Origin of the sequence: Pseudoalteromonas sp. SG45-2 (assembly GCF_014164115.1) — a bacterium.
Taxonomy (GTDB): domain Bacteria; phylum Pseudomonadota; class Gammaproteobacteria; order Enterobacterales; family Alteromonadaceae; genus Pseudoalteromonas; species Pseudoalteromonas distincta.
On record NZ_JACJEO010000009.1, the window covers coordinates 115,344 to 173,014 of the forward strand.

Genomic DNA, 57,671 nt, shown 5'->3' on the forward strand with positions numbered 1-57,671 from the left:
ACGATACAATACACTTATTTAGCAAAACACACTCCAAAGCTAAAAAGTAGATAAGTGTAAGCAGCTTAACTACTTTTTGAGGTAACTGCAAAAGAAGGATTTTTGGCAGAGGAACCAATAACATATTGTAAAAGTTAAAGAAAATTTATAATTTTGCTATTAGCGAAAAGTTATATTTAGTTATATTTTTTGTGACTTTGTTAATATTAGATAATAAATTTTCAAGAGGGTATAACTGCGGGCTTTATATACAATTATAGGTTCGGGTACTGAATACCTGTACTTAGGATGGCATACGTTTGCGAAAAAAATTATTAACGGCCTTAAATCTTCGATTTCTTATTTTGCTTTTAGCGATTACGGCTTCTATTAGTACTTTAGTAAGTAGCTTTTATTCTACCTACCAAGTACAAAAAGAGCAGTTAACAGCTTACACGCTAAAAAGTAACTATGCTTATGCCAATAAACTGGCATCAGCAACAGATAATTTTTTAGAATCCGCAATGCAACAACTGGCCTATTCAGCTAAAAAAATAGAGCAAAGAGTTGATGATGAAGATTTATTAAACCAAGAAGCGACCCGCTTACACTTACAAACGAATAGCTTTAACTCGGTTGTAATTAATAAGCATAGTGTTGTTGTCGCAACCTCTCCTAAATTTCCGCAACTTATTGGTGAATCAATCCACTCACCTGGCGCTGTACAAGCGCTACAAGAAAAAAGACCATTAATCAGCGCGCCTTATATGTCGGCTGCTGGGAACTTTATTGTTTTTATTTCTCATCCTTTGTTTGATCAAAGTGGAGATTACCTTGGTTATATTGGTGGCTCTCTTTATCTAAAGGAGCGTAATATTTTAAATAGCTTATTAGAGCAGCATTATTATGAGGGTGGAACATATATTTATGTGGTCGACGCCAGTAGGCGAATTCTCTATCACCCAGATCAGGCACTAATAGGGACAGTCGTCACAAATAATTCCATCACTAATAATATGATTACAGGCCAAAGCGGTACTTCTATTGTTAAAAATAGCCAAGAGATAGAAATGCTAGCAGGCTTTTCCTCCGTGCCTAAAGCAAAATGGGTAATTGTCGCTCAGCGCCCTGTAAGAGCAACGCTTTCGTCACTTGATTTACTCATAACTGAAGTAATAAAACGTACATTACCGATGGCTGTTATTACGTTTCTTTTAATAGGTTTTTTTGCTCACTTAATTTCTAGACCTTTAAAACAACTAGCAGACAAAGCAAATACACTTGACGATCCAACAAGTATTGAAGAGCTAAAAAGTGTTAAATCTTGGTACTTTGAAAGCCAAAGACTAAAAATTGCAATGCTCAATGGAGTTAATACTTTGCAAATGCAGATAGGTCAGCTTCGTCATGATGCGCAAACAGATCCCCTAACTGATACTCATAACCGTAGGAGTTTAAACGGTTTATTAAACCAGTTGATGTTTAAGCAAACTCCATTTGCTATTTTAGAGATAGACATCGATTTCTTTAAGCGAGTTAACGATACCTTTGGCCATGATAAAGGAGATGAAGCTCTTAAATCGCTTACTGATATTATCAAAAAATTATCTCGAAAAGACGATATCGTAGCACGTATAGGAGGTGAAGAATTTGTACTTGTCTTGCCTAATGAAAACAGCCAAAGTGCGCTCAAAATAGCAGAGCGACTACTTAAAACTGTTGAGGCTACAAATATGGAAACTATCGGCTTTATAACAATTTCTATTGGGATTGCAACTTGGCCTGAGCACAGTAACGACATAGACCAAGTTTACAAGTGTGCTGACAAAGCACTTTACCATGCAAAAGAACATGGCCGTAATCAGTGCATTGTTGCTGATTAAAAGTGTGTTTCGATAGGTGAATAGTTAATTGCAATTTCTACATTGGTCACTGATTTATAGCTGTTTAGAGCACTAGACAATCCTGCAATATCAACATCCTTTTCAACAAGTAATGTGTAATTGTGAGCTGTTGACTTGACTAATTCATAATTATTTTTTAACTCATCAGGCACAGAATCGGTATTTAGTGTAATGGTAAGAGTACCTGTTACTACACCTTTTTGTTTTAAGTTCTGATTATAAATAACGTCGCCTTTAAATAACTGCTCAGAGTTAAAGATAAGTTTATCACCAGATGAATTTATGCTTTTAGATGCATTTTTAACAACACCTTGACTACTTTCTTTTTTAGGGAAAATAATGTCACTTTTCTGGTTCTTAGATGGTTCTTTTATAATGATCTCTGCTGTTTTAGGTTGTACCTGAGAGTTGTTAACCTCTGTTTTTTCACTGTTATTACATGCAGATAGTAATAAAGCTGCGATTATTGGCACTGCACTTGTAAAAATTATTTTTTGCATTCGTTTACCTTTGTTTACTTTTCTTTAAATTTAAAGCTATTCAGCCTTATTCAAGTCTGTATATTAACAACTTAACTAGATATTTACATAAAACAATCAATTTAAAAACATTAAGTATTTAAACATAATAAATACAAACAGGTGGATACATGTCTCAATTCAAATTAACAACTATTGCCATGGTTGTAACATCTACATTAGCAGCAGGTGAACTAACGGCCGCTGAACAAACTCGATTTTATGATGTAAGTGCAACAAATTCAGTTACTCAGGGCGCTTCTTTAGCTGCCGTTCAGCAGAAAACCTTAGCCGAACGCGCCACTGTGTCGGGTCAAAAATCTATTTACGATGCACAAATGGGTAAAGCAACATTTTTATGGCAAGCAATAGGTCAGCGTAAGCCTGACATGGCTTTAATCGCAGCTGATAACCGTAATCAATATGCTGCTGACTTTTATATTGAAACTTTAACAGGTATTAGTAATCGTAAAGCAACAGCATCTTCTGCTGTTATGGTTGATTTATCAGAGCAAAAACGCGGTTCTATTAGTGCAAAATACAAACAACAAGTAAACGGTGTTGAAGTTTTTAACCGCGAATACAACTTGTTAATGGATAAAGAGTACAACTTAGTAGCAAGCTCGGGTTATTTTGCTGATACGTCGTCATCTAAAAATAAACTTGCTGCGTTAACTGGTTTTGTAAGCTCTGAGCAAAGCATAAGAAAAGCATTTAGTGAATTAGCAAATATTGATGTCTCACTTCGTAAAATTGGTAACGAAGGTGGATATGCAAAATATGAGGCTAAATCATTAGATGATTCTAAGATTGTTTTAGGTACACCACGTGCAAAAGAAGTGTTTTTTGAAGTTGCAGGCGAGCTTAAATCAGCTTACTACATTGAAGTAGAAGTAGCAGAAGTTGGCTCTTTAGAAAGTGACTACTTTAGCTACGTAGTAGATTCAAATAACAGCAAAGTATATTTTGCGAAAGATTTGAAATCTCATGCAGCTGACTTTAATTACCGTGTTTACGCAAACCAAGATGGCTACCCAATGGAAAGCCCGCACGGTGACGTAATTCCTGCAGATGGCCCAGGACAAGTAGACGAGACTGAGATTTTAGATGCGCCAATGGTATCTCTATCTTACTACAGCAAACTAAGCACAATGGACCCATGGTTAGCTGATGACGCAACAACAACATCAGGTAATAACGTATTTGCTTACGCAGATGTGGTTGCACCTCAAGACTTTAGTGAAGGTGACTTTACTGCTGAAACAACAGCAGACTTCACATTTGACTACCCTTATCAAGTAGATGAAGTCGCAAATAGCTACGCAAACCGTAAAGCGGCTATTGTTAACTTGTTTTACATGAATAACTTTTTACATGATTTTTTCTATGACCATGGCTTTGATGAAACGTCAAATGTAGCGCAGGTATCTAACTTTGGTCGTGGCGGCGTAGAAGGTGACCCGATTGAAGCACAGGCTCAAGATAACTCAGGTCGTAATAACGCAAATATGTCTACGCCAGCTGATGGTGCTAGTCCACGTATGCAAATGTACTTGTACAACAGTAAAGATGCCACTGTTGGTGTAGATTTTGGTATTACAGTAACTTCACATGATTCTTTAGGTCTTTTAGCTTCAACAAAAGAATCGGGCTTTGGTAAATACCAATTCAGTGACGTGGCTGCAGAAGTTGTTCGTTTAGATGATGGAAATACAGTAGATTCAACAAGTGTAAATGATGGTTGTGAGCCTGCTATAAATGCAGCTGAACTAGCAGGAAAAATTGCAATTGTAGACCGTGGTTCATGTGCTTTTACAGTTAAAGTAAAAAATGCACAAGATGCAGGCGCAATAGCAACTATCGTTGTTAATAATGACCCAGATACGGCAGAACCGGCACCAATGGGCGGTGAAGACGATACTGTAACCATTCCAAATATGGGTTTAAATTACGCTGATGGTCATGCAATGTATGACCTAATTGATGTTCGTGAAGTTGTTACTGTAAACATGTTTACAAAAGCAACATTAAAAGATGGTACGTTTGATAATGGTATTATTGCTCATGAATGGGGTCACTATATTAGTAACCGCTTAGTCGGTAATTCATCAGGCCTTATTAACTTCCAAGGCCGCGCAATGGGCGAAGGCTGGGGCGATTTCCACTCATTAATGTTTATCGCTAAAGAAAGCGATATAAATATTACAGGTAACGATAAGTTCCAAAAAGCATATGGTAGCGGCACATTTGTAGAAGACTTCTACTTCGGTATTCGTCGTCTTCCTTATTCAACTGATACAGATGTAAATGCATTGTCGTTCCGCCATATTACTGAAAATGCTGGTGCTGATATTGGTATATCACCAACAAGCGTGGCTTCTCCTCATGCTGCCGGCGAAATTTGGGCAACTGTATTATGGGAAAACTATGTAGCGCTTATTAACGAGCATGGCTTTAATGAAGCACAAACTCGAATGGCAGATTACTTAGTTGCAGGTTACAAATTAACACCTATTGCACCAACCTACACTGAAGCACGTGATGCTATTTTAGCTGCTGCCTATGCAGTAGACCCTGCTGATTACAAATTAATGGTAGGTGCATTTGCTAAACGTGGTATGGGTCTTGGCGCAGTATCGCCAGATCGTTTCAGTAATGACCTTACTGGTGTGGTTGAATCAGATAAAACACAGCTTTCTAGCTATGCATTTGCAAGTGCTGACTTAAACAACATGTACAATGGTACAGAGCTTGGTTTTTGTACTAACGACAATATTTTAGATAAAGGCGAAACGAGTACGGTTAGCGTAACAATTACTAACCGTGGTAGTGAAGTACTTAGTGGTACAACAGCACAGCTGACTGTTATAAGCGATCACGATGTAACATTTGAAAATGATGGTTTACTTACTTTTGGTGAAGTTCAACCGTACGAAGCAATAACAAGTAACGATATCAAAGTTACTTTGAACGAAGCGGGTACAGCTGAAACACTAGAAATTGAAGTCACATTTCCTGAAATTGAAACAGACGATGATATTGTTGAAGCGCTTGATCAAACACTCACGTTTGAAGTAAATATGGGCTTTAAATCAGAAATGCCTGTTGGAGCTGTAGCTTCAGATGATATGGAAGTAGCAAGTTCATCACTATTAGATTTAAAAGAAAACGTAATGTTTGGTGGTGACTTAGCTGTTGGCACTCAGGTAATGGATAATAGTAGTAATATTGCCTTCTTTGAACAAGGTGGGTTTGGGCTAGGCACACAGGCAATGCGCCTTGTAAATAATGGTTTCCAATCAGATGTAGCAGTAGAGAGTAAGTCATTCGAAGTTGGTTACTCAGGCGACTTTGAAATCTCATTTTGGCATTTCTATAGTATTGAGCAAAACTGGGATGGTGGTGTTGTAGAAGTTAGTGTTAATGGCGGTGACTGGGTTGATGCTACTGAAATTGGCGGCACATTTGATGTTGGCTATGACGCTGTTCTAATCGAAAATGATTCGCAAGAACTTCAAGAACGTGAAACTTTTACAGGTAATAACGTACAAGATAGTGGCGCGTATGGTAATTATGAAACTATCAACTTTGGTGATGCTCTAAACGGCAACTTAGTAAAAGTGCGCTTTAGAATCTCATCAGATGGCGCAGTTGATGATTTAGGTTGGTGGATTGATAACCTAACTATGTCTAACGTTTTATCTCCTGTATTTTCAGAGCTTGTAGCGGGTGATTCACTAGCATGTGATAACGCAGCCCCACTTGTTTTAGTCGAAAGTGCATCGGCGGAAATTACTGAATCTGCTACAGGAACAATTACAGCAACAGCTACAGATCGCAATGGTCAAACACTAACTTATGCTTGGACTCAGGTTAGCGGTAGTGCTGCTACGCTCACTGGTACTGACACTGAAACTTTAAGCTTCACACCTGCAGCTATTACTGCAGATGAAGAGCTTGTTTTTGAAGTTGCCGTAAGTGATGGTGTAACAACTGTGACTCAACAAAGTACTGTAATGGTAAAAAATGAAGCGGTAGCAACAGTGCCTGTAACTGAATCAAAATCTAGCGGTGGTGGTAGTTTTGGCTTTATAGCTTTATTACTTACTCCATTAGTATGGTTTAATAGACGCCGTAAAAACGTAAGTAAATAAGTTTAAATAACATCCCGTCATCTCTAAATACATGACGGTTTTAATGAAAGGCCAGTAGCGTTTGCATCTGGCCTTTTTTATGCACTTAGTTTGATTTTTTTAGTCCTGAGCACAGTAACGACATAGACCAAGTTTACAAATGTGCTGACAAAGCACTTTACCATGCAAAAGAACATGGCCGTAATCAGTGCATTGTTGCTGATATTAGCTAACCACTGCTTAGCTAAGTAATACTTTCCATTGAACTTAAATTGATAAATTCTCTACAAAGAGTGCATGAGTTTATTAAGCCAGCCATCAGCTTTTGATGGTTTGTAAATCATTACTATGTCTTCGCTGTAGCGACTGTTAACCCCCTTTACAGTTAATTTTTTAAGCCCTAAATCATCAATCACGAAATTTGGTAAATATGCCAACGCCAAGCCACTTTGTATCACCTCTATTAATGCACTGTAATCGCTACATCTAAATACAATATTGCGCGGGGCTATTTCATCTTGCCAACCGTCGGAGCCAATACCTTGTTCAAGGCCGCACAGTGGTGAAAACAACGGGCATGCAAAAGACAACTGTAGTAATTGGTTTTTATTGAGTGTTAAAAAGCCTTTTTGTACTAGCTGATGTGAAGGAGACGCAGCTACACTAAACTCAGTATTAAATACGTCAACCGCCACTAAATTAGTATGTGAGCTGTTGTTTAATGCCTCGCGAGTAACTAGCGCAATATGCGCCGAACCTGATGCAACTTGGCTTATGGCTTCACCTTCAAATACATTATTAATACGCACCGAGCAAGGCAGGTTACTAAGGGGTGTAAGCAGCTTTTTAACGCCACTTTTGAGTAAAATGGCAGGGCCTGCAATAACCGCATTAAATTTATGATTATCGCTTTTAAAACGGCTAGTAAGCTGCTGGTAATTATGAACTAAATCGCTACTGTGCTTAACAAACTCTTTGCCTTTATCATTGAGTACTAAGGTTTTACCTACACGGTTAAACAGCTCCGTGGCTAAATTTGCCTCAACCTTTTTTAGCGTTTTAGACAGCGCACCTGGGGTAATATTAAAGTGCTTAGCGGTTGTATGCAGATTTTGCGAACCCGCCATATGAATTACTTTTTCAATGTCATCTAAATGCATAGCGCCAAACCGTATTAACTAAAAGGAAACAACTAATCACTTATTATCGATTATTTGTATATAAAAATCAGCTTATAGTGGCGCTATATATATTTTTTGAGCACTAACATGAAACACATACTGCTATTTTTTATTTTATTATCGAGTGCAGCGCACGCAAATACACCTCAACACAATTCACACATAACCCACAGCTATAATGGCTTCCATGGTATGGCGCTTATTTTAGCCGGCGATAAAGTACTTGCCAGCCACATGCCTTTATACGCCCCTCCACACAACTACCAAATAGTGTATGAAGTAACTACGGATGACACCCACTTAAAAACAATCAAAAATATTTTAAATAAAGCAGCAGACGAGCAAGAACAGATCACTATTTTACCAACCAAATTTGACCTAAATTTATTAATAAATAAAAAGACACCCACCTTAAATGTAACTGTATTTAACGGCCATTTTGAACGCGGTGGCAACGCACTTTTTACTACAAAGCTAACCTTTAAAAACCCGCTATATGTTGAAAAAATAACGACTAATCAAGCAAAAAAAAATGTGTTTACATTAATAAAGCTAACAGAGCAGCAAGGTTTAGTAATTCATAAAATACAAAGCAAGCCAAGCTATGACTCGTTAAGCTTAGTACCGCTTACTATGAGTAAATATAACGGGAAATTGAAGTGTGATGCTTCGATAAGCACTGCGCTTAAAAGCAAACTAGAGGCATGTTTTAAAACCGTACCAAGCTATTTAGAAACAAAAGACTTTGCAGTTAATTAATTTATAAAACCAGTGATTTTGGCTTTAAATCGCTGGCTTATAAAGTGTTACTTTGTTTTTAGTAAATTTTAAGATTAAATTTTGAGATGACACCCACCGTTAATTTTGTACTTTAGCCATAATGAATTAGGTGGTGCACTTCCAATTAGAATCTAGGAATCAATAAATAAAAAATTAGGTTGGGTGTCATCATAAAAATAAACTCAACAAACGCTGCAGCTTCATGCAGCGTTTGTTGCTATTTAATTTTCTAGGAGCTAATTAAAACTCATAGCTTATTTTGGCTGAAAAGTTACGCCCAGGTTGGGTGTATTGGCTAAAATCAGCACCTTGTGATTGACCTGCAATCAACTCAAAAGGTACATATTCTTTATCGAGCAAGTTAAGTACACCTACATTTAGCTGCCACGCTTGCCATTCGTAGTTTGCGTATAAATCAACAACGCCGTAGCCATGTCCTTGCGTAGTTTTATTACCGTTTGTATCAAGTACTACATCCGATTGCGATTTAGCCAAACGCAACGCGGCGGTCCAGTTAATATTACCCTGTTCTGTACTTAACAATACTGAGCCATTTAACGGGCTAATGCTGGTAAGAGGCTGATCGGTTTCTTTATTTTCACCATCAACGTAAGCCACGTTTGCCTCTAGTAGTATATTTTCAGCTACATACATGGCAATTCCTGCTTCAACACCGCTTATTTGTGTTTCGCTAATATTTTGGTACTGATACAGCGTTTTGTTTACGCCAGGAATGTACGTTGGCTCAACACCCACTACGGCGGTTTCTATAAAGTCATCGTATGCTGCATAAAAAGCACTTAAATTTACACTAATATCGCTGCTGGCGTATCTTAGCCCAAGCTCAAACGAATCACTGCTTTCAGGGTCTAAATCGGCGTTTGGTAATATTTGATAAAACGGCTCAACGCCGTGGCTTTGATAGGCTTGGTCGTGTGGTGGTATTTTAAAGCCTCGTACGTATTGCCCGTACAACGACAAGTTATCATCCACTTGGTATATAGCACCTAGCTTAGGCGAAAAAGCAGATTCGGTAATATCACCAAGCTGCGCATCGGCGTATAGCTCATCATTTTTAGCCTCTAGGGTGTAGTAATCATATCGCACACCCGCAATAACTGACCACGCGCTATTATTAAACGAAATACTATCTTGTACATAAGCGCCAATTAAAGAGGTATCAGCCCCCGGAAATGCTTTTTGTTTTTGATCTGTAAAATCAACAGTGCCATCGGCTAAAATACGGGTTTTAAAACGTGGGCGGGTGGTGTCGTATAAGTCTATATCAATCCCGTATACCACTTCATGATCGGCACTCTCTGCGTTAAACCCTTTATTAAATACCGCTTTTAAACCTAAAATATTTTGCTCAAAACGATAGTCGTTATAATCGGTGTAGGTGCTTGCGCCACTAATTTGATCGCTTTGTTGCTCGTAACTACTATAAGACACTTGCCCATACCATTTATCAAACGCGGCGGTTGCTACTTCTGAATGGTAATCGAGCGCCAGTGACCAACTCGTGTCATCTTCTTCGGTTTCTTGAACAGCGGGGGTTATTACTTGCTCAGTTGTTTGATTAAAGTAATCAAGGGTGTATTTAAGTGTGCGTTTTTCATCAAGCTGTTGCTCAAATTTAACTAATAAAGCATCCGACTTAGCATCATAACCGGGTAAATTTTCGTCATAGTTTTGTACTTCTTCGCTATCGCGGTGGCTATACACGGCGCTTACTGCAAAGTCGCCTAAGTCTTTTGCCGCAGTAATATCGGCGGCAACTTGATTACTTTGACCTTGATACCCAAGCGCCATTTTTACAAAGCTGCTGTTATTTTTTAAATAATCACTAGGATCTTTAGTGGTTATAACCACAATGCCACCAAGTGCATCAGAGCCATATAATGACGATGCAGCACCTTTGGCTACTTCTACTTGTTTTACACCTGCTACGTCAAAATAATTACGGCCAACTAAATAGCCCCCTCCACCTGCATAACCATCGTTGGTGCGTCGGCCATCTTTTATAAATACAACCCGGTTACCACCAACACCACGTACTGTAAGTGTTTGCGCGCCTGCGCCACTGCCTGTCGTTGCAATGCTTGGGTCGTACTTAAACATGGTTTGTAAATCTACAGCTAGCTGACGCTCTATGTCTTGCTCGGTAATAACAGTAACTGAGCCTGTAACATCTTTAAGCTTTTGCTCAAAGCGCGAGCCACTTACAACAATATGATCGTCAATTATGTTTTCGGCAATGGCAGTGCCCGAGCCGAGTAGTAAGGTTGCAATAGCAGTAAATCTAAACGCAGAGGGATTCATTTTAACTCCAAATGATAATAGTTATTATTTATGGCGGAGATGTTACAACTAAGTCAAATTAAGATCAATTAATTATGATAATCATTTTCATTTAGATTTAACTGGTTATAATAGCCAAAAAATAAAACCGGAGTGTGTAATGAAATACCTATTTATATTGTTTGCTTTAATGGCCCAATCTGCACTTGCACAAGAGCGCGTTATTAGCGCTGGCGGCACCCTTACTGAAATAATTTATGCGCTAGGCAAACAAAATACCCTTGTAGCTGTTGATCAATCTAGTATGTACCCACAGCAAGCTACGCAATTACCACAGGTGGGTTATTACCGTGAATTAGCGGCAGAAGGCGTACTTTCAATGCGTCCAACCACCTTGTTAGCGCTTGAAGGCGCAGGGCGAAGCCAAGCACTTAAGCAAATTGAGGCAACAGGGGTTAAGCTCATTCATTATAAAAAGCCGACCTCAGTTAACGAGCTACTTGAGCTAATAAAACGCTTAGGTGACGATTTAAACGCCAAGCAAAAAGCACAAACACTTATTACACACATTACAAAATCGTTACCTGAAAAAGCAAAAGCGCAAACACACAGCGCGCTATTTTTACTCTCAGCTAATGAGCGCGGGCTTGTTGCCGCCGGGCAAGAAACCGTCCCTAATTTATTATTTAGCTATGCAGGCATTACCAATATAGGCGCTACGCATTCAGGCTTTAAAGCAATAAATAGTGAAGTACTGGCTGTAAATCAGCCCGACTTTTTAGTAGCCCCAGCCCATGTTGTACAAAGCCTTGGCGGTAAGCAGGCTTTTTGTGAGCAACCTACACTACACTTATTAAAAGCGGCGCAAACCTGTAACTTACTTGTAATGGATAGCCTACTTTCGCTTGGCATGTCGCCGCGTATAGCCACAGCAATTAATGAGCTTAACGAGTATAAAATCCGCTTATGAACACCCTAACATTGAGCCGTTTTAACCCTGTAACACTTAGCCAAACCCATAAATGGATGCTATTAGCCTCTGTGTGTATTTTTTCTTTGGCGCTACTTAGCATAGGGTATGGGCCAGCAGGGTGGGATTGGCGTTTAGCCATTGCTTGGCTTGCACCCGAGCGCTTTAATCAGTTTGATGCGCTGCAAATAAATGTCGTAATGCAAATACGTTTGCCACGCTTTGTGCTTGCAGTGCTTGTAGGGTTGGTGCTTGCCCAAACAGGTGCGTCAACGCAAGCGCTGTGCCGCAACCCATTGGCCGATCCATCTATTGTTGGCATTAGTGCGGGTGCGGCTATGGTTGCTGTGGCGTTTATAGCACTTAGCGCGCAGTTTAATTTTAACGCGCAGTTGTATTTACCTTATGCCTCTTTTTTAGGGGCGCTTGGTGTTACCTCGCTGGTATATTTTATTGCCAAGCAGCAAGGGCAAATTAATATCACCACACTTATATTAGTGGGGGTGGCTATTAACGCGTTAGCATTTGCGGTTATTGGGCTACTGAGCTTTTTTGCCGACGATAGCGCGCTACGATTAATAAATTACTGGACCATGGGCTCATTAGGCGGAGCAAGCTGGAGCACGATTATTCAAGCTGCGCCGTTACTGCTTATTAGCCTAGTTGGGCTATGGCGATTAAAAGAACCCATGAACTTACTCCTTATTGGCGAGTCACAAGCTCAGTACCTAGGGGTAGACACCAACAAGCTCAAACTATATGTAATTATACTTGTTGCACTAGGAGTAGGGGCGGTTGTGGCACTTACCGGCTTAATAGGGTTTGTTGGCTTGGTAGTCCCGCATATTGCCCGCTTAATGGTGGGGCCGCATTTACGTAATATGCTGCCGCTTTGTATGCTAATTGGCGTAGTGGTATTGCTACTTTCTGACTGGCTAGCACGCATTGTGATCATGCCATCAGAGCTACCCATTGGCATTATTACCGCGCTATTGGGTGCGCCATTGTTTATTTATTTAATAATGAAAAATAAGCGAGGTTGGTCATGATCACGTTTAACAACCTAAGCGTTGGCTTTGATAATCACAGCGTTTTAAACGCTATTAATGGCAGCGCTAAACAAGGGCAACTTGTAGCACTACTTGGTGAAAATGGCGCAGGTAAATCTACCTTGCTGCATACCTTAGCAGGTATGCATTCCTTTACAGGCAGTGTACTTTTTAATGCTAAGCCACTGGCCGCTCATGCTAAAAAACGCCTAGCCACACAGCGCGCAGTGATGATGCAAGCAAACCACGTAGGGTTTGATTTTACTGTATTTGAGCTTATTGCAATGGGCCGCTATCCGTATGTAGAGTCATTAAAAATGCAAAGCGAAAAAGTAAATAAATACGCCGCTATTATGGATTTAAGCCATTATTTAACTCGCCGCGTAAGTGCGCTTTCGGGCGGAGAGCAACAACGTGTGCATATGGCGCGCACTTTGGCGCAACTAAACGCCTTTACACAATCGGCCGAGCCAAAACTAATGCTGCTCGACGAGCCTACATCAGCACTTGATATGCGCCATCAACATGCTTTGCTCAGCTGCGTTAAAGCGTTTGTAGGGCAGGGTAACAGCGCCATTATTGCAATACACGATCTAAATTTAGCCAGCCTTTATGCAACCGATGCTATTTTACTGCACAACAAAAAAGTGCTGCAAAGTGGGCCTATAAACACCGTATTAACTGAACAAAACTTACAACAAATGTACGCCATGAAACTGCACGTAAACCCTCATCCTTATAACGATGCACCCATGGTTTTTTCTCAACGTCAGGAGTTTTTATGAGAGAGCAAGCGTTAAACGATGCACGCACATTGGTTTACAAAACCAATGCTGGTGTCATGTCGACCATTTCTAATAATTTACGCGGTTACCCGTTTGGCTCAGTAACCCCCTATATGTGCGACGGACAAGGCCGCGTTTACTTTTTTATTAGCGATATAGCCCAGCACACTAAAAATCTAAAGCACGACTCACGTATGAGCCTAACTGTGTTTGATGCCACCGACAGTGGCGATCAAAACGAGCACGGCCGCGTAACGCTTGTAGGCGATGGCTCTATTGTGCCAAGTGAGCAAGCACACACTTTACTTGATAACTATATTTCCCTATACCCCGAAGCCGCTAGCTATCGCAACGCGCACGACTTTCAATTATGGCAATTAGACGTAGTGCGAGTGCGTTACATTGGCGGCTTTGGCAAAATATTTTGGCTTGAGCAAAACGAATGGCAGGATGAGGCAAAAAACTGGGACGAAAGCCAGCAGCAAAGCATGATTAACCATATGAATGAAGATCACCAAGATGCTATGTCGCTCATATTAATGCAGCACTACAGCGTAGCTGATAACACCCCAATAATGAGCGGCTTATTACCCACAGGCTTTTATATACAAAGCCAAAAGCGTAATTACTTTATTAATTTTAAAACCCAGTGCAACAGCCCGTTAGAGGTACGTAAAGCGCTGGTTGAGCTAACCAACCAAGCCCGAAATAACTAAACTAAATACATGACGACATAGTTAACCTGCGCCCTGGTTAAGAGATTCACTAACTATGTCGTTATTTTATAAGCAAGCTGTTTGCTCGCCTCGCTTGCCTAACGCTTTAAAAGCGGCTTGCTGATGTTCTTTTTGTACATAACGGGTTGGCAAAGGGTTAACCTGCAACTGATACCCACTTTGATTAGCTTGCACATTCGTTACCGGCGATATCCACACAACATTTAGCTCTGGCGCTAAACGCTTAATAACGCGCGCTATACCTTCGCCATTTTTTACATGAAAATCGCCCGCTATATGCATTACTTGCGCATCTTTATGATTATTTAAATAGTTAACGATAGACTCCCCCATGGTTTCATCCCAGGTAACTTGCGCAGCATAATAGTTTTCATTTTGACTTGGCGAGCCGTGATGCATTGAGGTCATAAAACGTTGTCTATAATCACTGGGGGAGGTATCAATAGCGGCAGCAATATAGCTCTGCTGTGTTTCATCAAGTTCATTTAGGTAACTTATGCCTTGCCTGCCAATACAGGTGACTATATTTTTTGGCGCATTTGCAGCTATTACATCGCTATTGTTCGCTTTAGCCAGCTCTACCAACGCACGGTAATCACTTTTGTAATTAGGCCACGCTTGGGTGTTATCAATTAAATATTGCTCACCAATTTCACTCTTAACATACTGGTTTAAAGTAAGCTGATCGGCGCGGCTAAATTGTTCAAGCGACAGTGCTGTGCGTTTATTACTTTTGTTTAATTGCTCAAATAACTCCGCCTGAAATAAATGAACACCCGGGTGCGTATGCCATTCACCCACTAAAACCACATCGGCATTTAATAGCTTGGGCTCTAATAATACGGAGCTAACAGGCTTTGCTTGTGCATTATAAAGCGCAGTGTAATAAAGCGATGAGCTTTTATCAGGCGGCACAGTTGTTGTGCTACAACCACTCAAACCCGTAACTAACGCCAGAGTTAACATAGACTTTTTCATACACACCTTTCAAAACCTTTTAATGCAAATAATTATCAATATCATATACTTGTAATACCTATTAAGCCAGCCAAACTGCTGCTTACTTACATAATCAAGGAAATGAGCGAAATGCGCATTTATATGCCTTAACTTTGCTTGTAGATATTAAATAGCTTTTGATAGCAATATCTTAGGTAATTTGTTAAAACTGTGTAAAGTATAAAATGAGCGTTACAACCGCAGGAATATACGCAAAATTGTTGTGCTTTTAAGTTCTAGATTGAATTATAGGAGATCTAATTGAGTATTGAATTTTTAGAAACGGATTTCGATAAGGTTAGCTACCTTTTGAATTTGCTCACTGCAAGAGCAACTGGACTTGCATCTGACTCAGGTGAATTTGAAGCATTACGCTCTGAATTGCTGAGTAATTCTAATCTTGCACCAATGCTTCCTCAGTGGTTACGACAGCACCGTAATTTAGATTCATTTTGGGGGTTTATTCAGCCAAAATTTAGTAGTTACGCCGAAAGACGTACGTATTTATCTGGTGAGTTCACACCAATATTAGATCAATTGGAGTTCGGGCAACCAACTCAGGGAATAATGCAACTACTACAAATACACCAGTGCCTCCAGCTAAAGAAGTTCCTCGTAACAAACGGAAAGTGTTTATTGTTCATGGACATAACAACGAAGTAAAACAAGAAGTAAGTCGCTTTGTCGAGCAACTTGGTTTAGAAGCTATTATCCTGCATGAGCAAGCTAACGCAGGAATGACAATTATTGAAAAAATTGAACATTATTCAAATGATGCTGATTTTGCTCTTGTTTTATATACTCCATGTGATTTAGGGAGAGCTATAACAGAGCCAAACCCTCCAAAAAATAGAGCACGACAAAATGTAGTGTTTGAACATGCTTACCTTATTGCGAAGCTTGGTCGAGAAAATGTCTGCCCTTTAGTTAAAGGGGCTCTTGAAACTCCAAATGGTATAAGTGGTGTTTTGTATGTCACTATTGATGATCCTGGTGCATGGAAAAACCAAGTAGCAAAAGAGTTAGTTCAATGTGGCTACACTTTAAAATCATTTTTCTAATAAGTATCAAAGACTAACGCTTACACAGGTGCTAGGCACTGGAGAAGGTTTAATAGATGGAACCAAATTATTCAGAATATTCTATTACTGAATTGCAAGAAGCTATCACGTCTATTGATAGGGCTTTGTACCCTGAACGCTTTGAGCTATTAAAAGCCGAACTATTAAATAGAGAAGAGGAAGAGCATGATGCTTCTCAATTAGTAAGTCTTTCATCAAAGGACTTACTTATTAAGCTCAGCAATGCATTTTTTGTAATTCCGTTGATGATCTATATAGGAATAGATGCACTTAATAGCGGTGAAATACTCCTTAAAGGAGGAGCTATATCAAAAAATGAAAACTTTATATTATTTACATTAAGCGTAATATTTTGTTTTTTAATCTCAGCGGTACTGACATATAGCCTGTTTGTGGAGAAGAGAAAAAGTTCCTGACATATGTGTTATGTCGTTCATAAATTCACTAGGACACAGTTCGATTGGTAGTGCTTTTCTGGAGGTTGATAATATTTTCAACTCAGGGCAAAACATGCTGCACAAGCTAAGCAAAAACAAGTTATAGAGAATAAGAAGACGGTGAAGTGTATTTAAAAACTCTTTAACTGAAACAACAAGGCCGCAGTAATAAATACTGCGGCCTTTGCTTTTAGCAAAATGCTTTAGGCTAAGTGCTTTTAGTAAGCCCCTGCGCTGTAAATAAGCTCGTAGCTGTGGCTGTAAATCTCAAGGATGTTACCAAACGGGTCTTCCATGTAGATCATGCGGTACGGCTTTTCACCCGGGTAGTAATAACGAGGGGCTTCCATACGTTTTTTACCGCCAGCTTCTACAATACGCTCAGCTAAACCTTCTACATCAGGGTCTTGAACACAAAAATGAAAGATGCCTGTTTTCCAATATTCAAAATTGTCTTTTGGGTTTTCTTGGTTTTTAAATTCGAAAATTTCGACACCAATACGATCCCCTGTAGATAGGTGCGCTATTTTGAATTTTTCCCACTTTTCGCCAAATACTTCTGTACACATTTCGCCAATTGGGCTTTTGTCTTCGGTAATTAAAGTCGGTTCCATTATTGTGTACCAACCCATAACCTTAGTGTAAAACTCGACTGCTTTTTCAACGTCGGGAACCGAAATACCAATGTGCGAAAAACTACGTGGATATGTATGACTCATAATGCTTCCTCTTTAACTTGTGACTTATCTTGTGGCTAGTTGATGGAGTTAGTTTACGAACTGAACAATATTAAGTAAAATTATCATTAATCATCATTTTGAGTATGTTTTGTAATGATAAACCCTGCATGGTTAAACACGTTTTGTACGTTGGTTGAGGTAAATCACTTTACCCAAACCGCCGAACGCCTTTTTATGACCCAATCTGGCGTAAGCCAGCATATTAAAAAGCTTGAGCAACAAGTAAACTGCGCGCTATTAGAGCGTCACGGCAAACAATTTACCCTTACCGTACATGGGCAAAATTTGTATCAGCAAGGCAGTTTGTTATTAAAAGAATGGCAATTTTTAGAACAACAATTAAAAGATGATTCGCCTTACAGCGGCTTGGTAAAAATACAATCGCCTGGTAGTTGTGGGCTACAATTTTATAGCCAATTATTAGCGCTGCAGGCTGAGCATACCGAGCTTAATATTGATTATCGCTTTGCACCTAATACCAGTGTAGAGCAAGCTGTAGCAAACCACAGTGCCGACATAGGCTTTTTAACCCAAGCCCCCACGCTTAGCGAAGTTACCAGCCACAAAATTGGTCAAGAAGCTTTATTATTAGTAACCCCCGCACATATTAAAAACCCAACATGGGAGGTTTTATGTGAGCTTGGCTTTATTGGCCACCCCGATGCAAAACACCACGCCCAGCTATTACTTAGCGAAAACTACAGCGAGTTTGAGCATGTTGATCAATTTAAGCGCACGGGGTTTTCTAACCAAATAAGTTTAATACTCGAACCGGTAAGTTTAGGACTGGGATTTACGGTTTTACCTGCGCATGCTGTTAGCGCATTTAATAAACCTGCGCTTATTAAAACGCACCATTTAGCTAATCCGATTAGTGAAAATATTTATGTATGCCATCACCGAAATAGGCCAATGGCAAAGCGCATGAACACAGTAATTGAAGCAATAAAGGCCGGCTAGGGCGCGTGTAACTGCGCCCGTAAAGCCCCTTTACAGTTTATGCTGTACGCTTAGGCTTTTGCTTAATAGCGAGTATGGTTTGCTTAGCTTGCAAATACACTTTGTGCACAGCAAAGGTTAATAAACTCATAAGTACCATTAAGCACAACGTTGGCCAAAACGACTGGGTATGATAACCAAACACGCCCATAAGCCAGCAAATTAGCACCCATTGAATAATGTAAAGGGCCGTTACATGTTTGCTCGCATATAAAAGAGCGCGTGTAATAGGGCCATTAAATTTATTGGCAATGGCATATTCTATTAAGGCTAATGCACATAAATTTAAACCCACTAAATAAATAATACCGCCGCCATTTAAGTGAAAAAAGTTACCAAACTGGCCTTTAAAATCAATAAATAACCACACTGAACCAATCACTAATAATGCGGCCCCTAACTTTGCACACACATTAAATAAATACGCTGCATTATGCTGGCTATTTATATATACACGCCCAAGCACGTAGCCGGTTAATATAGCGCTTATCCACGGAAATACCGGAAAATAAACTTGGTAGTTATTAGCAAAAAACAAATCACTAATATAAGGCGAAAGCGCAAACTGCTGCCCCCTAACAAACTGGCTTACAAGTGCAATAGCCATGGCTAAACATGCAATCCATGTGGTTTTCCAGCGGGCTATATTAAGCGCGCCAAACAGCACTAAGCTCACCCCAGCAAGTTGTAAAATATCACCGGTTAACACCATAAATTGTAACTGCCCAGCACTAAGCGGGCTTTGCCAGCCATACGCATTTATAAACGCCTCGGGCATGGTATTAAATACCTCAATAGGTAGCCAAAACTTTGCTGCATTCATTAAATATGCAAGTAGTAAAAGCTGTATGCCGCGCTTAATTAATAACATGGGTGTTTGCCTGCGCGAAAGCGCCATAGACAGCCCCATTGCCACCAAAAACGAGGCGGTGCCTTTGCCAAGTATATGAATAACAGCACCAAATAGGCTTTCACTTTGAAGCGTTGTGCTTGAGTACATCCATAAAGTGTGGACTAAAATCATAATAAAAACGCTCGCACCTCGGGCAAGGTCAATCGTTTTAAGGCGTGTGTTCATTGGTTTTAATATCCTTTTTTGGGCAGGTTTTGCATTTTTTGTAACCTGCTAAATAATAACGACAGCACGTTAAGCGATCGGCCGTTAATTTAAATGGAGTGTTTAAATTAAAGTGATTGCTGATTAAATTGTGTAGCTGTTGATGGCAATGTGTAGTGTGATCAGCGCTTGCTAAATTTAAGCTATGTGCACGTTTAAATGCGCTGTTAAGGGTGTCGATTAATAAGCGTCCTTGCTCTTTTTGACCCAGCGCATAATCGTTATTTATCCACTTACCTACACAGTTAATAAACTCAATGAGTGCATTATTTTGCTCAGTTTTGCTTAATAAAGGCGCGCCTGTGAGGCTAAACCCTCGGCTATACGCGCCGCTAATTTTGAGCTGTAACTGCATTGGATTGTGCGCGTTGTGTTTGCACGTATGCCAATAACAATAGGCATAAATAGCTTGCCAACAAAGCTGCAAATATAAATGCCGGCTAATAAATTGCGTAGGCGCATGGGGGTAATGCGCCTTGCAATGAATCGCTAATTTGCGCACTAAATTTAAGCTTGGATGAGCCGCAGTAGCTGGCTCACTTGGGCAAAATAAAAAGTGCGAAAGGGTGTGAGGCTTAACCATACAGCTTTGCCGATACCGGGTTATTTAAACTTCCAGCAAACTGTAAACTGCCTGCAGGGTCGGTTAAATCAACCATTTGTTTATTATTGCCAAGCTGCAAGCGGTTTAAGCAAGAGTGTGCAAATTCATCACTAAAAAAGTCATACTCTTTAAAACGCGCATTTAAGGCAGGGTTAGCCTGTTGGTACGCTTTAACACTTTGCGCAACGCCTTGCCAAAAATCGTGCTCGGTAATGCGCGCTTCTCTTACTAAAATAGCGACTAGGTATCTAAAAAAGCAGTCGAATACATCGGTAAATATACTTAGTAATTCAAGCTCTTTAGGCATAGCAATATGAATACGCGACACTTCCTCAGGCAAAGACTCAGTGCTATTAAGCAGCGCGACTTCTTCGCCTATGTCTTTCATGTAAGCGCCTACGGGTACTGAATTTTTAAGCTTTAAAATGAGGTTTTCGCCGTGGGGCATAAACACTAATTTATGGGCATAAAAACAATGCACTAAAGGGATAAGATAGGCGTTAAAATAGTGTTGCAGCCAAGCATGTGTGCTTAAACCACTTTGATCTATTAATGCACCTGCCATACTTTTACCGTTGTTATCTAGGTGCAGTAGTGCGGCCATGGTGGTGAGCTGCTCATTATTTTGTAAGTTATGGTTTGGGTTTTCGCGCCATAAACACGCAAACATTTTACGGTACGGTGTATCGCCCAACGCGCTTTGCTCAAAGGTGTGATGCGCATACCCTAAGGTGGCGTACTCTCTTAGTGCTGTAAAGTTACACGCGCTAAGTGTTGGGTCGTGGTTTACTTTATTAAACACCCAATCATTTATGGCCGGAGTGACCGCCATATAAGCGCGCGAAAGCCCGCGCATAAAGCCCATATTTAAAATAGACAGCGCTACTTTTAAATAAGGTTTATGCGGGTGCGAGCAGTTATATAATGTACGAATAGATTGCTGCGCTTGATATAAATCGTCGCCTTCACCTAAATACACTAAGCGGTTATTGGCAAACTCGTTGGCAAACACCACACTTAATTTATGTTGGTACTGCCAAGGGTGGGCCGGCATAAATAGGTAGTCGTCAGGGTTTAGGTTTTGCGCTTTTAGCGCTTTGTTAAACGCATCACGGGTGGTTAAATCAAGCTCGCCACTAATATGGCTTGAGTAGTCACTAAAGTATTCACTGTGAGCAAAATCACATACTGTTTTGTGCGCCGCTAACCACAATACTTTAAACGGTTTACCCACCTCTGGCGCATAGCGTAAAAAGTCGGTTTTGCTAAAACCAATACGGCCATTATTAGCCACAAACGCAGGGTGGCCTTCGCTCATTGCAGCCTCTATTTGTTGCAGCCCTAATTTCGCAAGTTCGGCTGCGCTAAGCGTGTTGTTTTCGCGTTTATAACAGGCACTGGCAAGTGTAGCGTTAAGCTCTTCGAGGTAGGTGGCTAAACGCTCGTCAGTTAAACCCAGCGCAGGGCCTTGCACACTAAAAAAGTGCAGTACATCAAGCGCTACTTGCTCATTGTTAAGGTTATAAAAGCATAAGCTTGGCTCGTCTATATCTATGTGATTAAGCGCCATAGCGCGGCCATTAAATATAAAGTAACCCCCTTCAATATTAACTTTAAAACCTTGCGGGGTTTGCTCTGCAACCAATAAGCGCTCGTGTACCAGCTCGCTAATGGCTTTACTTTGTAAGTGCCTGTTTGCCCACTGCCAATGATCAAACTTTACATAGTCGGTGTTTATTGGCGTTTGCGATTTGTGATGTAAATTTACATGCGTTTCAAACGCGGCTTTATTACAAAATCCAAGGTATGCGTTTTTATCACCAAGGGTTATTTGCTTAGTATGCACAAAGCCTAAACGCTTATTTAAGGTATGAATTTTACTATTGGCAATATCGGGCTCTACCACTACCCGCGCATCATCGTTATGGGCAAAAATACTGTGCAATACGCACTGCATTATTTCAAAACTAAAATGGCGTTTAGGCTGTGTATTTGGGGCAAGTAAAATATGCATGCCGGTATCGTTTGGCATTACCTCATAGGCGGCTGCGAGTAGTTTGTCGTGCTTTGGGCTGTAAAGCTCAACTAAGGCAAGCAGCTCATTATTTTGCTCAATAACATAGGCATGATGGTGCGGGTTGTTAATTATATCTTGGTAGGCGCTGCACATTTGCTCGGGGGTGTGTTTACTCATCCCCCAAAAATGGGCGTAAGGCAGAGCAAGCCACTGGCAAATTATGGGCATATCGCTTTGCTGTAGTAACCGCATAGTCACATTACCTGTGTGTTGTAACGTGGTTACAAAAGATGAAAAATACATAAAAACTCCTAAATCTTTTTAATTATTAAGTGGCTGTGTGTGCAGCTTGGCCAACAAATTTAACGCGCCATAGCAAAATAGCGCCAAGGCTTGCAAAGCCAATGGCAGCAAAGTAAAAAGGCACGGTGGTATTAAAATATTCCACACTCATACCCACTAATAACGACGCTAAAATAACGCCAATATTTTGCGCAACATGCACTTTGGCAAAATCACTGCCGTAGTGAGCAGGCTCACTTTTGGCAAATAACATAACCTCTAATAAAACCATTACTTGAAACAGCGCAATACCGTAAAGAATGCGCGAGCTGACAACTAACCACACCGACTCTTGCGCCTGTAAATAAAGTCCAATAGCGCCAAAAATAAGCGCGCACGCAAACGTACTAGTGCGGCTAAGCGTAGGAAGAGGCAAGTGCTGCCTAAAGTGGTTAAACAAAAGCATTAGTAGGGCTGAAAAAGCAGGAATGGCGTACACAAGCGCACTTACAAACGCACTGCTTTGCGCGCTCATTCCTTGCCAATGGGTCGTAAAAAATGGCCTAATTAAAAATGCGCTAAAGTAAACTACCACGCTTATAAAGCAAAATTGCCAAATAAAGTACGGTGTACGAGTGCGCGGTTTTTCGCTTTCAATAGCGTGCTGATAAATACCTAGCTTTAAGCTCATCATTAAATAGGCACATAGCAGCACTTGTATTACATCGCCCGCAGCACTTAATAACAGTGCATAACGCGGTTCGTTTAGACTAAAAAAGTACCCGCCCACTAACGCGCCACCAATAGCCCCAAAGTGCATAAGTACCGAAAACAAGCCAATAATAGAAAGGTGCTTACTTTGCTGCTCTAAACGCAGTGCAAACGGGTAAATAAGTAGGTAACTGGCTTTAAACACCAACATAAGCTGATAATAAAACCAAAATTCCCACACATTAGTTGCAAAATAACAAAGCAAACCAAAGCAGGCGGCAATCACTTGCGTTACAAGCCAAAGAGCCAGTTCGTGGTATTTTTTGGCAACCTTTGCCCATAGTGGCAGCGCGAGCATAACGGTAATACAACAGTTAGCTACAAACACCCCAATAAGTGTGGGGTTACTTACAGAAAATTCGCTGGCAAAAAATTGCGGATAAAACGGCAGTAATAAGGTGTCGCACACCACCGAAATAACCGTAAGCAAAATAAGTGCTAAACGTAAACTCATGCGGCGTTACTCTTTTGCTGTGAATGGGTTTCTACATCGCTTAAATCAAAACACTGAAAAGCAATTTTTTGCTCAACCTGATACGGCGCATAACCGAGTATTTCGCGCAAAATTATACTGTTGCGATAACACGCCATGCCTAAATCGGGGGTTACAAAACCATGGGTGTGCTGCTCTGCATTTTGTACAAATATACGTTTTTGGTCGCTATCTACCGCATACTCGCGGCTAACTAAATAGCGGCCTTGTTCATCTTCTGGGAGCTGCTGCGCAATAGGGTTTAAAAAAGCGGGGCGCTTGTATTTAAAGCCCGTGGCACAAATTAAGTAATCGGTTTTTATTTCAAAGGCTTCATTTAGCTCTTGATGATAAAACTCAGTTACTAAGCGCCCAGCACTTTTACGTGTATTAGTAAGCTTACTGTTAGTTTTAAATGTGGTAGAAATAGGCCCATCTAGGCTTTGCGCGTAAAGGGTGTCAAAAATGTCATTAATTAAATCGCCATTAATGCCTTTAAATAGGTTTTTTTGATTTTTGTTAAGCCAATCTCGTTGCTCAGTTTTTAAATTATAAAAGTAATCAACATACTCAGGAGAGGTCATCTCAAGGGTGAGTTTAGTGTATTCCAGCGGAAAATAACGCGGCGATCGCGCAATCCAATCTAGTTGCAAACCTTGTGGCACAGCTTGTTGTAATAAGGTGTGATAAATTTCAGCAGCACTTTGCCCAGCTCCCACAACCGTAACCCGTTTAGCAGTTTTTAGCTCATCAAGGCGGTGGCAAAAGTCGCTACTGTGCATTACGTTATTAGAATTACTTTGCACTGCACAATCAGGAATATATGGGGCAGGGCCAGTGCCAAGCACTAAGTGGCGCGTAAGGTATTGTTGCTCACCACTTGGGGTTTTACAGGTAAGGGTATAGCACTGAGTTTGCTGGCAAAATTCAACCTTAGTTACACTTTGCTTAAAGCTTACGTTACTAAGCTGCGAGCACACCCACTGGCAATATAGGTTGTATTCTTTACGCAGTAAAAAAAAGCTCTCGCGAATATAAAATGGGTATAAGCGATTATTAAGCTTGGCATAATTTAAAAAACTGTACTGGCTAGTAGGATCTGCAAGGGTCACCAAGTCAGACATAAACGGCGTTTGCAAAGTAACACCTTCTAGCATCATTCCTGGGTGCCAATCAAATTGGCTACGTTGCTCTAAAAATAAGCTTTTAACGCCCTCTAATGGTTCACTTAAACACGCTAACGATAAATTAAACGGGCCAAGGCCAATGGCTATAAAATCATAAGGTTGGTTACTCATTATTTTTGCTCCTTATACGTTTGCCACGCAATAGTGCTAATTTGTTCAAGCACGGCGCGCACATCGCTCAATTGGCACTGCGCATTGAGTAACGTAAATTTAAGGTAGTGACGGCCGTTAATTTTGGTGCGCGCAATCATGGCTTCACCGGTATTTAAAAATGTTTGGCGTACGTGCAGGTTTAGGATATCGAGTAAATCGGGATTATGTTTTAGCTCTTCTGGCGCAAAGCGAAATACTAGCGCGCTAAGCTCTGGGTAATTTATAACTTCAAAATCAGGGTGGTCGTTAAGCACAATGTGGGTTTGACGAGCAAGCCCAATTACTTTATCAAACGCTCGGCCAAGTGGCGCCTCGCCCATAGTACGCAGTGTTAACCAAAGTTTTAAGGCATCAAAACGGCGTGTGGTTTGTAAGCTTTTATCAACTAAATTTGGCGTGCCATTGCCGGCCTCAGCTAATGGGTTTAGATAGTCGGCGTAAAGGGTAATATGGCTAAAGTGGTGTTTGTCACTTAATAAAAAAGCACTGCAGCTAACCGGCTGCATAAATGATTTATGGTAATCAATGGTAATTGAATCTACTTGTTCTATGCCGTTTAAAGCACTTCGGTGATGCTCGCTTACTAGTAACCCGCCGCCGTATGCGCCATCAACATGGCACCAAAGCTGCTCTTTTTTAGCAAGTTTTGCTATCTCTTCAATAGGGTCAATTGAGCCGAAATCGGTTGTACCTGCGGTAATTACCACAGCGATAGGTAAATCGCCCTTAGCTTTAGAATCCGCAATTGCGTGGTTAAGTGCGTCCATATCCATTTGCATTTTATTGTTTGTAGCCACGGGCACTACCGCGTTATAACCTAAGCCCAGTAATGCCGCTGCCTTTTGAATACTAAAATGCGCCACCTCAGAGCAATAAATACGAAATCGCGAGGCTACATCCGGCAAACCTTGCAGTTTTACTTCGTGATTTGGTGCATAACGGCTTACAGCTACTTCGCGTGCAACAAGTATTGCCATTAAGTTCGATTGTGTACCACCGCTAGTAAAAACGCCATCAGCAGTGCTAGGTAGCTTTGCTTTTTCACAGCTCCAATCAATTAGCTTTTGTTCAATAAGGGTCGCGCCAGCGCTTTGATCCCAGGTATCTACCGAGGTATTAATTGCGCCAATTATGTGCTCAGCCACAACCGCAGGGTATGTAACAGGGCAATTTAAATGCGCCATATAACGCGGGTGATGAAAATATACAGCGTGATCTAAATACACACTTTTAAGCTCGTTTAATACCGCAGGAAAATCAGCAAGAGGTTTGGCTAAATCTACATCATTAACAGTGGCGGCAAGCGTATTAACCGACACACCAGAAAACGGCTTTTGCGCTTTAGCCATGGCTTGTTGTACAGCCGAAAGCCCCTGCAGCGACGCTATTTGATAATTAATAAACTGATCGAGATTAAATTGCGGCGGTAGGCCATTTTGCTCAAATAAAGATTGGTTTTGGATAGGGCTGAGCTGTGCAGTTTGTAATTGTGACATATTTCGCTCCTTGGTGCTTATTTGGGTTCAAGGATCTTAATGGTAATAATTTGCATTATCAATAATGATTAAGGACTAAATATAGGGTTATTATCGTATTTAAGGGAAAGTAATTAGTTATAAGGAATTACTTTTAAAACTACCGATGTATATAAAATGACTTATGCAAATATTTAAAGCGCATACTATTTAATTAGGTTTTTTAATAATGCGATATTTAAAAAGTGAGGAGAGGTAAGTTAAAGCAGTCATATTATAAGTGGCTAACAAATTTAAAAAGTGGACCCCATTTACAGCTAGGTTTACACCTAAAACTGTAAATTGGGTATAAAAGTACGGCTTAATTAACGCTTTCTAATTTTGCTTTTAAATCAAGTAAGTCGGTTGCGATAGTATTTGGCTGTATTTCCCACGGATCGAAAATAGATTCTTTAGATCGTTGAATCCACGCCGCGCGCATACCATGCGATATGGCACCGGTTACATCAAACGGATTACTTGATACAAGCCACGTGTTTGCGCCTGTTGAATTAGTTTCGCGTAAAAAGTGGCTATAAACCCCTGGGTTTGGTTTAAAGGTTTTAACGTCGTCGGCACTTACTACCCCTTCAAAAAGCTCACTAATGCCAGCGGTTTCTAATAAGGTATGAACTGCGTCGGCAGCGCCGTTTGAAAATGCAAACAAACGGTAATCCTTCGCTTTTAATTGCTCAAGGCCTGCTTTTACATCATCGAACGCAGGAAGCGTTTTATAAAGCTCTAGCAGTTGCCCCTTTTGATCTTCACTTAGCTCGGTTTTGTGCGCTAAGCAGGCGTAATCGAGTGCGTGTTTTGTACATAGCGAGAAAGGAATATAATTTTGCATTAATCCACGTCTAAATGAATACTCTAATTGCTTTTCGCGCCATGTATTTGAAAATGCTTGGGCGTTATCGCCAATCATGTCGTCGAGTAAGGACAGTACGCCGTGAGTGTTTATTAGCGTACCGTATACGTCAAATGCAAGTGTAGTTGCCATGTTTGCTCCGCAATAAAATAAATTAAGTTGGTTTTAGAGTACTTGCTTACAGCTTAACTTACTTTGAACGAACGCTCAATTTAATAAAACTTATACGCATCAAGCGCTAAAACATCCATTTCGATGTCTTCATGTATTTTTTCGGCTTTACCGTCACTACTTCCTAGCGCTGCAAAAAGAGGTAAAAAGTGCTCCTGGGTAGGGTGATTAAATAAAGCATGAGGTGCTTCATTTAAATAGTTAAGTAACGCTTGGGTGTTTTGCGCTATTAATTTTTGCTCAACCCAATGGGTAAACTCATCAACCATTTGAACACGATTAGGTGTTGCAGGGCTTTTAAATATTTCACGTAGATTGTGACTAATCCCGCCGGAGCCAATAATTAATACGTTATCGCTGCGCAGTGGTGCAAGTAACTGCCCGTATTTATACATAGCCTGAGCGCCCAAACGCGTGTTAATAGACACCTGAACAATGGGAATATTAGCTGCTGGGTACATTAAGCGCAGCGGGATCCACACACCATGATCCCACCCTTGATCCGCATTTTGCACCGTTTTAATACCCGCTTTGTAAAAGTACTCACTAATAGTATTAGCAAGCTTAGGGTCTCCTAGTGCTGGGTATTGAATTTCATACAGGGGCTTGGGGAAGTTATAAAAGTCGTGAATAGTATGCGGCGCATCTCCGGATGTAATAACTATATCGTGCGCTTCATCAAAGTGGGCAGAAAACACCACAATAGCACGTGGTTTACTAAGCGTTTGAGCTAATGATGCAAAAAAATCTGACGTAGCCGATTGCTGAACAGCCATCATTGGCGAACCGTGAGATATAAATAAAGCGGGCTGAGTCATGCTAAAACCTTAAACAAATAGATGTGTTATTAAGCACTATATTAGTTTTTATTTTGACGATAAATATGGTATTTATTTATACATTATCAATAAACTATTGTTAAAGATGGATAAACTCACCACCATGAAGACCTTTTTAGCCGTTGTGCAAGAAGGATCGTTTTCAAAAGCGGCCGATAAACTCGATATTTCGCCGCAGTTAGTCAGCAAATATATTTCTGCGCTGGAAGATAATCTACGCACGCGTTTATTACACCGTACAACGCGAAAAGTAAGTGTTACAGAGGCTGGAAATCAATATTATCAGCGTTGTCAGCAGGTGATTATTGATATTGAAGACATGGAAAACTCACTAAATAACTTAAGCGAGAATGTCTCGGGTGTGCTTAGTATTAGTGCACCTATGTCGTTTGGTACTAAGCATTTAGCAGGTTTGCTGGTTGATTTTCAAAAGCAGTATCCAAATTTAAAGTTAGATTTACGGCTCACCGACCAATATGTAGATATAGTAGAGCAGGGTATTGATATTGCTCTGCGCATTGGCGTATTAAAAAACTCAACGTTGATAGCTAAAAAAATTGCGCCTATACACCTAGCGGTGTTTGCATCACCCGACTATTTAGAATGCCATGGCACGCCACAAACGCTTTTAGATTTACAGTCACATAATTATTTACGCTATTCCCACAGCGAACCCACAAAGCGATTATTTGGGGTTAATGAGTTAAAAAGCGAGCTAAAGCTTGAAAGTAACTTTGTGGCTAACAATGGTGATTTGCTACTAAATACAGCCATTGCGGGTGGTGGTATTGCTATGCAGCCAACATTTATAGCAGGGGAAGCACTGGCTCAAGGTAAAGTAGTGCGCATTTTAAATGACTACGAACCCGAGCCAATGGGGCTTTACATGGTGTATGCAAACAGACAGTTTTTACCCAGTAAAGTACGTGCGTTTGTTGATTTTGCAAGTGGCTATTATGGCGATACACCTTACTGGGATTTAGGACAGTGATATATCGATAAGTAATCAATTAACGTTATTTGTAGATGTAGTGCAACAAGGCTCATTTGCCAAAGCCGCAGCACTGCATGATATGGATAATTCGTCACTATCTAAGCAAATTAAAAAAGGGACAAAACACCCAATTATTATGGAAGTAAAAATCCATAATAAAATAGGAATATAATTAAAATACAGATTCATATTACTGTGAGCGCGTTAAATTAATAATGCCCATTTTACTGTAATGGGGGTTTACAGTAATTTTTTGCGTTATACATTTAGCTCTTTTAATTTATTCCAGACGCTCTCGCCGCCAGGGTGAAGCGCTGCATGGTACCGATACGCATAATATGTAATAGGTACGCAATGATGCTTTTGGCCAACCACAACTAAACTTTTCTCTTTTAGCTCTTTAGTAATGACATAGTTTGGTAACCAAGCAATGCCATTACCCTCTAAAGCCTGTATTTTTAAAAGCTCTGTCATCGACGATACAAATACTTTTTTAAGTTTAGAGCCCGATATTATCGGCTCTAACTGCCTACCCATATAAGAATCTAAACTGTAAGCTAAGTGAGGTACAAACCCATCACTTTCTAAATTGTATATTGCCTTACCGTTTGCATTGCAGGCACTCACTGGCAATAACTCTGCACTGCCTATTTTTTGATGACTAAACGGAGGTAACTTTAATCGTTCGTTATCAAAAGCAATAAGTAGGTCACATGCGCCATGTTCGAGCGTAGCTGTGGCTTTATCAACATCAATGGCTTCTATATTGAGGACTACTTTACGATCACTTTTACTATGAAAGTTCGACAGCTTTAGCGCTAAAAACGTAGCTAATGAGTGCGCTGCAGCAACCTTTACTGAGTGAGTTTCTTCAGAGGAGAGTTCTTCTAACATACTCACTGAGTTATTCATTTGGTTTATTAGATTACGCGCTGTTATATGAAATATTTTACCGCTTGAGGTAAGTGTAATTGGTAAGTTCTCTCTATCTATTAGCTCTGCACCTACGGCTTCTTCTAATGCTTTAATTCGTCGACTAAAAGCAGGTTGCGTTATATGCCTAAGCCTTGCGGCCTGCGAAAAGCTTTTTGTATTAGATAAGGCCAAAAAATCTTCTAACCATTTACTCTCTATATTCATAATACTCACTCAAGATATGCAATTTAAGCATGGCCAGTAAAATAATAGCATTATTCAAAACAAAAAAAACACGATAAATTTAACCCATACAGTAACAACTTATCGGAATATAACAATGCTTAGAACACTAGGAATATTGGGAGGAATGGGGCCTTTGGCTACCGCCTCATTTATGAATCAAGTAATTGCGTTATCACCTGCTAAGAATGATCAAGAGCACATACCTATGTTTATAAGGAATATCCCGCAAATTCCTGACAGAACAAATTTTTTAATGGGTATTGAAGATGAAAATCCATTTTTTGAGCTTAAAAAGGGTTTTAACCAACTTACTAGCTTAGGTGTAAGTTGCATTGTTATACCGTGTAATACCGCGCATTATTGGTACAACGCACTAACGCAAAATGCTGATGTGCATACCATTAGTATTGTACAAAGCGTTATTAAGCGCGCAAAGGCAACGGGCAAACGTAAGATAGGGATATTAGCAACCACAGCCACGCTCAATATGCGGATATATCAGACGGCATTTAGTAAGCACAATATTGAATTTATTGAGCCTAACGAGCAACAGCAAACATTTATAATGCAAGGTATAACGGCGGTTAAGTCAGGAGATTTAACCTCAGGACATAATCTTTTAAAACAAAGTTATGAGCTAATGCTAGCCCACGGTGCCGATACAGTACTACTTGGTTGCACCGAAATACCGCTAGTTTTAAATGAACAAGTATTTAATTCACCCGATACATGTTTAGATACCATCGCGATTTTAGCGCAAGAGTGTGTTAATTGGGCTTATACAAGCACTCAACAATCAACTCACTTATTCTCAAGCGTTGCTTAAAAAATTAAGCATAGGTGTGCCAAGTAATACCAATTCGCTTAATTAAGTGATCTATTTTGAGGATGGAAAAACGTGTTGATAGCTAGGCAAAAAATTCGCTATTTAGTTGTTCTCGGCAATTGCTCCTGCATTGCTCTACCTTCTGCATCCATGCAGTCGTAAATGAGATTTTTTAAACACAGATAGCGACACGTTTAGCCCCGAAAAATGATTAAGCATTATTGCGGATTGGTATAAATGGCACACCTATTTTGTTATGCAGGTATGGGGGCGTTTTGTGCAATAAGCTGTTTAGATTTCAACTCACTCCAAAATTCGCTTGGTATGGTAACTTTCATTGAGGCTACATTAGCTTTAATTTGCTCCTCCGTGCGTGCCCCAGGAATAATTGAGGATACCGTTGAAGGCGCCTCAGCAAACTGCAGTGCAGCTGTTTTAATATCAATCCCATGTTTAGATGCAATGTCGCTTATTGCATTAAACTTTTGCTGCATAGGCCCTGGAATTTTAGGCGAGTAATTAAAGCGATTTCGACCAGCTAAAAAACCACCATTAAGCGGCGCTCCAATGACTGCTGAAATACCTCGTTTATCAAGCATAGGAAAGGTTTTATCAAGTGCCTGCTTGTGATCTAAAATTGAATACTGCAGCGCTAGTAAGCAAATATCTGGGTCTGACATATCAAGCGCTTTATAAACAGCATGAGGTGTATTTACTCCAAAACCCCAGCCTTTAATTATTCCTTCATCACGCATTTTAGTCAGCTCAGGAATAGCACCTTTAGCCGCTTGATCAAAATACTTAAGCCAGTCATCTCCCATATCGCTGTTTTGTGGTGATAAATCGTGAATATAGACAATATCGAGTGAGGCGACACCAATACGATGCAAAGTATCTTCTATTGAACGGCGCGTGCCTGAGGCTGAATAATCATACTTATAATGAAACGGTGAGTGATCAGCCCAATGCCAACTATTTTCTAAAGGCTCTGCTGAAGGGGTAAGAAGGCGACCTACTTTTGAGGATAAAACATAATCTTCACGCTTTTTGTTTCGAAGTAAATCACCGAAGCGCCTTTCGCTTAAACTCAAACCGTAAAAAGGTGATGTATCAAAATGACGAATACCAGAACCCCATGCTGCATTTAGCATTGTTAAAATTTCTGTATCGCTTGATATAGTATTAAAGCCATTCCCGGCGGCAAGGCCGCCCAAGCCCATTCTTGATTCCGGCCGGTAATGCTTAGCGTTAGTAACATCGTTTGTGGGTAGAGCAGCGCTTTTATCTATTGAGCCTTTAGTTTGCATAACACTGCCGTTAGACATTTTTACCTTTAGTTGCTCAGCCAAAGCTGAAGCACTAAAAATAGAGCCTAAACTTAAAGCAGCCCCTGCTTTAATAAAATTTCTGCGAGATACCATGTGACTATTCTCCTTGAGTAGGTTAAATATCTACGCTCTAAGCTAGTATAAATAACAACCAAACTCAAGCAAGGAAAATATAATAAATGACAATACTATCAATAAGATAGTTAAATTAACAAACACTGAATAGACGTTTGAATTAACATTTATAACTGATTATTTTCTTTACTCGTATAGTCCTTTTAAATGTACAAAACAGTGCATTTTAATAGCTTGATAAAAAAGCATACTTCCAAATTGGTGCACGCCTTAATACTCATTTATACAATATAAAATGGTTACATTTATTAGATGTGTACAAATTAGTAGACAAAACCGCAATAAATTAAAGATGCACAAATAATCTCACTATCAAAGCGATTGCGGCAACACTTAGCTAATTTAACCGAGCGTAGTTGAAATAATTGGGGTAAATATTACAAAAACGTTTATTATTAAAGGTTTGCCTTGCAATACACGACGTATTTGTCTCTTTCACAATGCAATTGCTGGCAAGCCCTGTAAGAGTTTTATCTTGCCAAGTAACACTCTGCAGTGCAGCAAATTGCAACTAAATTCAACATAGTTAGCGCTGAAAATAGCTGCTTAAATAGATCAATTATTCAAGTTCAGGTTACTTGAGCTTTTTAATACCAATTAACACACAGATGGCACCGCCAATAATACCCGCCCATGCTTCTATTGGTGTGTCGTCACTAAATGCACGGCTAAGCTGCGAAGCCGCCGCATCATACACGTCGTATCCCCACATAATTAAAGCGATACCTATAACGATTAAAACAATTCCTACAATCTTATTATTCATAAATATCCTTAAGGTTTAACTTACATAAACTAAATAAAAATAAATCAGGGTTAATCTAATTCTAATTGAGCACGTTCTACGCTCTCACTAGGTAACTCTTTTTGTACCGATACACCAAGCTCTTTAAACTCTGATGCTTGTTTAATTAAATTACCTTTACCACGGTATAGCTGCGAAAATGCTTTATCATAACTTTCTTTCGCTTTATCAAGCTGCTTACCTACACCTTCCATACTCAATAAATAACCATTGAGCTTGTTATAAAAACGCTCCGCTCGACTTGCCAGCTCTTTTGAGTATTTAGTTTGCTCTTCAAAACGCCATAACTGTTTAACAATATTTAAACTAGTAAGCAAAGTCGTGGGTGTAGCTACCAGTATATTTTTTTCGATTGCTTGTTGGTAAATATCGCTTTGATATTTGAGTGCTTCTACAAAAGCTGATTCTATTGGTACAAACATAACCACCACTTCTGGCGAGTTAATACCTGGTAAGCGGTCGTACGATTTACTCGCAAGTTCATTAATACGCGCTGTAACGGCGTTTACATGCTCTTTAATTGCTTGATTAGCATCTAGATCATTTTCAGCATTCACGTAGCGTGTATAGGCATTTAATGAAGTTTTAGCATCAATAACTAAGTGGCGACCCTGTGGTAAGTACACAACTACATCAGGGCGTAAGCGGCCATCTTCAGTGTTAAACGACACTTCGCGCTTATAATCAACGCCTGCACGTAAGCCAGCACTATCTAATACGTTTTCGAGCATAAGCTCGCCCCAATTACCTTGGGTTTTCTTTTGCCCTTGTAGGGCGTTACTGAGCTTGTCGGCTTGATCTGTTATAGCTTGGCTTTTAGCTTGCAAATGCAGTAGCTCGGTTTTAAGCGCAGTCCGTTGTTTTATGTCTTCAACGTGCATTGATTCCATTTTTTCTCTAAAGCCTTTTAGCTCGCCTTGAACTGGTTTTAATAATTGCTCAATGCTTTCTTGATTTAAGGTTTTAAAGCTTTGTGATTTTTCTTCTAGAATTTTATTGGCTAGGTTTTCAAACTCTTTTTTGAGCGTATTTTTACTTTGCTCAATTTGCGCGAGTTGCTCGCTAAAGTTTTGCTGTTTTTGCTCAAGGGTAGTGCGCATATTATTATATTCAACATCGCGCTGATTGTATTGTTCACGAAGCGCTGCCAGCTCGCCTTCGGCTTTACGCCAAAAGTGATTGTATTGAATGCTTTGTTTTTCTTGTTCGCTAAAACGCGTTTTAAAATGCTGCGCTTCATCGCGCTGCTCTTGGTGAGTATGTTCTAGCAGTTCATGATCTTCTAGCAAGGCGCTGTATTGCAGCTCTTTATTATCAAATTGGTTTTGTAACAGGGAAAGCTGTTGCTGCTGTTCGCTTATTTGTAGATGTAGCTTTTTGCGAAGCCGTGTTGATACAGCGCCGTAAAATAGGGCGCCTAAAGCAACACCAGCACCAGCGCTTAACCAATCAATATTAGTGAGTACTTGAGTGAGCATAAAATAAACTTATAAAATTTAGAGACATGCCATCATAACCAATAACCAACAACAGAAGTAGGGGAGTTAAGAAATTACAGACATAAAAAAACCAGCTTAAAATAAGCTGGTCAAATATTACTAAGTTAAGTAATCAAAGGGATAATCAACATGTGCCCGAGCAAGCTGCAACTTAAATACATAATCACCAAAATAACTAATATTATTAGGTGAGGCTATATAACAACAGGCATTAGAGTAGACCGGATAACAAAATAATTAATTCAAATTAATTTGCGGAAGATCATTTATTTTTATTCGGGTTGATTTAAACAAATCAAATTATGGGCATAAAAAAAGCCAGTTCAAAATGAACTGGCTCAATCATTACTAAAATTAGTAACTAAATAGGGGGAATCAACATGAAAACTTGTATTAACTGCAATTAATCAACAAGCATAATAGTAGACGCGTCTTTTTTAATTAAGTTCAAAAAAAATAAAAAACTTTTAAAATAAGTGCTGAACGCTAGATTTTAGACATAAAAAAAGCCAACTCAAAATGGGCTGGCTCAATCATTACTAAAATTAGTAACTAAATAGGGAATCAACATGAAAACTTGTATTAACTGCAATTAATCAACAAGCATAATAGTAGACGCGTCTTTTTGAATTAAGTTCATAAAAAAATAAAAACTTTTAAAATAAGTACTGCACGCTAAATTTTAGACATAAAAAAAGCCAACTCAAAATGGGCTGGCTCAATCATTACTAAAATTAGTAACTAAATGGGAAATCAACATGATGCTTGTGTTAACTGCAATTAATCAACAAGCATAATAATAGACGTCCGCTTTTTAATTAAGTTCATAAAAAGATCAAAACTTTTTAGATCTTTTTTAGTTTTTAATTAATGACAACATTTGCTGCTCATCAAACTTTGTAAAGCTCATTGATTTATCAGTAAATAATGCATCAACAAGGGCTTGCTTGTCTTGCTGCATTTTAAATACTTTTTGCTCTATTGAGTTACTCATTATGAGCTTATAAACAAATACAGGATTAGTTTGACCAATACGGTAGGCTCTATCAGTCGCTTGCTTTTCTACTGCGGGATTCCACCATGGATCAAAATGAATAACGGTATCTGCTTGTGTTAAGTTAAGGCCTGTTCCACCGGCTTTTAAGCTAATTAAAAACACGGATGTTTTACCACTGGTAAACTCGTCGATTACTTTATCTCGTTGACGCGTTTGCCCTGTAAGCATACTAAAGTTAATGTTTATTTCTTCAAGGCGTTGGGCTATTAAATCGAGTGCCGATGTAAACTGACTAAATATAATAATCTTACGACCCAGACTTAGCATAAGCGGTAAGTGTGTTGTTAACCATTCAAGCTTAGCGGAGCCTGCTTGAGTATCTGGATCTATTAATTTAGGGTGGCAACAAATTTGCCTTAACTTTAAAAGCGCCTCTAAAAATGCAAGCTTACTTTTTTGTGCGCCTTGTTCGGCAAATAAGTCTATTAGCTTCTCTTCTAATGAACGTGTAATGCCTTGATACATTTCTTTTTGCTTAGGCTCAAACTCAAACTCTTTTGTAAGCTCTGTTTTTTCAGGTAACTCTTGCGCTACTTGTGCTTTAGTGCGGCGCATTATAAAGGGCATAATTAACGCTTTTAACTGCTCAGCCCTCTGCATATCAGCTTCACGCTCAATAGGTGTTTGAAAGTGCTGCTTAAAGTGGGCTTGAGACCCAAGTAACGATGGCATAGCAAAATCGAGTAACGATTTAAGCTCAAGTAAATTATTCTCGATTGGAGTACCACTTAAACAAAGTTTAAAGTCGGCATTTAAGCGTTTAACTAATCGTGAGACCTGTGCGGTATCGTTTTTAATGTATTGTGCTTCATCGAGGATAATATTTTCAAAATATAATGGCGAATAATATGCAATATCACGCTTTAAAAGCGGGTATGTAGTAAGAATGCATTGCGCTTGTGCTAAGTGTTGTAAAGGATCGTTACGGTTTGATCCAAAAATAGTGGTTACTTTTAAACTTTTAGCAAACTTAGTAATTTCGTTTTTCCAATTACTCACCAAGCTAGTTGGGCACACTATAAGTGTAGGGCCTGCTTGTGGGCGATTAAATGTACTCGCTAAAAATGCAATAACTTGGAGTGTTTTACCCAACCCCATGTCGTCAGCTAAAATACCACCTAATTGATGACGTTTTAAAAAGCTAAGCCAATCAACGCCTTGCTGTTGGTACTCACGAAGTGTTACTGAGTCATTTAAGCCATGTAATGAAACCTTAGGCATTGCCTTATCGGTATTATTTAACTCTTGTAAATATAGCTCAAGTGAATCGTCGTGAAGCTCTACGTTAATAGCTGTGTGCTTTACTAGTTCAGGTAAATACGAAAGCGGAATATTAAATTCGTCACGTGTTTTTACAAATTCAAAACGTTCTTTAAATTCGTTTAATAAGTTAATGGCAGACTTATTAATAACCCCAAATTGACGGCCAAGCGGGTAGTAATAAAACAGTTCACTTTGGCGATTCAATGACTGATAAAGCGAATCAGCATTAGTAAACAACAGCGATGCTTTTGCGTCACACAACAATACTTTGCAGTGCATTTGATGCCCTGCTGCACGGTGTACATGTAAACTCACTTCACATTGTGGATTAGGGCTTGTTACTTTACTTACACTGACTTGCCAACCACGCTGCTTAAAGCCAGGGAATACTTCGTATATTAGCCAATGCAAATGGATAGGAGATTGCTTTGTAAATACAAGCTCACTTTGTAAACCCCCTTTACAAAATTCAAACCCTAGATTGATTAGCTCGTTAGTTACGGTGTTTTCAAATGCGCTATTTATAGTACTTGCTGGGGCAGAACCAGCTAAATAGTTTTTATTTTTATACTTAAATAATAGCGAAAGCGATAAACCTTGCTCGCCCATTGTTACTTTTAAAACAGCGTTACTAGATAGCTTAGGTAACGTTGGCTGCAAGTTAGTAGGGTGCGGTATAACACCTGCGCCAAAGTTATCGGCAAGCTGTTTATATATTCTGTCAAAATTAGCGTCATGCAAAGCAGGCATAGTTTGTAAATGCGCTATTTCGTCTGCACTCAATGGGGTACGAAGACGACCCGCTTTTAAATGATCTAAATCGAGGTAAGTAGGTGGTGTTGTTTTTAATAAAGCCCAGTTTTGGGTTTGCTCAAGCTTAATAACTAATTGTGATAGATCTTTATCTTGCTCCCAACTAAAACTCAATGCTTGGCCAGATTGCGCTTTAATTGGTACGCGAGAGCGCTGAAAAAACAAGCGTTCAGTAGCTATCAATTGTTGTAGGGCACTAAAGCCCCATTGGCCTTTTAGCTCAATACTTCCTACTGCATTTTGTGAACGTATCCAACTAAATAATCTAAAATCACTTTCGAGTAAATCATTTGGCGTTACGAAACTATTTAACTGTTGCTCTGTGAGGTTTCGGCCTAACGTGTAATTCTTTTTAGTCTCAAAATTAGCTATTTTAGGTGTTAAAAATACTTTGTTATTTTCAATATCTAATACAAATAATAATACTTGCGACGGCGTATGTTGATCACCACTTTTAAGAGCGCTTAATTCACTAAACCAATCATTAATGAAGTAATCTTCACCGTATTCACCAGAGTGCTCTATTTTAAGCTTAAACAAAATAGCAGCTAAATGTCGGCATTTGGTTTTTGCATTACACGTACAGTGCGTATCAACAGAATAACCAGTTGGTACTTTACTGATCTCAATACGTTGGTTAAATGATGATCCGTTATCCACTTGCACGGTAGAGTCTACAACAGAAAAATTAGGGGTATGCTCTAGCCAGGTGATTTGACCTTTCTTGTAGTACTCTTTGCCTTTATCTAAGACATTTTCGCGGAAAAGTTTTTTAATAAAGCGTTCAGAAAGAGGAAACTGGGTAGCCTGCTCATTTTTAATTTCTTCAAAAATAGCCATTAAATCATTTTTTGATAAGTTAGCAGACATGTCACTCTAAGCATTAAATTTTAAAAATAATTCTGCCAGTATATGCCTTATGTGCTCTGAGCTAAAGCACTATTAACAAGATATAAACTGGTTGGAGCTGATAGCTTAGTAAAAAATCGGTTTATAGGTAAAAATGAGTATAAAATTTCGCAAAATATTAGGCACTACATATAAAAATAAAGATTAAACCACACGTTATAGATCACAATTTTACTAACAATAATAATAAACCAAGAGCAAATAGCTAAAAGGGGGCGATTAGTTAGTAAAAAAGTGATCTTGAAGAGGAAATATGATCATTTAAGGTAGGATTAGGCTAGTAAAGATCAGATTTTTACTAACAAAACAATCTGTCAGATCAGTATTTAACTAAGTATATATGTCTGACAGATCATTATTTAACTAACTAATTAAAGACACTTAATAGCTTAGTTAATTGTTCTAAGCGTTTGTCTGTCATCACTTTATTGTCGATTTTGATAGACACATCACCACTTTTTAAATTGCGTTGTACCGATACAAACTTATTTTCAAGTACAGCTTCACGCTTAACAGCAGCTTGAGGCTCAGCAGTTAGGCATTTAGTGATTGCCATTGCACGCTTGTCGTCACTTGTAATGGCGTTTAGCTCTTCATCACTAGCTAGGTCACTAACAAGTTGATTAAACGCCTCTTGGTCTCTCTCCTTTGCGCTCATGAGCTTTTTAGCCACTTCGCGACCCACGTGATTCGCAGTAGGGTAGAGTGCAATAACTTCAGCAGGTATTTGTTCATACGCTTTAACAGCATCTGCAATGGCGGTGTGTGATACACCTTCAATTGCAGCAATCTCTCTGTAAGATCCTTTTTTACCTTGTTCAATAAGCTCATTTTTAGTTTGCTGGTAAGCTTGTCCTAGCTCCCATAGACTTGGAGCGATATATTGATCTGAAGATACAGCTAAAATTTTAGCGTCTTGCTCAGTAAAGTCACTTGAACTAAGTACTAAATAATCAGCGTTACCTAAAATACAGGCCATACGACGGCGAGAACCCGCTAATACTAAGCTTTTACCACCCTGATCCCAAAGTAACGCAGGGTGCTGATTACGGCCATCCTCTGCAATGGCAGGTAAAATATCCGATACTGACTTTTCGTTAAGAAGTGCTTGTACACGGCGGTTTTTACCGTACACACCTGTTGTAGATTCAATGTCAGCGTGTGCGATCACTTTGCAAATAAGAGTAATTTGGCGCTCAGGATCGCTCGGTGCTGGCATGCGAATTACATCACCAGCATTTGCTTGTTCAAGTAATGCGTCAAGGCTACTACTTCCTACAGCTGTTGCAAAAGGATCTAAGCGGGTGTCATTTTTACGTTTTTTAGCCATTTTTATTTAACATCCTTACTTAGGGGTATTGAGTGTTGATTGAGTTGACTGCCAATTTGAACGAATAAGCATTTCTAGCTCATCGACAACATCTTTAATATTTTCTTGAGCGCGCATTAGTGATTCACGGCTTGCTAAGCTGTCTGACGCTTTTTGATCAAAAATAGTATTGAAAGACGAAGAACTAGCAGTAATCGCCGAGCTGTGGTTGATTGGGTAACTCATAACTTGGCGACCGAATGCACTACGAACATCTTTAACAATATCGCGCTGTGAGTGATTACCTTTTACATAGTTGGTCACTAAAAACTGCATAAAGTCCCATCCCTCATGGCCAAGTGCCGCAACGGTATGGTAAATCTCGCCTAGTCGTTTTAAATATTTATTATTAGCATCAAAGTCTACAGCTTCTGGATGAACAGGGATAAGCATCGCAGTAGAAGCCATTAATGCATTATAAAACATAAAGTTAAGAGTTGGAGCTGTATCTATTAATATAATATCAAACTCGTCTTTAACAGGGTTAATTACTTTTTCAAGTAACTTATGGTAATGACGAGTTTGCTCATAATTTGAGGTGTCTTTGAGTAATGTTGCAGTTTCGTGCTCAAAATAAAAATCGTCCATACCTGATGGTAGTACACGAATATTTGGGATGTGCGTTGATAAAAATGAGTTTGAAACAAATTCAGGCCATGTTTCGCCCTCATCTAAATCTATACAATCACGCATTAAATCACCAACAGTAATTGGGTCATGCTCGCTTGAAGGAAAAAAGCTTGAAGAAGAACCTTGAGGATCTAAATCAATTATACCAATGCGATAGCGCTTAATATTTGTAGTTGCCAGCGCTGCTGCAATATTAACCATGCTAGTTGTTTTGCCACATCCACCTTTGAGAGAATTAATGACAATAACTTGCAGTTTGTCATCATCAGTACGATGATCTGGTTTAATATCCATAATATCAGCCATAGCAAAAATGTTTACTAATGTGTAAGCATAATGACCATTGGCGCCGCGTTTTATGTTTAAATCATCAAAGTCACCGTTGTCATGACGTCTTTTTAAAGTACGATTATTACAACCTAATAAATCGGCAGCTGCTTTTTGCGTATAAGTTCTTAATTCTTTTTCTTCTGATTTAAGATGAGCACGATAGTGCTGAATACGACCTTCTAAAGATTTTTCAGCTACTTCTGCAGTTGCTTTTAAAAGCCGGTAGGTACTTAGCGCGTTATTATTGATAGACATACTTTCTTCCTCAAAGTTAGGCAGTTAGTATAATGTCCATTCAAATTGCTGTAAACAACTATTTAAGACGACATGCATTTTAAAAAGAAGACATTTAAAAATACTTTTACACTTTTAATATTGCTTAGTATAAATAAAGAAGTTTAAAGGTGGTTAAATATATAAGGTAGTAAAGGTTAAGGACCTTAAATTAACACATAACATTATGATTAATATAAACAATATAAAAAAAAGCAGATCAGCGTTATACTTGGTTAAGATCAGATCTTTATCTACCTGCAGATCACCTTTTTACTAAGCCTTATTTTTTAAATCAAGTTATACACAGGTTACGCATAAGGTTATGAACAAAAAGAGCCCTTGAGATCAATTTTTTACTAAGTAAATTATAAAGTTATGCACTAACCTTAGCGTCAATAGGTTCGTTTAATTAGTATAGATCTGATCTGTACTTGGTACAGATCAGATCTATGCTAACTCGATAAGCCTTTATCCACAGGGATATTAATTTTAGTATGAATTTGTCGTGCTAAATTTTAAAATAAAGCCATTGTGATGGACAAAATAACAGCTGAGTTAGTAAAAAACAGATTTGTGATGACCCAGTTAGTAAAAATATGATCTGAAATCGCAAGTTATATACATTACTTAGTATAATAGTGATCTAAACGTTTTATTTAAAGTCAGATCACTTTTATACTAACTTAAACATTTAACTTTTGTTGTTTAATGTGTTGTTATTAGATGTCGCAATAAAAATGGAAATAAGAACAATGAGCCGAAAGGTCAACATCTCGGTAGATAATTTGCCCGATACACTCAGGGGCCAAATCCACGGGGTGGAAAGTGCAATTGATAACGAAAGTTTAGCACTATTTACAGACAACAAAGACGTGCGAATTTCTATTGAAAATGCAGCTCATGGTTTACGTGCATATTCAAACACGTTTAATCATTATGATTTGTGGGGCCGTTTTGTTCGCTCTGGCTATAAAAAATTGCCACTTGAAGAAGCGCCTAAAAAAACAATCATTACGCGTAAAATATCAGAGAAAGTAGATGGTATTTTATACGATGGTGAGATAAAAATTACCCCTGCTGTTGTCAGTACTCGTAAAGATGGTGAAGATATTGAGTATCTTGTTTGGCCATCGGACAGGGAAGAAAAAGTAGAACGAGCACTTATTCGTTTAGCTTCTAAAGGCAAAATAGTTAAAATTAATTTTAAGTCCGGTATTCAATACGCGGTTGTTTTTTCTATGAACGAATTAGCGCAAGAGCTCAAAGCGGTAGGGCAGTCAATGCCATATCCTGCAATTAAAGAGTCACTTGAAGCATTGCAAGGTTCTAAACTTTCATTTAAATATTCAGCAACCGATACTAAAAACTCCGATATAGATGATTCGTTTTACGAGTCAAATATGAACTTTTTATCGTCACTTCACTTTAGTGGTAAAAAAGGTCAAGGTGGCAATGTAAAGTGTGTGGCCTGCTTAAATGCGTTTGTTCATAACATGATTGATAACCTTGAATACAAAGGGTATTACTTTAATAGTGCACAAGAATTAAAACGGGGATTGTCGCGTTGGATGATGCTTCGTTTGTATCACCTTTGGCGTTATGCAGCTCCAGGTAAAACGTATCATTTTAGATTACTTTCTATTATGGAAAAATACGGATCTATTTATTCAACTGATGATATTACGGAAAATAAATTAAAAGCGCTTCGTCGTGATATGACCACCACAATGAAAGATTTGATTGAAAAAGGTGCTATATCAGAATACAGCATTACAAACGTCAAAGATGACAAAACTGGTAACATTATTGATTACACATACGAAATGCACCCCTCTGATCAGTTTTGCGATGAAATACTTACATTGAACAAACACAACAAACGCATTGAGATTCAAGGCGGTAAACGTATTGTTGAAAATGCAGTGTTAATTGATGAAGATAAAATAGAAGAGATAGTAGAAAAATAATAAACGCTATTTTAAATACCGTACATATTTACTAAAAAGGCCACATATTGTGGCCTTTTTAACATAATAGCTATCGGTCAACTTGTTCTAAATATAGCCTATCAACTAAAAAATCATACTCACGTTTTCGAGGATGAGCTTCGGGTTTTTTATAATCAGGTAAGATACCTAGTTTAACGTCTGCTTCTGGATTAATCAGAATAAATGGTAATGCGGCGCTCACATGATAGCGGTTTTGTGCTGTGTATCTCACATTAACTTGAGGGCTTACGCGAGTAGGGCGACGAATTCTTAATTTTTCCTTTTCACCTAAACTAGCAACCCGTAATTGTTCTTGAGCTACAAGTGATTGCCATTTTTGCTGATCTATCATTCTTGGATTTCGATAACTGGCCGATTTGTCGAGCATTTCGAGGGCCATTTTTTTAGTCAACGTTTTAGTTGCGTGCTTGTGCATCCAAGTAAACCTAACAGAAAATGGTGATTCACTCTCACTGTGAATCTTACGGTAAGCAGCAAGTGTTATTAAATTTGGTATTGCATTATGAACAGCCTCAAATCGGGCATCGTTATTATCAATTGCCAATATACACTCTTTGAAACTAGCTTTAGCTTTGTTAACCTGTGCTATACGATTATTTAAAGCTTGTTTATCTGCATTTTTAATAACAAGTAAACCAGGGTGCCTTTTTAACACGCGACTGCTTAAGCCCGATTTTTTATAAATGTCAGAAAAGGAGTTTAAAATTGCCTTTTGAGCCGGCGCTCCAGTTATTTTAGAGACAAGTATGGACTCAGGAACCTTATTTTCATCTAAATTACTTACATCAGGTAACTGATAGTACTCTGCTCTGGAAAACTCACATTCGTTTAATTCCTCAATTAACCTTAAAGTTAATTCGTTCATTAAATCAAACTGACTCCTAATTTGCACTTTAGTAACCACGGCACACCTCAAAGAACACATCTTACTAACTCCATATTATTGCATGCACTTTGCATTGAGTAAATATTTAATAAAAATAATACTCGGTGTTCAGATAGAATTGAAAGCAAATAATGTATGATGTGTTCTTTCTGGGGTAAATGGTTCTACTTATTCCTGTAATTTAGTACTGTTTTATTGATTAAAGAGTTAGTCCGCTTAGAGCTTAATTGCCCATATAGTGTAATAAATGAGAAATGTAAAATGAACTTGGTGCGGTTGTATTCTAAATAATAGTGTTAGTTTTGGTTGTTTCTCTAATTAGTGATTAATATTATAACGTGTTTTAACTATGGGTTTATCATCCAAAAGCGTAAAATGTCATACATGATTTTTGCATGAGAGCCATTTAAGGCATCACTGGCAGTTAAGTTTTTAGTTATCACAACTTGCTAAATAACGTTGGCGGCAGGGTGGGAAAGTGAGTGGTGAATCAGCAGATTACCTTGTGTCAGTTGTAAGTATATTCTGGCATCAGAATAATCAACAGCGCTATTCTACTAGGCTTAAAGTACATATAAATGAGCAACACAAAATGCCATATCATATATTTAGGCCTGCACATAGTCCCTGTTAGTTAATAATTAATTTAGCGCGTAAAGTTAAGAGTACACTTGATGCAGTTTAAGTATGATGTGTTCTTAGGTAAAATACATATAATATACCCTTGTGCTTTATTTATTCTCAATGTGTTAAAATTGAAACTAATTAACTCTAAATGTATGTTTTAAATCACTTTAGTTTATTTGAAATAAAACTAAAGTGATTGTTATATAACCACCTGAGTTAAGTAAAATTACTTTTATACTTAACTCATAACTAAATAATTGGAAAATAGTGAATTTAGTCCTTGAACATAGGGGTCTGCATACGTTAATTTCTTCTTATCAGGTAATGTAGGAATGAGGAAAAATTATGTCATCGTGGAACCCAAATAGCTGGAGAGAGCTGCCAATACTGCAGCAGCCACAGTACCCAGATCAAGAAATACTTAAATCAGTTGAAGGCCAATTAAAAACGGCTCCGCCTCTAGTTTTTGCAGAAGAAACAAGAAGCCTATTCAAACAACTTGAAGACGTGTGCGAAGGTCGTGCATTTTTACTTCAAGGTGGTGACTGTGCCGAGTCGTTTAGCGATTTTAATGCCGCTAATATTCGCGATACATTCAAAACAATTTTACAAATGGCTGTTGTATTAACTTATGGCGGTAAATGCCCTGTAGTTAAAATAGCGCGTATGGCTGGTCAATACGCTAAACCTCGTTCAGCAGACTTAGAAACAATTAATGGCGTGTCTTTACCATCTTACCGTGGCGACATCATTAATAATATTGAGTTTACAGAAGAAGCGCGCATTCCAGACCCACAACGTTTAATGACTGCATACCATCACAGTGCCGCTACGTTAAACTTATTACGTGCATTTGCACAAGGTGGCCTAGCCGATCTTCATCAGGTTAACCGCTGGAACATGGGCTTTGTTGCTGCAAATCCACTTAAAGAAAAATACCAACAACTTGCAGATAAAATTCAAGACGCACTAGAGTTTATGGAAGTGTGCGGAATTAACTCTACAATTGCGCCAAGCTTAAAAGAAACCGATTTATACACTTCTCACGAAGCTTTACTACTTGGTTACGAAGAGGCACTAACACGTCGCGACCATTTATCGGGTGATTGGTACGATTGTTCTGCTCACTTTGTTTGGATTGGTGAACGTACACGCCAACTAGACCACGCACATATTGAGTTCTTTAAAGGCATTAAAAACCCAATTGGTGTTAAAGTTGGCCCAGGTATGGACCCTGACGACCTAATTCGTTTAATTGACGCATTAAACCCAGATAACATTCCTGGTCGTTTAACGCTAATTACACGTATGGGTGCAGACGTACTGCCAGAAAAACTCCCAGCACTAGTACGAAGAGTTCAACAAGAAGGCCGTAAAGTAATTTGGAGTTCTGATCCAATGCACGGTAATACTGAAAAAGCGACTTCAGGTTACAAAACGCGTAACTTCGATAATATCATGCGCGAGATCAGTCAATTCTTCGCTGTACACAAAGCTGAAGGTTCATACGCAGGTGGTGTTCACCTAGAAATGACAGGTCAGCACGTAACAGAATGTACAGGCGGTGCTTACGGTTTATCTGACGATGACTTAGCACAGCGTTACAAAACACAGTGTGATCCACGCCTTAACGCCGACCAAGTATTAGAGTTAGGCTTTTTAGTAGCTGATTTACTAAAAGACGCACGTAAATAATATTTATTGATACAAAAAAAACCGCTTAGTTGCGGTTTTTTTATTTCAAATTTGATGAGTAAGTCAGTACTTACGTCGCTCCAAGTCTGTTTCTATCAGTATTTTTGCAGAAATCTCTTCAACAGAATGATGCGTAGAATTAAAGTAAGCTATTTTGTGACGCTTATACAACATTTCTACTTCGCGCACCTCAATACGGCACTGTTTAATTGAAGCATACTTAGAGTTAGCCATACGTCGATGCCTTATAGCCGCAAGCCTCTCAGGGTCAATCGTCAGTCCAAATAACTTATGTTTATAAGGGACTAAACATTTAGGCAAACCTTCATTATCTAAATCTTCTTCTGTAATAGGGTAGTTAGCCGCTTTAATGCCGTACTGCAGTGCTAAGTATAAGCTTGTCGGTGTTTTACCACTTCTGCTAACGCCAATTAAAATGATGTCTGCTTCGGAAAAGTTTTTAATATTTCCACCATCATCATTCATAAGAGCATAGTTAACCGCATCAATTCTAAAATCATAACTTTTTTCGTGGATAGAATGCGTACGATGCATTTTTGGAACAGGAGCTACATTGAGCTCTTTTTCTATTTTTTCGCTATACGTAGTTAAAAAATCATACGTAACTGCATCAGCCGATTTTATAATTTCACTTAAATTGTGATTTACAAAAGTAAAAAACACGAAAGGCTTTTCACCTGTTTTTGCAGCGGTTGCATTAATTAAAGCTTTAATTTCGTGCGCTTTTTCTTCAGTTTCTACAAATGGAATTGTTTTATGATTAAAATCGATAGGAAACAACGACAAAGTCGCATGCCCAAATACCTCTGAAGTAATTGCTGTTCCATCTGATATATAAAAAGCAGTTCTCATAATTAACCTTTTTATTGCGTTTAAATCCCTAAAATGGGTTTCCCACGGTTTACGTGAGGACTGTTGCCAGTGTAGAATGATGACGACCTTTATAAAAGGTTTTCTTTCTTAACTCTCACAGTTAGACCTACAATTTGTTTTTTTTGGAGAAAGATCCGTGCAAGAATACGTTCTCTGGTATCAAGAGCTTGGTATGCAAGATGTTCCTCGAGTTGGCGGTAAAAACGCGTCACTTGGCGAAATGATTTCAAACCTCGCAAACGCAGGTGTACAAGTACCGGGTGGTTTTGCAACTACCGCAGATGCTTTTAATGAGTTTCTAGATCAATCAGGACTCACCGCCAAAATTCATGACATCCTAGATACACTTGATGTTGATGATGTAAATACACTCGCTAAAGTCGGTGCCGATATCCGCCAATGGATAATCGACACACCATTCCAACCAAACCTAGATCAAGCCATTCGCGACGCATATAGCCAACTCCATGGCGATACTGCAGCAGATGTTTCATTTGCAGTACGTTCATCAGCTACCGCTGAAGATATGCCAGATGCATCATTCGCAGGCCAACAAGAAACTTTCCTTAACGTTGTCGGTATCGATTCAGTCATGGTCGCTATTAAACACGTATTTGCTTCATTATTTAATGACCGTGCAATCTCATATCGTGTTCACCAAGGTTACGATCACCGTGGTGTAGCGTTATCAGCAGGTATACAGCGCATGGTACGTTCAGATAAATCAGCATCTGGCGTAATGTTTAGTATTGATACAGAGTCTGGTTTTGAAGACGTTGTATTTATTACATCAAGCTATGGCTTAGGTGAAATGGTTGTACAGGGCGCGGTTAACCCTGATGAATTTTATGTTCATAAACCAACACTCCTTAAAAACAAACCTTCAGTAGTACGTCGTAATATTGGTTCTAAAGCCATACAAATGATTTACTCAGAAGATAAAGCACATGGTAAGCAAGTAGACATCGTTGATGTTGACCCTGAGCTTTCTAATAAATTTTCGATTACAGATGAAGAAGTGCAAGATCTTGCCAAACAAGCTGTAATCATTGAAAAACATTACGGTCGTCCTATGGACATCGAATGGGCAAAAGACGGAAACGACGGCAAACTATATATAGTTCAAGCACGTCCAGAAACTGTCCGCTCAAACGAAGACTCAAACGTAATGGAACGTTTTCAATTAAATGGCACAAGTAATGTACTTGTTGAAGGCCGTGCAATTGGTCACAAAATTGGTAGCGGTGTTGTACGCGTTCTTGATTCAATCAAAGAAATGGACCAGGTACAAGTAGGCGACATTTTAGTTACCGATATGACCGACCCTGATTGGGAACCAATCATGAAACGTGCAGCAGCGATAGTTACAAATCGTGGTGGCCGTACGTGTCACGCGGCAATAATTGCACGCGAACTTGGTATTCCAGCAGTTGTTGGTTGTGGTAATGCAACTGATTTAATTAAAGCGGGACAAGAAGTAACAGTATCGTGCGCCGAAGGCGATACCGGCTTTATTTACGAAGGTATTTTAGATTTTGAAATACTAACGTCACGCGTTGATAAAATGCCAGAACTACCAATGAAAGTAATGATGAACGTGGGTAACCCCGATCGCGCCTTTGACTTTGCACGCTTACCGCATGCAGGTGTTGGCCTTGCGCGAGTTGAATTTATTATTAACCGTATGATTGGCGTTCACCCTAAAGCGTTATTAAATTTTGATGCGCAAACCGATGCATTAAAAGCAGAAATTACTGACATGATTGCCGGTTACGAATCACCAGTAGAGTTTTACATAACAAAACTGGTTGAAGGTATTTCAACGCTTGGTTGTGCTTTTGCACCGGAGCGTGTAATTGTGCGTATGTCTGATTTTAAATCAAACGAATACGCAAACCTAGTTGGCGGCCAGCAATACGAGCCTGAAGAAGAAAACCCAATGATTGGTTTTCGTGGCGCCGCACGTTATATCTCTGAAGACTTCCGCGATTGTTTTGCACTAGAATGTGAAGCTATAAAACGCGTAAGAAACGACATGGATATGGCAAACATTGAAATCATGATCCCATTTGTACGTACCCTTGAAGAAGGTAAACGCGTAATTGAATTACTAGAAGAGCATGGCCTTAAACGTGGTGAAAATGGTCTTAAAGTAATCATGATGTGTGAGCTGCCTTCAAATGCATTACTTGCTGATGAATTTTTAGAAATGTTTGATGGTTTTTCTATCGGCTCTAACGATTTAACACAGTTAACGCTTGGTCTTGATCGTGATTCAGGTTTAATCGCACATTTATTTGATGAGCGTAACCCAGCAATTAAAAAACTACTTTCTATGGCAATTAAAACAGCTAAAGAAAAAGGCAAGTACGTAGGTATTTGTGGTCAAGGTCCTTCAGATCACGAAGACTTTGCTGCATGGTTAGTAGAGCAGGGCATTGACTCTGTTTCACTCAATCCAGACACAGTAATAGAAACATGGTTATACCTAGCTAAAAAATTAGCAAAGTAATAAATAGGTAAGCTATAAAAAATGCCAGCAATGTATTGCTGGCATTTTTTTATACCCAATTAAAAGTTAAATTAACGGGCTAATTTTTTATCTAAATAAGCACATGATTTAGTTAACGCCTTTTGGCAAAGTGATAAGTAATGTCGCGCTTTAGGGTAATAAAACGAAAAACACAATAAACCCGCCATAAAAAATATAAGTGATGGTCCTGGTACAACCGCAAAAAATAACCCTAGTAAAATAAATAGCACGCCACTGATCTGTAATAGTAATTTTTTCATATAACACACCTCATTACTCGTTAACTTGAGTATAATTTAAGCTGCATTAAAATCGACTAAAAGAGTGTTACAAACTGTAAAATCTTCAATTTCTATTCGCCATCACCATGATATAATTAGTCAAATGCCCTAAAATATCGCCGTCATGATAGCAACAATTACACAGCAAGATGCCGCGACAGAACTTGTCGCAAATTACCTAAACACCATTGCAAGCCAAGGTTTTAGTGGAGATACCGATGCAAGTTATGCAACGCGTATTACTGCTTCAACCGATAACAGTGTGTATCAGGAAATACCCCAAGGTGTTATTTTTCCAAAAAGTGAAAAAGATATTCAACTCGCACTGCAAACTGCATCTCGCGACCCATTTTTATCTTTAACTTTTGGCCCTCGTGGTGGCGGAACAGGTACTAACGGTCAATCGTTAACACCAGGTATTGTTGTAGATTTGTCTCGCTATATGCGCGAAATCCTCGAAATAAATGTAGAAGAAGGCTGGGTACGCGTTCAAACCGGCGTAATAAAAGATCAACTTAATGACTTTTTAAAACCTTATGGTTTTTTCTTCTCGCCCGATTTATCTACCAGTAACAGGGCAACTATTGGTGGCATGATAAGTACTGACGCCTCTGGGCAAGGTTCGCTAGTTTACGGAAAAACAAGCGATCATGTTTTAGGGCTTACAACTTATTTAGTCGATGGTACACCTATGTGTACCTCACCAATAGACATCGACAAAGCAAAAATTATAGCCGAGCAAGACTCTCTAATTGGTAGTTTATATAAAACAGTTTTAGATATTTCAGTTAATGAACGCGCAGCTATTTTAGCTAAGTTTCCACGGTTAAATAGGTTTTTAACCGGCTACGACCTAGAGCATGTGCTAAGTGATGACTTACTTACTTTTGACATGAGCCGACTAATAACAGGTTCAGAAGGCTCATTAGGTATAGTAACTGAAGCTAAATTAAACCTAACACCGATTGCTGAATTTAAAACCCTTATAAATATCAAGTACGATAGTTTTGATTCAGCACTTCGTCATTCACCGTTTTTAGTTGATGCACGCGCAACATCGGTAGAAACCGTTGATAGCAAAGTTTTAAACTTAGCGCGTGAAGACATTATTTGGAATTTAGTATCGGACTTAATAACCGACGTACCAAATAAAGATATGCAAGGCCTTAACATGGTCGAGTTTAATGCAGTATCAAACGATGATATAAAAGACAAAGTAGACACGCTTTGTAAACTTCTAGACGAATGCGTAGCAAATCAAACTAATGGCGTTATTGGTTATCAGTTAACCAGTGATAAAAGCGATATACTTAAAATTTACGCAATGCGTAAAAAGTCTGTGGGTTTATTAGGTAATGTAAAAGGCAGTCAAAAACCACTCGCCTTTGCAGAAGACACCGCTGTACCCCCTGAAAACTTAGCAGATTATATTGTCGAATTTAGAGCATTACTCGACAGCCATAATTTACAGTATGGTATGTTTGGCCATGTTGATGCGGGGGTTTTACACGTACGCCCAGCACTTGATATGTGCGACCCAGAACAAGAAAAACTACTTAGAACTATTTCAGATCAAGTAGTAAAACTAACCGCTAAGTACGGTGGTTTAATGTGGGGCGAACACGGTAAAGGTTACCGAAGTGAATATAGTCCTGAATTTTTTGGTGAGCATTTATATACTCAACTTCGTAAAATAAAGACAGCTTTTGATCCTAACAACCGTATTAACCCTGGTAAAATATGTACTCCTATCGATAGTGAAGACTCACTAGTTAGTGTTGATGGACAAAAGAGATCGCACTTCGATAAGCAAATATCAATAGAAGTTAAAACCAGTTTTAACAATGCAATGACCTGTAATGGTAATGGCATATGCTTTAATTACGATGAAAATTCACCTATGTGTCCATCGTATAAAGTAACTGGCGATCGCCGTAATTCACCAAAAGGACGCGCAAGTTTAATGCGCGAATGGCTTCGATTACAAGAGTCAAAAAATGTAGATTTACTCGAAGTAGAAAAGCAACTTAACAAAGGTGAAGTAATCACCTGGTGGGAACGTTTTGTTCATAGCCGCGAAAAACGAAAAGGTATTTACGACTTTTCTCACGAAGTAAAAGCGTCAATGGATGAATGTTTAGCATGTAAAGCATGTACAACTGCATGCCCAATTAAAGTAGATGTACCCACTTTTCGTTCACGCTTTTTAAATTATTATCATAGTTATTATGCGCGTCCGCTAAAAGATTACCTTGTTGGTAACATAGAAAACAGCGCGCCATTAATGGCAAAGTTCGCTAAAGTCATAAATCCAATTGTTAAAACATCATTAGTAAGCAATGTTATTAAAAAAACAGTTGGCTATGTTGATACACCACAGTTAAGTATTCCTGCACTTTCAAAGCGTATTACTAAAACACAAAAATTTGATTTTGATTTATTAAATAAATTAAATGCAGAGCAACAAAGTGAATATGTATTAATAGTACAAGACCCATTTACGAGCTTTTACGAAGCCGAATTAGTAGAAAGTTTTATTACTTTAATAACCCAACTTGGCAAAAAACCAATGCTATTACCTTTTAAACCAAATGGTAAACCGCAACACGTAAAAGGTTTTTTGCATGAATTTAAAGTTACAGCTAAAAATGCAGCTGAGTTTTTAAATAAATTAAATGATATTAATGCACCCCTAGTCGGTTTAGATGCGTCACTCGTTATGTGTTACCGCGATGAATATAATACAATTTTAGAAAATAACCGTGGTGAATTTAATGTGCAACTTGCCCATGAGTGGTTAGAAACACAATCGTTTAAATCACTAAGCGCAAAGCAAAATACAGATACCGAATTTACATTACTGAGTCACTGTACTGAAACAACTGCACTGCCAAAAGCGGCAAATGTTTGGCAAACAATTTTCAGTGATATTGGTTTAACATTAAAAACAACAAATACAGGTTGCTGTGGAATGGCGGGGACTTATGGCCACGAAGCACAAAATCAAGATAACTCACGTGCACTTTACGAAATGAGTTGGAAACCAATTGTAGATAAAAATAAACCAGAGCAACTTTTATCTACGGGATTTTCTTGTCGTAGCCAAGTTAAACGTTTTGAACAATTTAAACCAAAACACCCAATTGAATTACTAGCACAGGTTCTTAAATAACTTTATAAAATAAGAGTGCTTAAATAAGGTCACTTATATAAGAGTACTTAAATAGTTTTATCTAAATACCAATTTAGTGAATTATTCATTAAATACAAAAAGGCGCAACGATTAACTTCATCAGTGATGAAAATAACCGTTACGCCTTTTTTAATACGTATTCTTAATTTACCTAGTTTAAATAATTATTTTTTAACAAAACTATCGGCAATAGGTTTAGTGCTAATACCATGTATAAATACACTAAACAAAATAGTCGTCATTGCTATCGTCGCTATTTGATATTTGTTTTCTATTTGCGTATCTATCACCATCAATGTAAAAACAATTGATGCTAATCCTCTTGGTCCAAACCACGCAAATGTAAAACGCTCTTTAATACTCAATGCCGTAAACTGCAGAGACAGCATAACTGGAATTATTCTAATCAATGTTGTACTTAACAAAGCGTAAATTATAATCTCAGTATTTAATTTAGGAATAACTAAGTAAGCACAAACAAACCCGAACAAGCACCAAATCATTAACGATGTGAAATCTGCGATATGCTCTGAGTCTTCAATTAATTCTGTTCTAACTTCTTCGGTCGAAAATTTATCAAATAATAAACCTGCAATAAACACCGCAATAAATCCACTGCCATGAAAATATTGAGTCACAGAAAACACAGCCATAGCAAAACCGAGTAATAAAAACGGACTGGTATTTTGTGCAAAGTAATGACGTTTCATTGCAAAGTTTAAACTCGGTATAAAAACAACAATACTTGTAATAGCTATTAATAAAGCCAAGCCAAGCTCTCGGCCAAACACACTTAGTGTTTGTGTTGCAGTAATAGCTGAATCAGGATTTTTAGCGAGTAATATAAATATTAAAAATATAGGTACGCATAATCCATCGTTCAAACCACTTTCAGTATTTATTCCTTCGCGTATTTTTTCAGGCACTTGTGTACTTGCTAGTAACCCTTTACTTAAAGCTGCATCGGTAGGTGTTAAAATAATAGCGAGCAACGCTGCTTGAATAAGTGAAAGCTCAGCAAAGAAAAATAAAGCAACAGCAATACCAAGTAACAAAGTTAAGGGTAGGGCAACAAACAACAGTAAACTAGGATACTGAAAACTATGCCTTAATACACTCAACTTTGATTTAGCTGCATCAGAAAATAAAAAAATACTTAGCGTAAGCTCTATAAATGGTAATAAAAGATCAACGCCTTCTTTTATTTTATCCCCTTCGTTGGGTAGCATTGAAGCTAAACATATTCCGCCAACAACAAAAAACATTGGGCCTGTTACTTCTGTTTTTTCTAACTGGCGAAGTGTTAAAGAATAAATTAAAAATAATCCGCCTATAAATGCTATTACTAAATACTCCATTAAATTTTCCTTTTAAGTCCTGACTTTGCTCGCTCTTTAATATTTGTTTGAATATAAATTTGATCGGTAGTCGCAATTTTAGAATGGCCTAAATCTTCTGATAAATGTTTAAGCGGTCTGGTTTGCGCATCATGTGTAGCACCTGTATGACGAAGCCAATGTGCAGTTGCAGCGCCAAGTTGTTCAGCGTCATCTTTAAAACCATCATCAAGTAATGATTGCTGAGCATAATCAAAACTTTGTTGAACTAAACGCCTAATTTGCCTTACGGTCATACCACCTTGACCGCGAATTTTATGAACTAACGGCTCAGATTCATCAACCCGAGGAAGGGCAGGTAGACCTCGATATAATCTGTATCGTTTTAAATATTCAACAAAATCATCACTTAAGGTTACATCTCGTAATTTATTACCTTTACCCATTATACGTAAAAACCAAAATCCATCATTATCTTGCCAAAAATGAGACATCACCGGCGACCATTGTGGGCGCTCAGATAATTCTGAAATTCGTAAATAAAGACCTTTTAAGCAGGCAAGCGTAAATAAGTTTCGCTCTAAATCAGGGTTATGTTCGCATAAATCACGCGTTACACCAAAAACGTATTCCCATTGAATATCGCTTAATGTGTCTGGAATTTGAATTTGTGATTGAACAACTAAGTACGGACTATTTTTTTTAACAACAGGGACAAAGTTAGCAAATGTTTTTTCTTCTAGTAAGGCAAACTTATAAAATACATTTAGAGCAGTAAACATAGACGATAAAGTTTGCTGACTAGCAATGGATTCTTTAAGCATAAAAGGGCGCCAATTTTGGTTTAATCGACGAATTCCTTGCTCATCTTTATAACGCCATTGCACTGAAGTTGCAGCCCATGCTTTATCGGGTTCAACCATAAAATCAACGTAAGCTTCAATATCTTCACGTTTTAAATCAAATACTGATTTTTCTGCTATTAACCACGACCATAAATAAAAGCGTTCAAGCTCATTTCGAAAACGACTATAAGTGGCTTCTGACTTTCGGCCATAAACATATAAAAACTGATACAAGAATGTCAGATCAGCTTTTGATTCAGTTACAGTCAAGCCAATTTCCTGTATAAAGGATGCAAGTTCTGGGTATTCTGAATTGAGAGTACCGTCATCTAGATGGGCAATTTGATATCTTAATTGTTTTAACGTATCAACCAAAGCAACAAGCATAATGTATAAATATTCAATTAAATAATAGACTTACAGAATAACGTTAAAGTCCGATACTGTCTAGTATTGGACATAGTAAAGCTCTAATTATTTTAATACCGTGATTATTCTATGGTTGTTGGTTGCTATATCTTATTAAGGAAAACATTATGAAAAAACTAATTATACTAAGCGTACTTGCTTTAACTGTTGCGTTAACTGGGTGTGCTACTACAGGTAGTGCATCACCAAGCGAAAAACGTTCACTTGTACAAAGTATGAAAACAAATACATTAGATAAATTATACGCTGAAAAACCTGATGTTAAAAAACAAATTGCTAATTCTGCTGGTTTCGCCGTTTTTGATAACGCTAACGTAAATGTTGTTTTAGCTAGTTTTGGTGGCGGTTACGGCGTAGTTAAAAATAATCTTACGGGTAAATCGACTTACATGAATATGGGCGAAGCCGGTTTAGGGCTTGGCTTAGGTGTAAAAGATTTTAACGTTGTAATGGTTTTTCATAACCAAGCTGCATTAAATAGATTTATTGAACATGGTTGGGCATTTGGCGGAAACGCTGATGCGGCTGCAAAATATGAAGATAAAGGCGGTGCACTGGTTGCTGAAGCAATTGCAGATCAAGTTACTGTGTATTCTGTAACCGAAAATGGCCTTGCACTACAAGCTGTATTAAAAGGAACTAAGTTTTGGGTAGATTCAGAGCTTAATTAACCACCAAATTACTCTCCTAAAAGCGAGCTGGTTTGTATAATCACGCTCGCTTTATTATAATCCAACCAATTTAACATAACGTAATTTATGGGTTGTTACTGTCTGCTTTATATTATCCCTGCCTTAACTTTCAATTAAGTTCTCTTCATTTTATTTTTGCAAAAACGTTCAGTAAGCTCCAGTAACCCATCTACTTCCAATACATCTAATCCTAAGTTTTTATACGAGTTATGAATTTGACTTACTGTCAGAGGTAAATAATTTAAATCTTTTTGATTTCTACCGAA

The 57,671-nt window shown here is 38.6% G+C and carries 45 protein-coding genes (1 of these 45 only partly in view); 19 read left to right on the forward strand and 26 right to left on the reverse strand.

Annotated elements, in window-relative coordinates:
* The first annotated feature begins 344 nt into the window (after nucleotides 1-344).
* Nucleotides 345-1,862 (forward strand): sensor domain-containing diguanylate cyclase, encoded by a 1,518-nt coding sequence (locus H5116_RS08575; protein WP_182715983.1) that lies wholly within the window; start codon nucleotides 345-347, stop codon nucleotides 1,860-1,862.
* Here the strand turns inward: H5116_RS08575 and H5116_RS08580 are convergent.
* Entirely contained in the window at nucleotides 1,859-2,383 is a 525-nt protein-coding gene (locus tag H5116_RS08580) for a hypothetical protein (protein ID WP_182715955.1), read from the reverse strand. The two genes, H5116_RS08575 and H5116_RS08580, sit on opposite strands and share 4 nt — an antisense overlap.
* A gap of 149 nt (nucleotides 2,384-2,532) precedes the next feature.
* On the opposite strand from H5116_RS08580, the gene H5116_RS08585 reads away from it, so the two are divergent.
* Nucleotides 2,533-6,555, forward strand: a complete 4,023-nt coding sequence (locus H5116_RS08585; RefSeq protein ID WP_182715956.1) for a rhombosortase-dependent M36 family metallopeptidase — start codon at nucleotides 2,533-2,535, stop codon at nucleotides 6,553-6,555.
* Between the two features lie 263 nt (nucleotides 6,556-6,818).
* Here H5116_RS08585 and H5116_RS08595 read toward each other — a convergent pair whose 3' ends face one another.
* Nucleotides 6,819-7,694, reverse strand: coding sequence for a LysR family transcriptional regulator (locus H5116_RS08595; protein WP_182715957.1), 876 nt, complete (start codon nucleotides 7,692-7,694; stop codon nucleotides 6,819-6,821).
* A 108-nt stretch (nucleotides 7,695-7,802) separates the two neighbouring features.
* On the opposite strand from H5116_RS08595, the gene H5116_RS08600 reads away from it, so the two are divergent.
* Entirely contained in the window at nucleotides 7,803-8,474 is a 672-nt protein-coding gene (locus H5116_RS08600; protein ID WP_182715958.1) for a hypothetical protein, read from the forward strand.
* 261 nt (nucleotides 8,475-8,735) lie between these two features.
* Here the strand turns inward: H5116_RS08600 and H5116_RS08605 are convergent, their stop codons facing one another.
* Nucleotides 8,736-10,817, reverse strand: a complete 2,082-nt coding sequence (locus H5116_RS08605) for a TonB-dependent hemoglobin/transferrin/lactoferrin family receptor (protein WP_182711978.1) — start codon at nucleotides 10,815-10,817, stop codon at nucleotides 8,736-8,738.
* Between the two features lie 139 nt (nucleotides 10,818-10,956).
* On the opposite strand from H5116_RS08605, the gene H5116_RS08610 reads away from it, so the two are divergent.
* Genes H5116_RS08610 through H5116_RS08625 form a run of 4 tightly spaced genes read left to right on the forward strand, consistent with a single transcriptional unit; the run spans nucleotide 10,957 to nucleotide 14,316 of the window.
* Nucleotides 10,957-11,766 (forward strand): hemin ABC transporter substrate-binding protein, encoded by an 810-nt coding sequence (locus H5116_RS08610; RefSeq protein ID WP_182715959.1) that lies wholly within the window; start codon nucleotides 10,957-10,959, stop codon nucleotides 11,764-11,766.
* Nucleotides 11,763-12,815: an iron ABC transporter permease gene (locus tag H5116_RS08615; RefSeq protein WP_182715960.1), complete on the forward strand. Its 1,053-nt coding sequence runs from the start codon at nucleotides 11,763-11,765 to the stop codon at nucleotides 12,813-12,815. The genes H5116_RS08610 and H5116_RS08615 overlap by 4 nt, the downstream gene beginning before the upstream one ends.
* Nucleotides 12,812-13,600 (forward strand): heme ABC transporter ATP-binding protein, encoded by a 789-nt coding sequence (locus H5116_RS08620; RefSeq protein WP_182711980.1) that lies wholly within the window; start codon nucleotides 12,812-12,814, stop codon nucleotides 13,598-13,600. The genes H5116_RS08615 and H5116_RS08620 overlap by 4 nt, the downstream gene beginning before the upstream one ends.
* Nucleotides 13,597-14,316, forward strand: coding sequence for a HugZ family protein (locus H5116_RS08625; RefSeq protein ID WP_182715961.1), 720 nt, complete (start codon nucleotides 13,597-13,599; stop codon nucleotides 14,314-14,316). Before H5116_RS08620 ends, H5116_RS08625 begins: the two co-directional genes overlap by 4 nt.
* Before the next feature lie 66 nt (nucleotides 14,317-14,382).
* Here H5116_RS08625 and H5116_RS08630 read toward each other — a convergent pair whose 3' ends face one another.
* Nucleotides 14,383-15,315: a ChaN family lipoprotein gene (locus H5116_RS08630; RefSeq protein ID WP_182715962.1), complete on the reverse strand. Its 933-nt coding sequence runs from the start codon at nucleotides 15,313-15,315 to the stop codon at nucleotides 14,383-14,385.
* Between the two features lie 282 nt (nucleotides 15,316-15,597).
* Between H5116_RS08630 and H5116_RS20320 the strand changes: the two genes are divergently transcribed.
* The 3 genes from H5116_RS20320 to H5116_RS08640 are packed head-to-tail and all read left to right on the forward strand — an operon-like array spanning nucleotide 15,598 to nucleotide 16,834.
* Nucleotides 15,598-15,999, forward strand: a complete 402-nt coding sequence (locus tag H5116_RS20320; protein WP_259398800.1) for a hypothetical protein — start codon at nucleotides 15,598-15,600, stop codon at nucleotides 15,997-15,999.
* The gene (locus H5116_RS20325) at nucleotides 15,966-16,397 is read left to right on the forward strand and encodes a nucleotide-binding protein (protein ID WP_310735987.1); all 432 of its coding nucleotides are present in this window, start codon (nucleotides 15,966-15,968) and stop codon (nucleotides 16,395-16,397) included. Before H5116_RS20320 ends, H5116_RS20325 begins: the two co-directional genes overlap by 34 nt.
* A 56-nt stretch (nucleotides 16,398-16,453) precedes the next feature.
* The gene (locus H5116_RS08640; RefSeq protein ID WP_182715963.1) at nucleotides 16,454-16,834 is read left to right on the forward strand and encodes a hypothetical protein; all 381 of its coding nucleotides are present in this window, start codon (nucleotides 16,454-16,456) and stop codon (nucleotides 16,832-16,834) included.
* Between the two features lie 239 nt (nucleotides 16,835-17,073).
* Here the strand turns inward: H5116_RS08640 and H5116_RS08645 are convergent, their stop codons facing one another.
* Nucleotides 17,074-17,574, reverse strand: coding sequence for a lactoylglutathione lyase family protein (locus H5116_RS08645; RefSeq protein WP_002959229.1), 501 nt, complete (start codon nucleotides 17,572-17,574; stop codon nucleotides 17,074-17,076).
* Nucleotides 17,575-17,688: 114 nt separating this feature from the next.
* Between H5116_RS08645 and H5116_RS08650 the strand changes: the two genes are divergently transcribed.
* A complete protein-coding gene (locus tag H5116_RS08650) occupies nucleotides 17,689-18,555 on the forward strand; it encodes a LysR family transcriptional regulator (RefSeq protein ID WP_182715964.1) in 867 nt (288 codons plus the stop codon).
* 37 nt (nucleotides 18,556-18,592) lie between these two features.
* Here H5116_RS08650 and H5116_RS08655 read toward each other — a convergent pair whose 3' ends face one another.
* From H5116_RS08655 to H5116_RS08690, 8 genes are all read right to left on the reverse strand, one after another.
* The gene (locus H5116_RS08655) at nucleotides 18,593-19,672 is read right to left on the reverse strand and encodes a heparan-alpha-glucosaminide N-acetyltransferase domain-containing protein (RefSeq protein WP_182715965.1); all 1,080 of its coding nucleotides are present in this window, start codon (nucleotides 19,670-19,672) and stop codon (nucleotides 18,593-18,595) included.
* Nucleotides 19,656-20,294, reverse strand: a complete 639-nt coding sequence (locus H5116_RS08660) for a hypothetical protein (RefSeq protein ID WP_182715966.1) — start codon at nucleotides 20,292-20,294, stop codon at nucleotides 19,656-19,658. The genes H5116_RS08655 and H5116_RS08660 overlap by 17 nt, the downstream gene beginning before the upstream one ends.
* Nucleotides 20,287-22,635, reverse strand: coding sequence for a GNAT family N-acetyltransferase (locus H5116_RS08665; protein ID WP_182715967.1), 2,349 nt, complete (start codon nucleotides 22,633-22,635; stop codon nucleotides 20,287-20,289). Before H5116_RS08665 ends, H5116_RS08660 begins: the two co-directional genes overlap by 8 nt.
* 25 nt (nucleotides 22,636-22,660) lie before the next feature.
* Complete coding sequence (locus H5116_RS08670) at nucleotides 22,661-23,839, reverse strand: MFS transporter (RefSeq protein WP_182715968.1); 1,179 nt, start codon at nucleotides 23,837-23,839, stop codon at nucleotides 22,661-22,663.
* A complete protein-coding gene (locus tag H5116_RS08675; RefSeq protein ID WP_182715969.1) occupies nucleotides 23,836-25,155 on the reverse strand; it encodes a lysine N(6)-hydroxylase/L-ornithine N(5)-oxygenase family protein in 1,320 nt (439 codons plus the stop codon). Before H5116_RS08675 ends, H5116_RS08670 begins: the two co-directional genes overlap by 4 nt.
* Entirely contained in the window at nucleotides 25,155-26,693 is a 1,539-nt protein-coding gene (locus H5116_RS08680) for an aspartate aminotransferase family protein (protein ID WP_182715970.1), read from the reverse strand. Before H5116_RS08680 ends, H5116_RS08675 begins: the two co-directional genes overlap by 1 nt.
* A gap of 340 nt (nucleotides 26,694-27,033) precedes the next feature.
* The gene (locus H5116_RS08685; RefSeq protein WP_002959247.1) at nucleotides 27,034-27,711 is read right to left on the reverse strand and encodes a haloacid dehalogenase type II; all 678 of its coding nucleotides are present in this window, start codon (nucleotides 27,709-27,711) and stop codon (nucleotides 27,034-27,036) included.
* 80 nt (nucleotides 27,712-27,791) lie between these two features.
* Nucleotides 27,792-28,568 (reverse strand): class III extradiol ring-cleavage dioxygenase, encoded by a 777-nt coding sequence (locus H5116_RS08690; protein WP_182715971.1) that lies wholly within the window; start codon nucleotides 28,566-28,568, stop codon nucleotides 27,792-27,794.
* Nucleotides 28,569-28,674: 106 nt separating this feature from the next.
* Here H5116_RS08690 and H5116_RS08695 point away from each other — a divergent pair, with 106 nt between their 5' ends.
* Nucleotides 28,675-29,580: a LysR family transcriptional regulator gene (locus H5116_RS08695; RefSeq protein ID WP_182715972.1), complete on the forward strand. Its 906-nt coding sequence runs from the start codon at nucleotides 28,675-28,677 to the stop codon at nucleotides 29,578-29,580.
* A gap of 7 nt (nucleotides 29,581-29,587) precedes the next feature.
* Nucleotides 29,588-29,755: a LysR family transcriptional regulator gene (locus tag H5116_RS20330; protein ID WP_261765618.1), complete on the forward strand. Its 168-nt coding sequence runs from the start codon at nucleotides 29,588-29,590 to the stop codon at nucleotides 29,753-29,755.
* Nucleotides 29,756-29,841: 86 nt separating this feature from the next.
* Here H5116_RS20330 and H5116_RS08705 read toward each other — a convergent pair whose 3' ends face one another.
* Nucleotides 29,842-30,723, reverse strand: a complete 882-nt coding sequence (locus H5116_RS08705; protein ID WP_182715973.1) for a LysR family transcriptional regulator — start codon at nucleotides 30,721-30,723, stop codon at nucleotides 29,842-29,844.
* A 115-nt stretch (nucleotides 30,724-30,838) separates the two neighbouring features.
* Here H5116_RS08705 and H5116_RS08710 point away from each other — a divergent pair, with 115 nt between their 5' ends.
* Nucleotides 30,839-31,570, forward strand: a complete 732-nt coding sequence (locus tag H5116_RS08710) for an aspartate/glutamate racemase family protein (protein WP_182715974.1) — start codon at nucleotides 30,839-30,841, stop codon at nucleotides 31,568-31,570.
* A gap of 254 nt (nucleotides 31,571-31,824) precedes the next feature.
* Here the strand turns inward: H5116_RS08710 and H5116_RS08715 are convergent, their stop codons facing one another.
* The 6 genes from H5116_RS08715 to H5116_RS08740 form a co-directional block, all read right to left on the reverse strand.
* The gene (locus H5116_RS08715) at nucleotides 31,825-32,991 is read right to left on the reverse strand and encodes an aldo/keto reductase (RefSeq protein WP_182715975.1); all 1,167 of its coding nucleotides are present in this window, start codon (nucleotides 32,989-32,991) and stop codon (nucleotides 31,825-31,827) included.
* A gap of 616 nt (nucleotides 32,992-33,607) precedes the next feature.
* Nucleotides 33,608-33,799 carry a DUF3185 family protein gene (locus H5116_RS08720; protein WP_182715976.1) on the reverse strand — a complete coding sequence of 64 codons (192 nt, stop codon included), beginning with the start codon at nucleotides 33,797-33,799 and terminating at the stop codon, nucleotides 33,608-33,610.
* Between the two features lie 50 nt (nucleotides 33,800-33,849).
* Nucleotides 33,850-35,316, reverse strand: a complete 1,467-nt coding sequence (rmuC, locus tag H5116_RS08725) for a DNA recombination protein RmuC (protein WP_182715977.1) — start codon at nucleotides 35,314-35,316, stop codon at nucleotides 33,850-33,852.
* A gap of 877 nt (nucleotides 35,317-36,193) precedes the next feature.
* The gene (locus tag H5116_RS08730; RefSeq protein WP_182715978.1) at nucleotides 36,194-39,340 is read right to left on the reverse strand and encodes a DEAD/DEAH box helicase; all 3,147 of its coding nucleotides are present in this window, start codon (nucleotides 39,338-39,340) and stop codon (nucleotides 36,194-36,196) included.
* Between the two features lie 406 nt (nucleotides 39,341-39,746).
* Nucleotides 39,747-40,709 (reverse strand): transcriptional regulator, encoded by a 963-nt coding sequence (locus H5116_RS08735; protein WP_182694859.1) that lies wholly within the window; start codon nucleotides 40,707-40,709, stop codon nucleotides 39,747-39,749.
* 15 nt (nucleotides 40,710-40,724) lie between these two features.
* Entirely contained in the window at nucleotides 40,725-41,963 is a 1,239-nt protein-coding gene (locus H5116_RS08740) for an AAA family ATPase (protein WP_182715979.1), read from the reverse strand.
* 773 nt (nucleotides 41,964-42,736) lie between these two features.
* Here H5116_RS08740 and H5116_RS08745 point away from each other — a divergent pair.
* A complete protein-coding gene (locus H5116_RS08745; RefSeq protein WP_024596523.1) occupies nucleotides 42,737-43,951 on the forward strand; it encodes a hypothetical protein in 1,215 nt (404 codons plus the stop codon).
* 70 nt (nucleotides 43,952-44,021) lie between these two features.
* On the opposite strand, the gene H5116_RS08750 is transcribed toward H5116_RS08745, so the two are convergent.
* Complete coding sequence (locus H5116_RS08750) at nucleotides 44,022-44,897, reverse strand: DNA replication terminus site-binding protein (protein ID WP_024596522.1); 876 nt, start codon at nucleotides 44,895-44,897, stop codon at nucleotides 44,022-44,024.
* A gap of 954 nt (nucleotides 44,898-45,851) precedes the next feature.
* Here H5116_RS08750 and H5116_RS08755 point away from each other — a divergent pair.
* A complete protein-coding gene (locus H5116_RS08755) occupies nucleotides 45,852-47,201 on the forward strand; it encodes a class II 3-deoxy-7-phosphoheptulonate synthase (RefSeq protein ID WP_024596521.1) in 1,350 nt (449 codons plus the stop codon).
* A 63-nt stretch (nucleotides 47,202-47,264) separates the two neighbouring features.
* Here the strand turns inward: H5116_RS08755 and H5116_RS08760 are convergent, their stop codons facing one another.
* Complete coding sequence (locus H5116_RS08760) at nucleotides 47,265-48,074, reverse strand: pyruvate, water dikinase regulatory protein (RefSeq protein WP_007583184.1); 810 nt, start codon at nucleotides 48,072-48,074, stop codon at nucleotides 47,265-47,267.
* Nucleotides 48,075-48,231: 157 nt separating this feature from the next.
* Between H5116_RS08760 and ppsA the strand changes: the two genes are divergently transcribed.
* Complete coding sequence (ppsA, locus tag H5116_RS08765; protein ID WP_007378803.1) at nucleotides 48,232-50,607, forward strand: phosphoenolpyruvate synthase; 2,376 nt, start codon at nucleotides 48,232-48,234, stop codon at nucleotides 50,605-50,607.
* A gap of 71 nt (nucleotides 50,608-50,678) precedes the next feature.
* Here ppsA and H5116_RS08770 read toward each other — a convergent pair whose 3' ends face one another.
* Nucleotides 50,679-50,888, reverse strand: a complete 210-nt coding sequence (locus tag H5116_RS08770) for a PGPGW domain-containing protein (protein WP_024596520.1) — start codon at nucleotides 50,886-50,888, stop codon at nucleotides 50,679-50,681.
* 145 nt (nucleotides 50,889-51,033) lie between these two features.
* Here H5116_RS08770 and H5116_RS08775 point away from each other — a divergent pair, with 145 nt between their 5' ends.
* Nucleotides 51,034-54,081, forward strand: a complete 3,048-nt coding sequence (locus H5116_RS08775; RefSeq protein WP_182715980.1) for an FAD-binding and (Fe-S)-binding domain-containing protein — start codon at nucleotides 51,034-51,036, stop codon at nucleotides 54,079-54,081.
* A gap of 185 nt (nucleotides 54,082-54,266) precedes the next feature.
* Here the strand turns inward: H5116_RS08775 and H5116_RS08780 are convergent, their stop codons facing one another.
* The gene (locus H5116_RS08780) at nucleotides 54,267-55,460 is read right to left on the reverse strand and encodes a sodium:proton antiporter (RefSeq protein WP_165736076.1); all 1,194 of its coding nucleotides are present in this window, start codon (nucleotides 55,458-55,460) and stop codon (nucleotides 54,267-54,269) included.
* A complete protein-coding gene (locus H5116_RS08785) occupies nucleotides 55,460-56,671 on the reverse strand; it encodes a tyrosine-type recombinase/integrase (RefSeq protein ID WP_182715981.1) in 1,212 nt (403 codons plus the stop codon). The genes H5116_RS08780 and H5116_RS08785 overlap by 1 nt, the downstream gene beginning before the upstream one ends.
* 149 nt (nucleotides 56,672-56,820) lie before the next feature.
* Between H5116_RS08785 and H5116_RS08790 the strand changes: the two genes are divergently transcribed.
* Nucleotides 56,821-57,384: a YSC84-related protein gene (locus H5116_RS08790; protein WP_182711996.1), complete on the forward strand. Its 564-nt coding sequence runs from the start codon at nucleotides 56,821-56,823 to the stop codon at nucleotides 57,382-57,384.
* A gap of 134 nt (nucleotides 57,385-57,518) precedes the next feature.
* On the opposite strand, the gene H5116_RS08795 is transcribed toward H5116_RS08790, so the two are convergent.
* Nucleotides 57,519-57,671 carry the end of a hypothetical protein gene (locus tag H5116_RS08795; RefSeq protein WP_182715982.1) on the reverse strand. 606 nt of this gene lie beyond the right edge of the window, so the window shows 153 of its 759 coding nt (coding positions 607-759); its start codon lies beyond the right edge, outside the window — the gene reads right to left on this strand; the stop codon is at nucleotides 57,519-57,521.

What these genes read in the sequence shown, in the direction of transcription:
- H5116_RS08650 (WP_182715964.1), top strand. Translation starts at nt 17,689, where the DNA reads ATGATAAACCCTGCATGGTTAAACACGTTTTGTACGTTGGTTGAGGTA.
- H5116_RS08705 (WP_182715973.1), bottom strand. Translation starts at nt 30,723, where the DNA reads ATGAATATAGAGAGTAAATGGTTAGAAGATTTTTTGGCCTTATCTAAT.
- H5116_RS08775 (WP_182715980.1), top strand. Translation starts at nt 51,034, where the DNA reads ATGATAGCAACAATTACACAGCAAGATGCCGCGACAGAACTTGTCGCA.
- H5116_RS08655 (WP_182715965.1), bottom strand. Translation starts at nt 19,672, where the DNA reads ATGAACACACGCCTTAAAACGATTGACCTTGCCCGAGGTGCGAGCGTT.
- H5116_RS08660 (WP_182715966.1), bottom strand. Translation starts at nt 20,294, where the DNA reads ATGGTTAAGCCTCACACCCTTTCGCACTTTTTATTTTGCCCAAGTGAG.
- H5116_RS08600 (WP_182715958.1), top strand. Translation starts at nt 7,803, where the DNA reads ATGAAACACATACTGCTATTTTTTATTTTATTATCGAGTGCAGCGCAC.
- H5116_RS08620 (WP_182711980.1), top strand. Translation starts at nt 12,812, where the DNA reads ATGATCACGTTTAACAACCTAAGCGTTGGCTTTGATAATCACAGCGTT.
- H5116_RS08595 (WP_182715957.1), bottom strand. Translation starts at nt 7,694, where the DNA reads ATGCATTTAGATGACATTGAAAAAGTAATTCATATGGCGGGTTCGCAA.
- H5116_RS08785 (WP_182715981.1), bottom strand. Translation starts at nt 56,671, where the DNA reads ATGCTTGTTGCTTTGGTTGATACGTTAAAACAATTAAGATATCAAATT.
- H5116_RS08735 (WP_182694859.1), bottom strand. Translation starts at nt 40,709, where the DNA reads ATGGCTAAAAAACGTAAAAATGACACCCGCTTAGATCCTTTTGCAACA.
- H5116_RS08745 (WP_024596523.1), top strand. Translation starts at nt 42,737, where the DNA reads ATGAGCCGAAAGGTCAACATCTCGGTAGATAATTTGCCCGATACACTC.
- H5116_RS08710 (WP_182715974.1), top strand. Translation starts at nt 30,839, where the DNA reads ATGCTTAGAACACTAGGAATATTGGGAGGAATGGGGCCTTTGGCTACC.
- H5116_RS08645 (WP_002959229.1), bottom strand. Translation starts at nt 17,574, where the DNA reads ATGAGTCATACATATCCACGTAGTTTTTCGCACATTGGTATTTCGGTT.
- H5116_RS08770 (WP_024596520.1), bottom strand. Translation starts at nt 50,888, where the DNA reads ATGAAAAAATTACTATTACAGATCAGTGGCGTGCTATTTATTTTACTA.
- H5116_RS08640 (WP_182715963.1), top strand. Translation starts at nt 16,454, where the DNA reads ATGGAACCAAATTATTCAGAATATTCTATTACTGAATTGCAAGAAGCT.
- H5116_RS08625 (WP_182715961.1), top strand. Translation starts at nt 13,597, where the DNA reads ATGAGAGAGCAAGCGTTAAACGATGCACGCACATTGGTTTACAAAACC.
- H5116_RS08630 (WP_182715962.1), bottom strand. Translation starts at nt 15,315, where the DNA reads ATGAAAAAGTCTATGTTAACTCTGGCGTTAGTTACGGGTTTGAGTGGT.
- H5116_RS08760 (WP_007583184.1), bottom strand. Translation starts at nt 48,074, where the DNA reads ATGAGAACTGCTTTTTATATATCAGATGGAACAGCAATTACTTCAGAG.
- H5116_RS08685 (WP_002959247.1), bottom strand. Translation starts at nt 27,711, where the DNA reads ATGGCAACTACACTTGCATTTGACGTATACGGTACGCTAATAAACACT.
- H5116_RS08690 (WP_182715971.1), bottom strand. Translation starts at nt 28,568, where the DNA reads ATGACTCAGCCCGCTTTATTTATATCTCACGGTTCGCCAATGATGGCT.
- H5116_RS08665 (WP_182715967.1), bottom strand. Translation starts at nt 22,635, where the DNA reads ATGTATTTTTCATCTTTTGTAACCACGTTACAACACACAGGTAATGTG.
- H5116_RS08780 (WP_165736076.1), bottom strand. Translation starts at nt 55,460, where the DNA reads ATGGAGTATTTAGTAATAGCATTTATAGGCGGATTATTTTTAATTTAT.
- rmuC (WP_182715977.1), bottom strand. Translation starts at nt 35,316, where the DNA reads ATGCTCACTCAAGTACTCACTAATATTGATTGGTTAAGCGCTGGTGCT.
- H5116_RS08730 (WP_182715978.1), bottom strand. Translation starts at nt 39,340, where the DNA reads ATGTCTGCTAACTTATCAAAAAATGATTTAATGGCTATTTTTGAAGAA.
- H5116_RS08680 (WP_182715970.1), bottom strand. Translation starts at nt 26,693, where the DNA reads ATGTCACAATTACAAACTGCACAGCTCAGCCCTATCCAAAACCAATCT.
- H5116_RS08740 (WP_182715979.1), bottom strand. Translation starts at nt 41,963, where the DNA reads ATGTCTATCAATAATAACGCGCTAAGTACCTACCGGCTTTTAAAAGCA.
- H5116_RS08720 (WP_182715976.1), bottom strand. Translation starts at nt 33,799, where the DNA reads ATGAATAATAAGATTGTAGGAATTGTTTTAATCGTTATAGGTATCGCT.
- H5116_RS08605 (WP_182711978.1), bottom strand. Translation starts at nt 10,817, where the DNA reads ATGAATCCCTCTGCGTTTAGATTTACTGCTATTGCAACCTTACTACTC.
- H5116_RS08670 (WP_182715968.1), bottom strand. Translation starts at nt 23,839, where the DNA reads ATGAGTTTACGTTTAGCACTTATTTTGCTTACGGTTATTTCGGTGGTG.
- H5116_RS08580 (WP_182715955.1), bottom strand. Translation starts at nt 2,383, where the DNA reads ATGCAAAAAATAATTTTTACAAGTGCAGTGCCAATAATCGCAGCTTTA.
- H5116_RS08610 (WP_182715959.1), top strand. Translation starts at nt 10,957, where the DNA reads ATGAAATACCTATTTATATTGTTTGCTTTAATGGCCCAATCTGCACTT.
- H5116_RS08695 (WP_182715972.1), top strand. Translation starts at nt 28,675, where the DNA reads ATGGATAAACTCACCACCATGAAGACCTTTTTAGCCGTTGTGCAAGAA.
- H5116_RS08790 (WP_182711996.1), top strand. Translation starts at nt 56,821, where the DNA reads ATGAAAAAACTAATTATACTAAGCGTACTTGCTTTAACTGTTGCGTTA.
- H5116_RS08755 (WP_024596521.1), top strand. Translation starts at nt 45,852, where the DNA reads ATGTCATCGTGGAACCCAAATAGCTGGAGAGAGCTGCCAATACTGCAG.
- H5116_RS08715 (WP_182715975.1), bottom strand. Translation starts at nt 32,991, where the DNA reads ATGGTATCTCGCAGAAATTTTATTAAAGCAGGGGCTGCTTTAAGTTTA.
- H5116_RS08585 (WP_182715956.1), top strand. Translation starts at nt 2,533, where the DNA reads ATGTCTCAATTCAAATTAACAACTATTGCCATGGTTGTAACATCTACA.
- H5116_RS08615 (WP_182715960.1), top strand. Translation starts at nt 11,763, where the DNA reads ATGAACACCCTAACATTGAGCCGTTTTAACCCTGTAACACTTAGCCAA.
- H5116_RS08675 (WP_182715969.1), bottom strand. Translation starts at nt 25,155, where the DNA reads ATGAGTAACCAACCTTATGATTTTATAGCCATTGGCCTTGGCCCGTTT.